We start from the raw sequence: 57671 nt of genomic DNA on the forward strand, positions 1-57671 counted from the left end.
CCTTGGTGTTTTTTTTGGCAGTGTTCCGATTGGACCACCGCACTTATGGGTTGCGGTTGGATGGCGTTCTGGAGACAGCTCTACCGCAGCGCCTTGCAATCGAGTCGATACGATCATGTACCAGTGAAAATCTGACGCCTACAGGGTGCGTCGTATCCAGTACAGGGATGGTCGCATCCAGTGTCAGTGACGTCGTTTACAGCTTTTTTCTGCCCTTTCTGGCCATCTGAACCGCATAAAAACGGCGAAAACACGGGCTGAAACCGGCACGGCGTTGGTGGGCATGAGTACGTCGGTGTCAGACGCCGAACGACCCGGGAAAAGCCCGATGATGCGGGCATTCCGGCGGATCGCAGCTTGAGCGTAGCAGCTCCGCCAGCGGGCGTTTCACGCCCCGGACCGGCACTCTCAGGAGCTCTGCAGCAATGGCTATCAGCGTTTTCGACCTGTTCAAAATCGGCATCGGCCCTTCCAGTTCCCACACCGTCGGGCCCATGCGCGCCGCCGCCCTGTTCGTCGAGTCGTTGCGCGACAAACACTTGCTGGAGCAGGTGCGTCGCATCGAGGTGCAGCTGTTCGGCTCGCTGTCGGCCACCGGTGTCGGTCACGGCAGCGACAACGCGGTGATCATGGGCCTGATGGGCGAGTGGCCGGACGCGATCGACCCGTCGCAGATCGGCCCGCGGATCCAGGCCCTGCGCGAAACCCACACGCTGTTGCTCGACGGTCGTTTGTCGGTGCCCTTTATATGGGCCCGCGACATGCGCCTGATCGACGAGAACCTGCCGTTCCACCCCAACGCCATGACCCTGGTTGCCGAAGGCGATCACGGCGAGCTGCATCGCGACACCTACTATTCGGTCGGCGGCGGTTTTGTGGTGGACGAGGCGCAAGCCTCCAGCGGTGTGGTGGATCTGGATCGCACCGAGTTGCCTTACGATTTTTCCAGTGCGGTGGAGTTGCTGGAACTGTGCAAGACCCACAACCTGCGCGTGGCCGAATTGATGATGGCCAACGAGAAGGTCTGGCGCAGCGAAGAGGAAATCCGCGCCGGTCTGATGAAACTCTGGCGGGCGATGCAGGATTGCGTCGAGCAGGGCCTCAAGCACGAAGGCATCCTGCCTGGCGGACTCAACGTGCGCCGCCGCGCGGCGAAGTTGCACCGCAGTCTTCAGGAATTGAACAAGCCCAACGTGATTGGCTCGACCCTCAGCGCGATGGAGTGGGTCAACCTGTTCGCCCTGGCGGTGAACGAGGAAAACGCAGCCGGCGGGCGCATGGTCACGGCACCCACCAACGGCGCGGCGGGGATCATTCCGGCGGTGCTGCACTACTTCATGAAATTCAGCGAGGCGGTGACCGACGCCAACGTGGTCGACTACTTCCTCGGCGCCGCAGCGGTGGGGATTCTGTGCAAGAAGAACGCCTCGATCTCCGGCGCTGAAGTCGGCTGTCAGGGTGAAGTCGGTTCGGCCTGTGCGATGGCGGCGGCAGGGCTGGCGGAAATCCTCGGCGCAAGCCCCGAGCAATTGTGCAACGCGGCGGAAATCGGCCTGGAACACAACCTCGGCCTGACCTGCGATCCGGTGGGTGGCCTGGTGCAAGTGCCGTGCATCGAGCGTAATGCGATTGCGGCGGTGAAGGCGATCAACGCGGCACAAATGGCGTTGCGCGGGGACGGTCAGCATTTTATTTCGCTGGACCGAGTGATCCGCACCATGCGCGATACCGGCGCCGACATGCATGACAAATATAAAGAGACATCGCGGGGCGGCTTGGCGGTCAGCGCGGTGGAGTGCTGATACCTGGTCGCCTACTATCGCCAGCAGTGTGGCTCCCACACTGGATTTGCGGGTTCGCAAAAACTGTGGGAGCTGGCTTGCCAGCGATGAGGCCGGACCAGTCAAAACTGCGCACCAAGTGAGCACCGCAATCACAACGCGCCACCTTTTGGCGCGTCGTTATCAGATAAGAGCCTTTCCCACCTCCAGCGCCTGATTCGAAGGCGCTACCGTCCGTCACCTGTGCCTGCGGTGACACTGTAGGACAATCGTGCGCAGGCCAGTTCCCACAAGTGCTACCGATTTGCTCACACGCTCCGGGGCAGGGCATTCGCGGCCGCTGATGGCACTTCGAATCACCTCTCATCGGAGCGCTTGTATAGACGCGTCGCGACGTCGTTTTCAGGAGTTATTGAACAGCCATTCAATTTTAGGCATGGCAATTGCTCTGTCATAACAAAGCCCGTCTCACGCAAGAGAACGATGGCAATAACAAGAGCCTCCGCCTGAGGCCATCACCCGCTTTGTGTGAGGAGATACCGCGATGACGTCGTTCAACTCCGGGGCTCAACCCCAGAACCGTGCGCCTCAATCCATCGGCTTTCTGCTGCTGGACAATTTCACGCTGATTTCCCTGGCATCCGCAGTCGAACCCCTGCGCATGGCCAACCAGTTGTCCGGTCGCGAGCTGTATCGCTGGACCACCCTCACTGTCGATGGTGGCCAGGTCTGGGCCAGTGACGGACTGCAGATCACCCCCGACGCCTCCATGCACAAGGCCCCGGCCCTCGACACCGTCATCGTGTGCGGCGGGATCGGCATTCAGCGCACTGTTACCCGTGAACACGTGTCGTGGCTGCAAAGCCAGGCGCGGCAGTCGCGCCGCCTCGGTGCGGTGTGCACCGGCAGTTGGGCCCTGGCCTGCGCCGGCCTGCTCGACGGCTTCGATTGCAGCGTGCATTGGGAATGTCTGGCGGCGATGCAGGAAGCTTTCCCGCGCGTTGCGATGAGCACCCGTCTCTTCACCCTCGACCGCAACCGTTTCACCAGCTCCGGCGGCACCGCGCCGCTGGACATGATGCTGCACCTGATCAGCCGCGATCACGGCCGTGAACTGTCCGCCGCGATCTCCGAGATGTTCGTCTACGAACGCATCCGCAACGAGCAGGATCACCAGCGCGTACCGCTCAAGCACATGCTCGGCACCAACCAGCCGAAACTGCAGGAAATCGTTGCGCTGATGGAAGCCAACCTGGAAGAGCCGATCGACCTCGACGAACTGGCGGTGTACGTCGCCGTGTCCCGTCGTCAGCTTGAGCGCCTGTTCCAGAAATACCTGCACTGCTCGCCGTCGCGCTACTACCTCAAGCTGCGCCTGATCCGTGCGCGGCAACTGCTGAAGCAGACGCCGATGTCGATCATCGAAGTGGCGTCGGTCTGCGGGTTCGTGTCGACACCGCACTTCTCCAAGTGCTACCGCGAATACTTCGGCATTCCGCCGCGTGACGAGCGCGTCGGCTCCAACACCACCCAGCAGGTGGCGATGATGCCGCTGCCGCAGGCCATTGTGATGTCGCCGCTGTCCGGGCCGATGTCGGCGCTGAGTCAGGCACGCAACGAGTCCACATTTGCCAGTGTAAGGCTGTAGACCGCGTCATCGTTTATCGCTGGCAAGCCAGCTCCCACAGGATCTGTGTGGTACACAAATGTTGTGTTCGCCCGGATCAATGTGGGAGCTGGCTTGCCAGCGATGGCGGCCTGTCAGGCGCTATGGGTTTGTTGGTATTGCGCCAATGCCGGCAACAATTGTTTGTCGATGGCCTGACGCACTGCAGGCTGGATGCTGGCGCCGCTGGTGTACATGTCCTTTACCATCTTGCGCAGTTCAAAGGCGCGAACGTTATCCAGACCGCGCACCGCATACTCACAGGCCTGCTCGGCAGTTGAACCGCTCGGCACTTGAAAACCCAACGACTTGAGCTGGCCCAACAGGTCTTCCTGATCGATCAAATCGGCATACATCATGACGCGAATCCTTCTTCGGCAACGGAGGTCGTGACTCGATTCTGGTAGGCCTGCACAGGCACGGCAAGGGCGATTTGTCGCAGTGGCCGCGACGGCTATGAACAGGTCGTTTTCGGCTAACCTGCCGTCAAGGGGAGTGGGCACACTGGCCTCAGCTTGCTTCACGAAGGTTTGGTCACCCTCGCCACGGCAGCTCCTCAACAGTACCCTCGCCCCGATCCTGTCACGGCTTGTATCGGGGCTTTTTTTGCCTGCGAATAGCGTTGACGCGGGCTAACGCTGCAACACCAGAATCCGCGACAGCAACTCATCCCGATCGATGTAGCAGCCCTGAAAATGCCGGGCCCCGGTGGCCGGGTCGAACGCATTGCGCGCGTGCAGGGTGCGGCGGTTGTCGAAGCACCACAGCTCGCCCGGATTGAGCCGCTGCATGACCCGGAAACGTGGCTCGCGGGTCATGGCGATGAAGCGTCGGTAAGCGCGATACAGCAGGGGCATCTGCTCCACGGACGTGTCGAACGCGCCGCGCAGGAAGTTGGCCATGCGGATTTCCGCGACTCGGCCCAACGCATCCAGGGCGATGACCGGCGCGAGGCAGCGATAGTCGCTGTGGCGATCCTTGTTGCGAAACTCCACCGGGATCTCGCACAGGGCCTTGAATGATGCGGGATCTTCCTGACGCAACGCGTCGGCAATCGCAAAACCGTCGACGAAAATGCTCTCGCCACCCTCGGCGTCGTTCACCAGGCAATGCAGAAATTGCAGCCCCGGTTGCAGCTCGCGGGTCGGCAGGTCGGTGTGCAATGGCAGGTTGAATGCGGTGTAGGCATTGCTGTCGGCATCGGCCCTGGATTGCACGTTGAACAGCACGCCGAAATTGCTCTCGCGGATGAACGAAATACGCTGGGCGATCAGCTTCAACGAACCGGGTTCGGTCGGTACGCCGCGCACCTGGGTCAGGCCGATGTCGCGTACCGCCAGCAACCATTGCAGCAGCGCGGCGTTGTCGTTCATCAGGGCTGCATAGTCGAACACCGGCAACTGCAAATCGCTGCGCCACAGGAAGGGTTCAGGTTTGGCGGCGAGGCGTTCGGTACGGGATTCGTTGTCATAGGCGTGGGCGCGCAACCAGCCGGCATCGAAGCGGCTGAGGTGGTGGTCCTGCCAGTCGATGCGCAGACAACCATCGGTGTCGATGTGCACGGCGGAGGGCGACAGATCCTGCGCCGCATCGACGATCTCGAACACCTGCTCACGGGTGACGCTGTAGACACAGTGTGGACACGGGCAGTTGTCCCGCAGCCATACGTGGTGGAACGGGCTGACACGCCCGTCGGCCCATTTAATCAGGACGCGATCCGCCAGGTTCTGCACGCCGTTCAGCGCGCTGATCAACGGATAAGTACGGAAATCGGCAACGGCAGCGGCGGTTTGCATGGCGGCTCCTTGTGAGGGATGGATTTACCGGGCTGGGGGCAGGGCGATGACCCGGCCGATGTAAGCGGGAGCGGGCAGATCGGCCTGCTCGGCGACGATGGTTTGCAGACGGTCCAGGGTATCCGGGGTAAACGGCGCGGAACGCGGCCCGGCGAGATCGACGTGCAACAGCATCTGTTCGTTGCCGGCCAGCTCCTTGTCACCGCCGGCCAGGTGCAGGCTGTGATAGAGGTGCAGGCGTTTCTGGTCGTGGCCGATGATCTGCGTGCGCACTTCGACTTCGGCATCGAGCTTCACTTCGTGCAGGTAATTGAGATGCAGCTCGAGGGTGAACAGCGAGTGACCGCTGGCTTCGCGGTTGTTGCTGTCCATGCCGAGGCGATCCATCAGGGCGTCGGTGGCGTAGCTGAAAATCAGCAGATAGAAGGCGTCGCGCAGGTGGCCGTTGTAATCGACCCAGTCCGGGATGATGCGGGTTTGGTAGGTGGTGAGGGTGGGCATGATGTTGGTTCCGGCAGTTGAATGGTCATCAAGATCAAAAGCCACCCCTCACTCCAGCCCTCTCCCCAAGGGGGAGAGGGGAAAGGGAGCAGATCGGGGAGCTTTTCAAAGCCTGTGTTCGGCTCGGTACAGCAGGTCGGCGTAACTCGAAAGAGCAACACGGTCAGTCCCCTCTCCCCTTGGGAGAGGGTTAGGGTGAGGGCTGCGGTTTCAAGCCAGACACATCACTCGCTGAAACTCATTCCATGCTTTTCTTTGGTGGTCTTCACCGCCTCAAGCACCGCCAGCAAGCAATCATCACGATAGCGCTCCAGCGCCGAAATACTGTGCCGGCCCAGTTGATCGCTGGTGCCGTCCACCACATCGTCGATCAACTTGTCGGTCAGCTCCGGCGCCGGCAGGTATGTCCACGGCAGTTGCAACGCCGGGCCGAACTGCGACATGAAGTGGCGCATGCCGGCATCGCCACCGGCCAGGGTGTAAGTCAAGAATGTGCCCATGAACGACCAGCGCAGACCGGCGCCAAAGCGGATCGCATCATCGATTTCACCGGTGGTCGCCACCCCGTCGTTGACCAGGTGCAGCGCCTCGCGCCACAGCGCTTCGAGCAGGCGGTCGGCGATGAAGCCCGGCACTTCCTTGCGCACATGCAGCGGGCGCATGCCGAGGAATTCGTAGACTTTCATCGCCGCTTGAACCGCTCCCGGCGCGGTGTTCTTGCCGCCGACCACTTCCACCAGCGGCAGCAAGTAGACCGGGTTGAACGGGTGACCGACCACGCAACGTTCCGGGTGAGTCGAACTCTCGTAGAACTCGCTTGGCAACAGACCCGAGGTGCTGGACCCGATCAGGGCATTCGGCTTGGCTGCCGCACTGATTTTGCTGTGCAGATCCAGTTTCAGTTCGAGGCGTTCCGGGGCGCTTTCCTGGATGAAGTCCGCATCGCGCACGCACTCTTCAATGGTTGCGACAAAGCGCAGGCGATCCTGCGACGCGCCGGGCGCCAGACCGTTTTTCTCCAGCGCGCCCCAGGCATTGGCCACGCGTTTGCGCAGCGCCGCTTCAGCGCCCGGCGCCGGGTCCCAGGCCACCACGTCGAGGCCGTGGGCGAGGGCGCGGGCGACCCAGCCGCTGCCGATGACGCCGCTGCCCAGTGCTGCGAAGGTTTTGATTTCGGTGATAAAGCTCATGGTCATGTCCTAAAGAGTTCGCAGAACCCTGTGGGAGCGGGCTTGCCCGCGATAGCGTCGGTACTACCGAAAAAAATCTCTCGGTAGAAAAAACCTCATCGCGGGCAGGCCCGCTCCCACAGGGTCAGAGGTCAATTCGAATTAGCCGCGTTGGGTCAGGCCCATCTTCTTGCGACCTTCAGCCGGGGTCAGCACGCGGGCGCCGAGGCGGCTGAGGATTTCGCTGGCGCGTTCGACCAGTTGGCCGTTGGTCGCCAGCACGCCTTTGTCCAGCCACAGGTTGTCTTCCAGACCGACCCGCACGTTGCCGCCGAGCAGCACCGCTTGCGCGGCCATCGGCATCTGCATCCGGCCGATGCCGAACCCGGCCCACACCGCGTCGGCAGGCAGGTTGTCGACCATGGCTTTCATGGTGGTGGTGTCGGCCGGCGCGCCCCACGGGATGCCCAGGCACAGCTGGAACAGCGGATTGTCGAGCAGGCCTTCCTTGATCATCTGTTTGGCGAACCACAGGTGGCCGGTGTCGAAAATCTCCAGCTCCGCCTTCACGCCCAGCTCGGTGATGCGCTTGGCACCGGCGCGCAGTTGGGCCGGGGTGGAGACATAAATGGTGTCGCCGTCACCGAAGTTCAGGGTGCCGCAATCCAGGGTGCAGATTTCCGGCAGCAGTTCTTCGACGTGGGCCAGACGGGTCAGCGGGCCGACCAGATCGGTGTTCGGGCCGAACTCCATCGGGTTCTCGCCCGGGCCGATTTCCAGGTCGCCGCCCATGCCGGCGGTGAGGTTGACGATGATGTCGACGTCGGCTTCGCGGATGCGCTCCATGACTTCGCGGTACAGCGCCACGTCGCGGCTGAACTTGCCGGTCTGCGGGTCACGAACGTGACAGTGCACGACCGTGGCGCCGGCCTTGGCCGCTTCTACTGCGGCCGCGGCGATCTGTTTCGGGGTGACCGGCACGTGTGGGCTTTTGGCGGTCGTGTCGCCAGCACCGGTGAGTGCGCAGGTGATGATGACGTCGTGGTTCATGGTGCGTTTTCCTTCAGGCGTGATGGGTCTGTTCGCAGCCCGTGGCGGGCTGCGAAGTGGTTCGTTCGTTGCGGTTTATTTGCTGGTGAGCTGGAGGTTTTCAGCCGCCGGTTTGCCATCGAAAGTGGTGACGCCTTCGAGCCAGCGCTGTTTGTCCTGCGGGTGATCCTTGAGCCATTGTTTGGCCGATTCGAAAGCGTCCTTGTGATCGAGCAGCGGCTGCATCATCCGGCTCTCGTCTTCGGCGGTGAACGTCAGGTTGCTCAGCAGGCGGCTGACGTTCGGGCATTGTTCGGCGTATTTCGGCGCGGTGACGGTCCACACGGTGGCCATGCCTTCGTTCGGGCCGAGGGCGTCGTCGCTGCCGGTCAGGTAGGTCATGTGCACGTTGACGTTCATTGGGTGCGGCGCCCAGCCGAAGAACACCACGGCCTCCTTGCGGCGCACGGCGCGATCGACGGCGGCGAGCATGCCGGCCTCGCTGGATTCCACGAGCTGGAACTTGCCGAGGCCGAACTGGTTCTTGGCGATCATCGCCTTGATCTGGGTATTGGCGCCCGAGCCAGGCTCGATGCCGTAGATCTTGCCGCCCAGTTCTTTCTCGAACTTGGCGATGTCGGCGAAGGTTTTCAGGCCCTTGTCCGCCAGATAGGTCGGCACGGCGAGCGTGGCGCGCGCATCCTTGAGGCTCGGCGCTTCAAGCACTTTGACCTGGTTGGCCTCGACGAACGGGGTGATGGTCTGGGTCATCAGCGGGTTCCAGTAGCCGAGGAACAGGTCCAGACGCTGGTCGCGGATGCCGGCAAAGACGATCTGCTGGGAGGCGCTGGTCTGTTTGGTGCTGTAGCCGAGGCCGTCGAGCAGAACCTGGGCCATGGCACTGGTGGCGATCACGTCGGTCCAGTTCACCACGCCCATGCGCACGTTCTGACACGATGCGGAATCGGCCGCCATGACGCTGGCGCTTAAAAACGCGGTACCGCTGAGTGCAAGAACACAGCTGCTGATCAGTCGTTTCATGTCGGGTTCCTCGGCAGGTCGTTATTGTGGGTTCCGACATCTGTCGTGCCGGTGATGCCAAATTACGCAGCAATGCCCCCGCAAAAACGCACTGCGGCGACCAGCTCTTGCACTGCAGCGACCTGTGCTCTTGAATGCCGCCGACAACTGGCGTATCAACGTTGCACGCTACCCGCTGACCGAGTGCGCGCCATGTCCCAGGATTTCTACTTTCTGTTGATGCCGGGTTTTTCCGCCATCGGTTTCATCTCTGCGATCGAACCGCTGCGGGTGGCCAACCGCTTTCGCGGCGAGCTGTACCGCTGGCATGTGTTGAGCGCCGATGGCGGGGCGGTGCTGGCGAGCAACGGGATGTCGGTCAACGCCGATGCGGCGCTGGAGCCGCTGAAGAAAGGTGCGACGCTGCTGGTGGTCGCCGGTTTCGAACCGCTGAAGTTCGCCACCCCGGCGCTGGAGCACTGGCTGCGACGGCTGGACAACGAAGGCGTGAACCTCGGCGCCATCGACACCGGCAGCTTCGTCCTTGCCGAAGCCGGCCTGCTCGATGGTCATCGCCTGACGCTGCACTGGGAGGCCATCGATGCCTTCAAGGAATCTTATCCACAGCTCAGCGTCACCCAGGAGCTGTTCGAGATCGACCGCCGACGCATCACATCCGCCGGCGGCACCGCGTCCATCGATCTGATGCTCGACCTGATCGCCCAGGCCCACGGCCCGCAACTGGCGATCCAGGTCAGCGAGCAGTTTGTATTGGGGCGGATTCGTCCGCGCAAGGACCACCAGCGCATGGAAGTTGCCACGCGCTACGGCATCAGCAACAAGAAGCTGGTGCATGTGATCGGCGAGATGGAGCAGCACAGCGAGCCGCCGCTGACCACCTTGGAGCTGGCGGAATCGATCAAGGTGACGCGCCGGCAACTGGAGCGCCTGTTTCGCCTGCACCTGAACGACACACCGAGCAATTTCTATCTGCGCTTAAGGCTGGAAAAGGCCCGACAGCTGCTGCGCCAGACCGACATGAGCGTGCTGGAAGTCAGCATTGCCTGCGGATTTGAATCACCGTCGTATTTCACTCGCAGCTACCGGGCGAAGTTTGCCCGGTGTCCACGGGAGGACCGGCGACGGGAGGCCGTTTGACGGACGATTATAGTTAATTATACTTTCAGGTATAAATTACAGTTGTTTGAATAATTGAGTGTAAGTCATGTCCAGAAACAACGGCTTCGTGTTCCGCCGCCCCGCTCTGGCCCGCAGCGTTGCCGATGGTCTGGTGGGTGCAGGTCTGCAGGATTTCACCTCCGGCCTTTTTTTGGCAGCGCCGCGTCGCACCGGCAAAAGTACCTTTCTGCGCGAGGATCTGATCCCGGAATGCCAGGCCCGAGGCTGGCTGACGGTTTACGTCGACCTGTGGGCCGACAAGGAAAAAGACCCTGCTGACCTGATCGCCAGTGCCATTGCAGGCGCGTTGGTCCCCTTCGAAAAGGGCATTCGCAAACTGGCAAAGAATATCGGCATCGAAAAGCTCAGCTTTCTGCGCACCTTGTCTTGGGACTTCACCAAGCCGCAACTGCCGGCCGGCGCGACCCTGACCCAAGCACTGGAACTGCTCCACAGCGCCGCCGAAAAATCCGTAGTGCTGGTGATCGATGAGGCCCAGCACGCGCTCACAACCGCCGCAGGCATCAATGCGATGTTTGCCCTGAAGGCTGCACGGGATCAGCTCAACCAGGGACGGGAAGGCGAGGGCAGCGGTTTGCATCTGGTGTTCACCGGTTCCAATCGCGACAAACTCGCGCACCTGGTGCTGGGCAAGAGCCAACCGTTCTTCGGCTCGAGCATCACGCCCTTTCCGCTGCTGGGGAAAGAGTTCACCCAGGCGTACACCTTGCACCTCAATGCCCATCTGGCCGAGACCAACCAGTTCAGTGCGGCCGATATCGACGACGCCTTTGAATTGGTGGGACGACGCCCGGAAATGTTGCGCACCATCATCGGCGAAGTCGCACTGGAGCTGGGCGAGGCCAGCAATCTGGGGCAACTGCTGCAAAGCCGTGCCGAATTGTTGCGCGCAGGCGTATGGACCGAGTTCGAGAGCGCGTGGAACGCTCTGACAATTCCTCAGCGCGCCGTGCTGGAAGTGATGGTGGAGCGCTCACAGAACAACGAGCCTTTTGCACCGTTCACCGACAGCACGCTCATGGCCGTCGGCAAGGCCCTGGAAAACATGGGCAGCGATGTGGTGCCGGGCACCCAGACCATTCAGGCCTGCATCGATGCCCTGCGCGACAAGGAACTGGTGTGGAAGTCGAGCCGTGGTGGCTATGCGCTGGAAGACAAGTCCTTCGGCGACTGGCTGAGCGCGCGTAAAGCGCGCTAGTTACTTCTTCACCAATGCCGAGCACGCTGCCTTGTAGGCTTCATGCTGATACTTGTTCAGCGTGCCCGGCAGCTCGAAATTGTGCTTCTTGGCCTGGGCATTGATCGTCTGCGGCGACAGCAGCGTCACCTCGCAACCGTCCAGCAACTGAAACACGCCCTCGATCTTGAACGTGGTCGGCCCACCGGCAAATTCACCCTTCTTGCTGCGTTTCTTGATCGCGATGCGATCGATGGAGTTCTCGCGCACGAACGACGCCACCTGAGCGGCGAACAGCTTCACGTTTGCTGCCTCGTCGTCATCGTCCAGCGCGATTTTCTTGGTGTTCAACGCGACATGGCTCAGCCCCGAACCGTCGAGGGACGCCACGGCGATGATCGCTTCACTGCCTTTGATTTCGATACCGCAGATGTTCATGTGAATCCCCTGATTGGCTGAAGAGGTGCAGCTTACAGCTCAAGCTGGTTGGCGGTGATGCCAAATGCCGCTGCAATCTTCGCGCAAGTAGCCTTGCACCGAAGCTCGGTAAGGGCGACGCCGAGTTTCCGTTTGTCGGATACAGACCGCTACCTGTTATTTCTGACAGTAGATCCTTATCGACATTGCTTCGAAGATTGATGCGAGGGCCATCACCGGCTCTGAACCCAAGAACGACTGTTCCGGCAAAGGAGTCGCACAATGATCGTCAGGAAAGAAATTCGCTCGCACACAGCCTTCGAGCGGGCCGCATTCATCAACTGTCTGCTCACCCTCAAGCGCAATGGGGGGTACGACAAATATGTGCACTGGCATCACCGAGTGATGAAACCCACAGTGCATCCTTGGGAACCGCAAGATCCGGAATACCGTAACGGGGCTCACCTTGGCCCGGCATTTCTGCCATGGCATCGAGAAATGCTGATGCAGTTCGAGGCGGATTTGCGCGCGATTGATCCTGAGGTGACTCTGCCGTATTGGGACTGGACTCAAGACGCCCCGGATCCGGAAAACTCACCCGTCTGGACGGATCAATGGATGGGCGGTAATGGCAGCCCAGGTGATCATGATCGAGTACAGACCGGACCTTTTGCTCACCAGTACGGAAACTGGCCGGTTCCGGCCTACCCGGAAAACGGTGAGACGGAACCTGGTCTCAAGCGTCAGTTCGGCGTTCTTGTGACCTCGCTGCCGACGTCGGCAGACGTAGACATGGCGATGCGAGAGTGGTTGTACGACACGCCGCCTTACGATTCCGGCCCATACACCAGGGGATTTCGCAATCGACTGGAGGGGTGGATCACGCAACGAGGTGATCCTCAGGTCACCACCCCGGGTTCGCAGCTGCACAACCGCGTCCATCTGTGGATAGGGGGCAACATGTTGGCCATGACCTCCCCTGAAGATCCGGTGTTCTTCCTGCACCATTGCAATATCGACAGGATCTGGGCGGAGTGGCAGGCACAAATGGCTCTGGACAATCCGCAATGGGCTCCGCATTACACGCCGATCAGTGGTGGGCCACCCGGTCATAACCTTGATGACACGCTGGCGCCATGGACGAGAACCGTCAGACACGTCATGGACATCCGCGCGTTGGGTTATGAATACGCGCCCATCCCGTCGTTGCAGAAGCGTCCCTTCAAGTCGCCCTTCATGGCGTCATGACGATGGGGAGTCATCGTTCCTGCGCGATTCGTGCGGGAACGCTCCTCACTCCTGCCCGATCGACTCCAAAAACTCCGACCGCTCGTCACTCATCCGCGCCACGCAATCCTGAATGTCTTGCTGCTGTCCATCGCCGGAAAGGTTTCGGTGTCGCGGGTTCTCAGTAATGTCTACTCGGCGATTTTTGGAGGGGGGGCGAGGGCGATGATGGTGAGGTCAAGGATGACTGGTAAATCAGCAAGCTGACGTTTGGGAGATAGCGCAGGTCTGAAAGCAAAAAATCGTCCAAAGGCCAAGCTGGCCGGTGGACGATCTCTATGCAGCGCACCTAAAGCGTAAATTCGTCAAACCCTTCGACGTCAAACCTACCGTTCTTGATTTCGAAGACCGTTCCGTCAGCATTTTTGGTGGTGAATGAAAAAGTACCACTGAAGGTTTCCAGCGCATCATTTTTTGCAAAATTGATGAAGCCGGAGTCCGCATCGTTGACGACGAAAACGGTCTCTCCATTCTCAGTCACCAGTTGCCAGTAAGCCGCACTGACTTTCCCGTCTTCAACTTTATGTTTGCCATCCTCCAGGTCGCGCGGGAAGGTGATTTCTATTCCGTGGATGCTGAGTGGCAGCTGTTGCAGGGCTGAAAGGGTGAGGCGCATTTGCCTGTCAGTTGTGTAGTAGTCTCCAGCGAAATTGAGACCGCCAGATGTGAACGTAATGGCGGGAACGCTTCCTACAGTGGCGGTCATATTCCCTTTGGACGGTGTGATGGCATTGTGCGGGATCGCATATCGGGTCGACATGGGCAGCTCCTTGCAGTTGATCCTGGGTGATCGACGAATTGGGATCACAAGCCCAACATAGGCCCAGGATCAGCCGCGGTGAACTGTCAGAGTTGACAGTTGACTACCCGCTGAAGAGGTGGCGCGCCCTTTCTCTCTTCACTCCTGCCCGATCGACTCCAAAAACTCCGACCGCTCGTCACTCATCCGCGCCACGCAGTCATTCTGCGCAATCTTGAACGCCTTGCTGCCGTCCGTCGCCGGGAAGGCTTCGACGGCGCAGTCGGCGTCGCGGGTTTTCAGCCATTGTTGCTGGGCGGCCTTGATTTTGGCGGTGATGTCGGCCAGTTGCGCCGGGTTCTTGCCGTAGGTGGTCTGCATGCGCTCGTTCAGGCTGGCGTAGTTGTCCTTGAGCAGGTCCTCGGCGGTGGTGCGGCTGTAGGTCGAGCATTCGAGGGTCTGGACGTCGTTTTCCACCGCGTCGCACGGGTTGTTGTCGGACTCTTCGGCGGCGTGTACGCCGGTCGCAATCAGGGCCAGGGCCAGGAAGATCGATTTCATTGATGTCGCCGCTCTAATCCAGTGGTGTTTCCGGGATGCGGCAGATTCTGGCTCAAGCTCGCGGGCTTGAACAGGTGGCCGGTCGAACCGGTTGGCGACCCTTTGTCGCGGATTGACGCTTTCGGCAATTCCCCTGTCGTTTTTGCACCCGGCTGGTCGCGCACCGAGGCATATGCTGGCCCCAAAGCGCCGGCAGACGATTCGGCGCATGAATCGCCAATAAGGGGACGCCTGATGAGCCCAGCCGAATTACACGCCGACAGCATCGTTATCGACGGTCTGATCATTGCCAAATGGAACCGCGAGCTGTTCGAAGACATGCGCAAGGGCGGTCTGACGGCGGCCAACTGCACCGTGTCGGTGTGGGAGGGCTTTCAGGCCACGGTCAATAACATCGCCGCCAGCCAGAAACTGATTCGCGAAAACAGCGACCTGGTGATCCCCGTCCGCACCACCGCCGACATCCGCAAGGCCAAGGAGCAGGGCAAGACCGGCATCCTCTTCGGCTTCCAGAACGCCCATGCGTTCGAAGACCAGATCGGCTATGTCGAGGTGTTCAAGCAGCTCGGCGTCGGCATCGTGCAGATGTGCTACAACACCCAGAACCTGGTGGGCACCGGTTGCTACGAGCGTGACGGCGGCCTGTCGGGTTTCGGTCGCGAAATCGTCGCCGAGATGAACCGCGTTGGCGTCATGTGCGACCTGTCCCACGTCGGCTCCAAGACTTCCGAGGAAGTCATCCTCGAATCGAAAAAACCGGTCTGCTATTCCCACTGCCTGCCGTCGGGGCTGAAAGAGCACCCGCGCAACAAGTCCGATGAAGAGCTTAAGTTCATTGCTGACCACGGCGGTTTCGTCGGCGTGACCATGTTCGCGCCGTTCCTGGCCAAGGGCATCGATTCGACCATCGACGACTACGCCGAGGCCATCGAGTACACCATGAACCTGGTCGGCGAAGACGCCATCGGCATCGGCACCGACTTCACCCAGGGTCACGGCCAGGACTTCTTCGAATACCTGACCCACGACAAGGGCTACGCCCGCCGTCTGACCAACTTCGGCAAGATCATCAACCCGCTGGGCATCCGCACCGTCGGCGAGTTCCCGAACCTGACCGAAACCCTGCTCAAGCGCGGCCACTCCGAGCGCGTGGTACGCAAGATCATGGGCGAGAACTGGGTGAACGTCCTCAAAGACGTCTGGGGCGAATGAATAACTCTGGAGCCTACTCCGCTCGCCGATAGCTGCGTCAGGTCCTCGCGCCAAACTCGCCGTACGTCCCGTACTGTCTCGCTTGTCGCTCCGGTCCTTCCTTGCTCTCGACGTGCTCGCTACGGCTCCAAAGTCATTCATACGGCTTGTTTATAAGAGCAAAGCAAAAGCTTCGCTCGGCACCAACCACGAATTTTTCTGGAGTTAAGTTTCCATGGCCAAGATCGCCCCGCAATTGCCAATCGAAGTCGACAGCGAGACCGGTGTCTGGACCTCCGACGCCCTGCCGATGCTGTACGTGCCGCGCCATTTCTTCGTCAACAACCACATGGGCATCGAGGAAGTGCTGGGCGCCGAAGCCTATGCCGAAATCCTCTACAAGGCCGGCTACAAATCCGCCTGGCACTGGTGTGAAAAAGAAGCCGAGTGCCACGGCCTTGAAGGCGTCGCGGTGTTCGAACACTACATGAAGCGCCTGTCGCAGCGCGGCTGGGGCCTGTTCAAGATCCAGGACATCGACCTCGACAAAGGCACCGCCAGCGTCAAGCTCGAACACTCCGCGTTCGTCTACGTCTACGGCAAGGTCGGGCGCAAGGTCGACTACATGTTCACCGGCTGGTTTGCCGGTGCCATGGACCAGATCCTCGCCGCTCGCGGCAGCAAGATCCGCACCGTGGCCGAGCAGGTCTACGGTGGCTCCGAAGAAGGCCACGACGACGGCCTGTTCACCGTCAAGCCGTTGTAAGTCGAGGAACCCGCCATGGCTTTCGAAGCAATGTTCCAGCCGATCCAGATCGGCAAACTGACCATCCGCAACCGCGTGCTCAGCACCGCGCACGCCGAGGTCTACGCGACCGACGGCGGCATGACCACCGAGCGGTACGTCAAATATTACGAAGAGAAAGCCAAGGGCGGCATCGGCCTGGCGATCTGTGGCGGTTCGTCCGTGGTGGCGATCGACAGCCCGCAGCAATGGTGGAGTTCGGTGAACCTGTCCACCGACCGGATCATCCCGCACTTCCAGAATCTCGCCGACGCCATGCACAAGCATGGCGCCAAGATCATGATCCAGATTACCCACATGGGCCGTCGCTCCCGTTGGGACGGTTTCCACTGGCCGACCCTGATGTCGCCGTCGGGCATCCGTGAACCGGTGCACCGTGCAACCTGCAAGACCATCGAGCCGGAAGAAATCTGGCGGGTGATCGGCAACTACGCGCAAGCCGCGCGCCGCGCCAAGGCCGGTGGCCTGGACGGCGTGGAGCTGTCGGCCGTGCACCAGCACATGATCGACCAGTTCTGGAGCCCGCGCGTCAACAAGCGGACCGACGAATGGGGCGGCACTTTCGAGGGCCGGATGAAGTTCGGTCTGGAAGTCCTGAAAGCCGTACGCGCCGAGGTCGGTGACGACTTCTGCGTCGGCATGCGCATCTGCGGTGACGAGTTCCACCCGGACGGTCTGTCCCACGAAGACATGAAGCAGATCGCCAAGTATTACGACGACACCGGCATGCTCGATTTCATCGGCGTCGTCGGCTCGGGTTGCGACACCCACAACACTCTGGCCAACGTGATTCCGAACATGAGTTACCCGCCGGAGCCGTTCCTGCACCTGGCGGCCGGGATCAAGGAAGTGGTCAAGGTTCCGGTGCTGCACGCGCAGAACATCAAGGACCCGAACCAGGCCACGCGGATTCTCGAGGGCGGTTACGTCGACATGGTCGGCATGACCCGCGCCCACATCGCCGACCCGCACCTGATCGCCAAGATCAAGATGGGCCAGATCGACCAGATCAAACAATGCGTCGGCGCCAACTATTGCATCGACCGTCAGTACCAGGGTCTGGACGTGCTGTGCATCCAGAACGCCGCGACCTCCCGTGAATACATGGGCGTGCCGCACATCATCGAGAAATCCACCGGGCCGAAACGCAAGGTGGTGATCGTCGGTGCCGGCCCGGCGGGGATGGAAGCTGCCCGTGTGGCGGCCGAGCGTGGCCACGACGTGACCCTGTTCGAGAAGAAGGAATTCATCGGCGGGCAGATCACGACGGCTTCGAAAGCGCCGCAGCGTGACCAGATCGCCGGTATTACCCGCTGGTTCCAACTGGAGCTGGCACGGCTGAAAGTCGACCTGCGTCTGGGCACTGCCGCAGACGCCGACACCATCATGGACCTGCGTCCGGACATCGTGGTGCTGGCCGTTGGCGGGCATCCGTACCTGGAGCAGAACGAACACTGGGGCGCCGCCGAAGGGCTGGTGGTCAGCAGCTGGGACGTGCTCGACGGCAAGGTCGCGCCGGGCAAGAACGTGCTGGTCTACGACACGATCTGCGAGTTCACCGGGATGTCGGTGGCCGACTTCCTCGCCGACAAGGGCAGCCAGGTTGAGATCGTCACCGACGACATCAAGCCGGGCGTGGCCATCGGTGGTACGTCATTCCCGACCTACTACCGCAGCATGTACCCGAAAGAAGTGATCATGACCGGCGACATGATGCTGGAGAAGGTTTACCGCGAAGGCGACAAACTCGTCGCCGTGCTGGAGAACGAATACACCGGCGCCAAAGAGGAGCGGGTGGTGGATCAGGTGGTCGTCGAGAACGGCGTGCGCCCGGACGAAGAAATCTACTACGCCCTCAAGGACGGCTCGCGCAACAAGGGCCAGATCGACGTCGAGGCGCTGTTCGCGATCCAGCCGCAACCTTCGCTGAGCAGTAACGGCGACGGTTACTTGCTGTTCCGCATCGGTGACTGCGTGGCGCAGCGTAATACCCACGCCGCCATCTACGACGCACTCCGGCTCTGTAAGGATTTTTGACGGCTCAGCTGCGAGCCCAAGCTGCAAGCCGCAAGTAAAAGCACTGCAGTTTCCACTGCTCTTTCTTGCAGCTTGTAGCTTGTAGCTTGCACCTCGCCAGAGGTGACTCTGATGTTGAACACCCTTCTTCCAATCCTGTTGTTCGCAGCCCTGGCCCTTGCGGTGCTGGGGGCGTTGCGGCGGGTGGCCATGTGGCGCCGGGGCCGGGCCTCGAAGGTCGATCTGATCGGCGGCCTGTTCGCCATGCCCAAGCGTTACATGGTCGATCTGCACCACGTGGTGGCGCGGGACAAATACATCGCCAACACCCACGTCGCCACGGCGGGCGGGGCGGTGGCGTCGATCGGGCTGGCGATTCTGGTGCACGGTTTCGGCCTGCATAACCGCATTCTCGGCTACGCGTTGCTGCTGATGACGGCGGTGATGTTCGTCGGGGCGATCTTCGTTTATCGGCGTCGGCTCAATCCGCCGTCGCGGCTGTCGAAAGGCCCGTGGATGCGCCTGCCGAAAAGCCTGCTGGCGTTCTCGGCCTCGTTCTTCCTGGTGACCTTGCCGGTGGCCGGAATCCTGCCGGAGAACTTCGGTGGCTGGGTATTGGCAGCGATTCTCGGTATCGGTGTGTTGTGGGGCGTGTCCGAGTTGTTCTTCGGCATGACCTGGGGCGGGCCGATGAAACACGCCTTCGCCGGTGCCCTGCACCTGGCCTGGCACCGTCGCGCCGAACGTTTTGGTGGCGGCCGTTCCACCGGTTTGAAACCGCTGGACCTGAATGATCCGACTGCACCGCTGGGGGTGGAAAAGCCCAAGGATTTCACCTGGAACCAGTTGCTCGGTTTCGACGCCTGCGTGCAGTGCGGCAAGTGCGAAGCCGCCTGCCCAGCGTTCGCTGCCGGCCAGCCGCTGAACCCGAAGAAGCTGATTCAGGACATGGTCGTCGGCCTCGCCGGCGGCACCGATGCCCAGTTCGCCGGCAGCCCGTATCCGGGCAAGCCGGTGGGCGAACACAGCGGCAATCCGCACCAACCGATCGTCAACGGTCTGGTGGATGCCGAAACCCTGTGGTCGTGCACCACCTGCCGCGCCTGCGTCGAGGAATGCCCGATGATGATCGAGCACGTCGATGCCATCGTCGACATGCGCCGCCACCTGACCCTGGAAAAAGGCGCCACCCCGAACAAGGGCGCCGAAGTCCTGGAAAACCTGATTGCCACCGACAACCCTGGCGGTTTCGCCCCGGGCGGGCGGATGAACTGGGCGGCGGACCTGAACCTCAACCTGCTCAGCGAGAAGAAGACCACCGACGTGCTGTTCTGGGTCGGCGACGGTGCCTTCGACATGCGCAACCAGCGCACCTTGCGGGCGTTCGTCAAAGTGCTGAAAGCGGCCAAGGTCGACTTCGCGGTGCTTGGGCTGGAAGAGCGTGACAGCGGCGACGTGGCCCGACGTCTGGGTGACGAAGCGACCTTCCAGCTGCTCGCCAAACGCAATATCCAGACCCTGGCCAAGTACAGCTTCAACCGCATCGTTACCTGCGATCCGCACAGTTTTCATGTGCTGAAAAACGAGTACGGCGCGTTCGATGGCAACTACCTCGTCCAGCACCACAGCACCTACCTGGCGGAAATCATCCAGGCCGGCGCGCTGAACCTCGGTCAGCACAAAGGCAACAGCGTGACCTACCACGATCCGTGCTACCTCGGCCGCTACAACGGCGAGTACGAGGCACCGCGCGAAGTGCTGCGCGCGCTCGGCATCGAGATCAAGGAAATGCAACGTTCCGGCTTCCGTTCGCGCTGCTGCGGCGGCGGTGGCGGCGCGCCGATCACCGACATTCCGGGCAAGCAGCGGATCCCCGACATGCGCATGGAAGACATCCGCGAGACCGGTGCCGAGCTGGTGGCCGTGGGTTGTCCACAGTGCACGGCGATGCTCGAAGGCGTGGTCGAACCGCGCCCGCTGATCAAGGACATTGCCGAACTGGTGGCCGACGCGCTGCTCGAAGACGCCGCGCCAAACAAGCCTGCCACTCCGGCCAAACGTGAACCTGCGGAGGCCCACTGATGAGCGACATTATCCGCCGCGACCCCCGCGCCGAATGGATCGCACGCAACCGTCTGCATCCGCTGCACGCGGCCATGCAACCGGCGCAACACAGCTGGATGGGCCCCAACGGGATCATCCGCAAGAATCCGCACGGCATCGGTTTCATCGGCCCTAACGGCATCAAGCGCATCGACCGCAGCGGCGCCCAGCAGGGCGGGGCGGTCAAACGTTCGGCCGCGGTCGAAGTGCAGTTGCCGCTGCATCAGGTGCCGGCCCCGGCGTTCTACATCAGCGTGGTGCCGGACATGGTCGGCGGCCGCTTGAGCAGCCACGACCGTGACCTGCTCGGTCTGGCTCATCAGCTGGCCGGCAGCGACGGCGCGGTGCTGGCCGTGGTGTTCGGTGAGCACAAGGAAAACGCTTTCGCCACGGCGGGCGTTGACCGCTTGCTGGTGCTGGAAGGCGAACAGTTCAGCGGTTATGCACCGGAGCAACGGATCCAGGGTCTGCGGGCTGTGGATAACCAGTTCAACCCGCGTCACTGGCTGCTGCCGGACAGCCGCAGTGGTGGCGGCGAACTCGGGCGGCGCTTTGCTGCTGCACTGGGTGAACGTCCGGCAACACGGGTGTGGCAGGTCAAGGATCAGCAGTGCATTGGCCGTGCCGGTGCCGGGTTGCAGGATCTGGCCCGCCCGGTGGCGCGGTTGATTCTGGCGTCCGCCGAATGCGCGGAACCGGTCAGCGAAACCCGTCACGAAGCGCTGCCGGTGGAGTTATCCACACCCGTGGCGCGCAGCCTGTCGCGGATCGAAGATCTGGGTGCGGTGGCGGTAGACCCGGCAGCGATTCCGATGGCCGAAGCGGAGTTCATCTTCTCCGGCGGCAACGGGGTCAAGGACTGGGCGCTTTTCCACAAGACCGCCGCCGCCCTCGGCGCCACCGAAGGCGCTTCGCGGGTGGCGGTGGACGATGGCTTCATGGCCCGCGACCGTCAGGTCGGCGCGTCCGGCACCTGGGTCACCGCGCGGGTTTACGTGGCCGTGGGGATTTCCGGGGCGATCCAGCACCTGCAAGGCATCGGTGCCTGCGACAAGGTAGTGGCGATCAACCTCGATCCGGGCTGCGACATGATCAAGCGTGCCGACCTGTCGGTGATTGGTGAGAGCGCGGAAATTCTTCAGGCCTTGATCGCGGCGGTAGAGGCTTACCGCAACGAAGCCAAGCGCGATGCGGCTTAAGGAACGGTTATGAGCACAAAGATCATCAGTCTGGTTTCAATCGGCGCCCACCCGACCTCCGGCCGCCCGCGCCGCGCCGACCAGGACGCCCGCGCGGTGGAACTCGGCCTGCAACTGGCGGGGGACAACCTGCAAGTGCTGCACGCCGGTGACATCGCGGAACCGGCGCTGCGCGCCTATCTGGGCATGGGACTTGCGCAGATGCATGTGCTGGAACAACCGGCGGGCGCCGATGCGCTGCCGGCGTTGACCGACTATCTGCGTGATGCTGGCGCACAAGTCGTGCTGACCGGCAGCCAGGCGGAAACCGGCGAAGGTTCGGGGATGCTGCCGTTCCTGCTGGCCGAAGGGCTGGGCTGGCCACTGGTGGTGGGGTTGGCGCAGGTCGAGTCGATCAACGACGGTTCGGCGCTGGTGCTGCAAGCGTTGCCTCGTGGGCAGCGCCGCCGGTTGAAGGTGCGCCTGCCGTTTCTCGCGACTGTGGATAACGCTGCGCCCAAACCTCGGCAGAGTGCTTACGGGCCTGCGCGGCGTGGTGTTCTTCAGGCGAAAGACGTGGAAGTGGTGGATGACGAACTGCTGGCCGTTGCGACCCTGCAACCAGCCAAGCCCCGGCCGAAAAGGTTGAAGGTGATCAAGGCCAAGAGCGGGGCGGACCGGATGAAGGCGGCGACGGCCAAGGCTAGCGGCGGTGGGGGGCAAGTCCTGAAAGGCGTGACGGCGCAGGCCGGTGCTGAAGCCATTCTCAAACTGCTGATCGAAGAAGGTGTTGTCCGCTGAAACCTTTGCTGACCCTCTCCCTTCGGGAGAGGGCGCTTTACCCACAATCCCTGTTGGCGGATCTGTGGATAACGTGTTCGCCCCTCCCTGTACCCCACGCCAATCAAGCTCTCCAGCCCTCAGGTCAAAAAACAACCAGTCTAACTCGCGGTTTTTTCTGAGTTTTTCCCCAACATCACTCCCAGACTTGCCCCCAATCTCTGTTGGCGCTTCTGTGGATAAGATGTTCGCTATCCGCCAAGAGCCCTATAAACCGTGGCTTACAAGGATTTGATCAAAAAACGTTCAATTCACCCTTTTTACCCACCAAACTCTACACAAGCCCAGATTTATCAACGCCTCCAGCGCTTTTCCACAGCACTCGCCAAGTTACCCCCGAACTCTGTTGGCGCTTCTGTGGATAAGGTGTTCGCCATCCTCCGCAAGCCACGTAATCTGTGCCATGTAGCGATTTGATCAAAAAACGATCAATCGCTAATGGAAACCCTGCATCTGAATAAGTCACGGTTTTTCTTCACAAAAACCCGATTATTTTTCAGGTCGTCCACAGTTGTCCCCATTAGCTGTGGGTGGCTATGTGGATAACTTGTTCGCCAAACCCTGCGATCCCCGGCGGGCTTAGTCCAAATAGCAATTGATCAGATTTCATACAGTTCTAAGAGGCTGCCTTGACTTCGATCCGGTGCCTGTCTTCACTGCAATGGCACAAGGACAGCTGTCACTTATCCACATCTGGTTCAGGGAGAACGCGTGATGGATACCCAGCCACACCGCTTACCCCCCAATCCCTGCACGCTCCGCGTTCTGCCGGCTCCTGCGCCGCGCAAGCGCACGTTGCGTCGTGCCGTCAATCAGCACGCCCGTCTGTAGCCCCTGATTCCTGCCCAAACCGTTGTACTGCCGCCGGGATTTCCCGGAGGCCAGGAGCCCGTTCGCCCATTGATTGCAGGCAACCGCAGAGTTGCCCCATCTGCCTGAGAGAGGAACCCCCTCATGACACGGATCGCAACGCCCATCAGCGAAATCAAGGAACACTACGACGTGATCGTCATCGGCTCCGGGTATGGCGGCGGCATTGCCGCTTCGCGCCTGTCCCGGGCCGGTAAAAGGGTCTGTCTGCTGGAACGCGGTCGGGAGATCCAGCCCGGCGAATACCCCAACACCATGATCGCCGCGACCGAAGAGTTGCAGGTGCACGATCCGGACGGCCACATCGGCTCGCGCACCGGGTTGTTCGACCTGCACGTCAACGCCCAGCAGAACGTGGTGGTCGGCTGCGGCCTCGGCGGCACGTCGCTGATCAACGCCAACGTTTCCCTGGAGCCGACCGATGAGGTATTCCAGGATCCGCGCTGGCCACTGGCGGTGCGCGAGGACCGTGACGGTTTGCTCAAGGCGGGTTACGCCAAGGCCCGGGAGATGCTCAAGCCCAATCCCTACCCGAGCAGCTCGCCAAACCTGCCGAAACTCGATGCCAACAAAAAATCTGCGGACTTCCTCAAGCAAGGCGCGCACTTCTACAAGCCGCCAATCAACGTAACCTTCGACAAACTGCCCAACAACCTCAACCACGTCGGCGTCGAGCAGCTGCCGTGCAACCACTGCGGTGACTGCGTTTCGGGCTGTAACAACAAGGCCAAGAACACTACGCTGATGAACTACCTGCCGGACGCCACCAATCACGGCGCGGAGATTTTCTGCCAGGCCCAGGTGCGGCATCTGGAGCGCGACGGCAATGGCTGGATCGTGCACTTCCAGTACCTCGACAGCGGCCGCGAGAAATTCGACGCCCCGACCTTGTTCGTGAAGGCCGACATCGTCGTGGTTTCTGCGGGCACCCTCGGCTCTACCGAAATTCTGCTGCGCTCACGGGACAAAGGTCTGGTGATGTCCGGCCAGCTCGGCGAGAACATGAGCGGCAACGGCGACATCCTCGGTTTCGGCCACAACTGTGAGCAGACCATCAACGGCATCGGTTTCGGCGCGCATTCGGCCAAGGAACTGCAACCGGTCGGCCCGTGCATCACCTCGATCATCGACATGCGCAACGAGGGTGACCGCAGCAGCCATATGGTCATCGAGGAAGGTTCGATCCCCGGCGCGCTCGGCCGGCCGATGGTACCGGCGATGGCCGGGTTCGCCGAGATGATCGGCAAGCCCACCGACGACAGCTTCAGCGGCAAGGTGAAGTACAAGGAGCGCGAAGCCGAAAGCTTCCTGCGCGGCCCGTATCACGGGGCGCTGCACAACCTGCAGACCTACCTGATCATGAGCCACGACAGCGGTCAGGGACGCATGGTTCTCGACAGCAAGGATCAACTGCGCATCGACTGGCCGGGCGTCGGCGAGCAGGAAAACTTCAAGATCGGCAACGAACGGCTGTACCAGAGCACCAAGGCCCTGGGCGGGATCTGGGTCGAGAATCCGATCTGGACCAAGCTGCTCAAGCACAGCATCGTCTCGGTGCATCCGCTGGGTGGTTGTGTGATGGGTGAAGATGCCGCGCAAGGCGTGGTCAACCACAAGGGCCAGGTGTTCAGTGGCGCCAGCGGCACCGATGTCTACGCCAACCTGTACGTGACCGACGGCGCGGTGATCCCGACGTCACTGGCGGTCAATCCGCTGCTTACCATCTCCGCCGTGAGCGAGCGCAACATGGGCCTGCTGGCGGCCGACCGTGGCTGGACGATCGACTACACGCTGCCGTCGGCGCCGCACAAACAGACCGCGCCGCCGACCCTTGGCGTGCAGTTCACCGAAACCATGAAAGGCTACTTCTCCCGCGCCTTCACCGCCGCGCAAAGCACCGATCTCAAAGTCTATGAAGCTGCCGCCAAACGTGGCGAGGCGGACAACTCGCCGATCGACTTCACCCTGACCATCACCGCCAACGACCTCAACCGGATGATCAAGGAACCGGAACACGCCGCGACCATCGTCGGCACGGTGATCGCTCCGGCGCTGTCGCCGCAACCGCTGACCGCCAGCAACGGCGTGTTCAACCTGTTTGAGCAGTTCGAGCAGCAGGTCGATACGCGTCACATGAAGTACGACATGAAACTGACCGCCGAGGACGGCAACGACTACTTCTTCAGCGCCTTCAAGACCGTGCCGGAAGACAACGGCGTGCTGAACATCTGGCACGACACCAGCACCCTCTACGTGACGCTGTATCGCGGGCCGGACAAATCCGGCGAAGTCATCGGTTCGGGTGTGATGCACATCAAACCGACCGACTTCGCCAAGCAGATGACCACCATGAAAGTCCTCAATGCGCGCAACGAGCGTGAGCGGATCGAAGGGCTGGCGCGGTTCGGCAAGTTCTTCGCCGGGATTCTCTGGGAGAGTTATGGCGGGGTGTTCGCCGGGGACAAATACTTCAATCCCGACGCGCCGCCACGGCTGAAACGGCCACTGGATGCGCCGACGCCGGCGGTGAATTTCTTCTCCACCGAAGACGGCGTGCAGTTGCGCCTGACCCGTTATCAGGCCGGCAGCAAAGGCCCGGTGATGCTGGTGCATGGTCTGGGGGTGGGCTCGAATATCTTTTCCACCGACACGATCCAGACCAACCTGCTGGAGTTTCTGTGCAAGCACGACTACGACGTATGGCTGCTGGATTTCCGGGTGAGCATCCTGCTGCCGGCGAGCAAGAAGGAATGGAACGGCGACCAGATCGCCCAGTACGACTTCAAGGCCGCCATCGCACAGATCCAGCAGCAGACCGGCGCGAAAGACGTGCAGTGCGTGGTGCATTGCTACGGCGCCACGACCTTCTTCATGTCGCTGCTCGCTGGTTTGCAGGGCGTGCGTTCGGTGGTCTGCTCGCAGATTGCCGCCGACACGGTGGTCGCGACGGCAACGGGGCTGAAGGCCGGTCTGCACTTGCCGGGAATGCTCGATGCGATCGGCATCAAATCCATGACCGCCTACGCCGACAGCAAGGAGAACTGGTTCAACCGGCTCTACGACAAGGCGCTCAACGGCTACGCGCGGATCGAAGCCCAGGGCTATTGCACCAACCCGGTGTGCCACCGCATCACCTTCATGTACGCCTCGCTGTACCGCCACGACACCCTCAACGAGACCCTGCATGACAACCTGCATGAACTGTTCGGCGAGTCGAACATCGAGACCTTCGAGCACCTGGCGCTGATCGTACGCAAAGGGCATCTGGTGGATTTCAAAGGACACGATGTGTACATGCCGCACTTTGATCGGCTGACCATGCCGATCTGCTTCATCAGCGGCGCCGACAACCAGTGTTATCTGCCGGAGAGCACGCTCAAGACCTATCAGCGGGTTTGCGAGAAGCACGGGCCGGAACGCTACAGCCGGCATGTGGTGCCGGGTTACGGCCACATCGATTGCATGTTCGGCAAGAACGCGGTGGTCGATGTGTATCCGATCATCCTTGAACACCTGGAGAAAACGGCTCTCGGTTGATCTCAGACCGAGTCGACTGTATCGCTGGCAAGCCAGCTCCCACATTGAATGGTGCCAGGCAAAAATCCTGTGAGCACCTCCAGACCCTGTGGGAGCTGGCTTGCCAGCGATAGCGATCCTTCAGGCGGTGAATCTCTAAAGGACAAGGACGATATGGACAGCTACATCCGCTGGTTTCAACGCTTCATCTGGCTCGGCATTGCGATGAACATGGTGTTCGCGATCCCGGCGCTGTTCGCGCCGGGGTTGCTGACATCGGTGGTCGGCCTGCCGCCGCAACTCTCCGACCCGTGGCTGGAAAACGCCGGAATGCTGCTGGTGGGCATCAGCGTGTTCTACATGCCGTCGGGCTTCAATGCGCCGCGCTACGTGCTGCATTCCTGGCTGTGCGTGCTGACGCGGCTGATTGCAGTGGCGTTCTGGATCTACCTGATCAACACCAGCAGCCAGGGTTCGCTGTTCGTGCCGATGCTGATGGGCGACCTGAGCTTTTTCCTGATTCTCGGCATCCTGCTGTACCTCGGCACCACCCCTGAAAACCGACCACTGGCGCTGCTGTGTGACGGCTGGCGCGAATGGCGGGCAGCATGGGCGCGGCAGTGGCAGAGTCATGCGTTCAAGGTCGGCACGCTGGTCGTGGTGGCGCTGCTGGCGTTCATCGGTTACCAGACCTGGTATCAGATGCTGCGCGTGGTGCCGGAGCAGGATTACGCGTCCGACGAAGATCACTACAAATACGCCGCGATTGGCCTGGGTATCGAGGCGCGGATTCCGTATTACCTGTTCTCCGTGCTGCCACAGATGTGCCCGGAAAAACTGCCGAAACCCGGTGGCTGGGAAGTCTTCGGTTTCCTGTTCGAGAACGGCAAGGACCTGCCGATCGGCATGGCCAAGCGGCAGATCGGTTACCCGACCGTCGAGCCGAACTGCGCGCTGTGCCACACCGGTTCCTACCGGGCGAATGCCAGCGACGTCGCGGTGAATGTGCCGAGCGCACCGGCCAACACCCTGCAACTGCAAGCCTTCCAGTGGTTCGCCTACGATTGCGCCAGCGACCCGAAATTCACCACCGACGCGGTGATGGCGGCGATCAACAGCAAGTTCCAGCTGGGCTTTTTCGAGAAGCTCTACAACCGCTACCTGATCATCCCGATGGCCAAGACCGCACTGCTCAAACAGAAGCAGGCCTACGCCTGGCAGAAGCTGCGCCCGCAACAGGGGCCGGGGCGTACCGACACCTTCAACCCGACGAAAATGGTGGTGTTCGGCTTCCCGGATGACTCGACCATCGGCACCGTCGACCTGCCGCAAGTGTGGAACCAGAAACCCCGGGAATCGATGTACCTGCACTGGGACGGCAATAACAACAAGATCCACGAGCGCAACTACGCCGCTGCGATGGCCGTGGGCGCGACGCCGGAATCGGTGCTGCCGCCGAGTTTCAACCGGGTGACCAACTGGCTGCTCGGGCACAAGGCGCCGGCGTGGCCATGGTCACTGGATCAGGCCAAAGTCGCCCAGGGCAAACCGCTGTGGGAAACCAATTGCGCCAGTTGTCATGATTTCGGGCGTACCGACACCGGGCAGGTCACCACCAACATCGACCAGCTCGGCACCGATCCGCATCGGCTGAACTCGTTCACCACCGGGCTGGTGGCGGCGTTCCACACCTTCAAGAAACCGCCGTTCGATTTCGGCGCCTACCGCAAGACCCAGAGCTACAGCAACACGCCCACCGACGGCATCTGGCTGCGCGCACCTTACCTGCACAACGGTTCGGTGCCGACCTTGTGGGACTTGCTGCAACCGCCGGAAAAACGTCCGCAGGTGTTCATCACCGGCTCCGATGTCTATGACCCGGTCAACGTTGGCTTCGTGACCAGCGGCGCCCAGGCCAAGGCCTCGGCGGACTTCACCTACGACACGCGCCTGGAAGGCAACCACAACAGCGGTCACCTGTACGGCACGACGCTGTCGGACGACGACAAGCGTGCACTGATCGAATTCATGAAAACCCTGTGAACCCTTACGGATAGAGGATTTCGCCATGTCAGCGGTCGGACATCTGAAACACGAATACGACAAGGTCAAGGTGCGCCTGCACGGCTTGTTCACGCGTATCGAAATGGCTTGGATGAAGCTCATCAGCGAACTCGAACCCAAGGAATTCGAGGCCATCATCAAGTTGCTCCAACGCGGTCATGATCAGGCGCAATACGTGCTCAAGCACGGCGAGCTGCCGGACGACGAGCCAGCGGTGCCGTGGGAACTGTCCCACGGATTGTCGATCCTGCGCATCGGCAACGCGACGCCGTTGCCGCAATCGCCCGATCAACTGCAGACCAAGGTGCTCAAGGACGGCACGCTGCTGGGCTGCCGCAAATGGGAGCTGCTGGATCTGCTGTGGAGCGAGGCGCTGCTCAAGTGGATCGAGAACCTGCGCCATCACGCGACTTTCGGCACCGATCCGGCGCTGGTGACCATGGAGCGCGAAGTGACGCTGGCGATTGCCGGCGACTGGGGCACCGGGCCGTTCAACAGCCATGCGCCGGCGGTGTCGGTGGCCAACCAGATGCAACTGGCCAATGCTGATTTCACCATTCACCTGGGGGATGTCTATTACGCCGGCACTCACTCCCAGGAAGACACCGACATGGCCGGCTGGCCGATGGGCACCCACGGCTCGTTCACCCTCAATTCCAACCACGAGATGTACAGCGGCGCCCACGGTTACTTCAAGGAACTGGCGGCGCGTTTTCCGGGGCAGCAGGGCACCAGCTACTTTGCCCTGATCAACGATGACTGGCTGATTGTCGGGCTGGACACGGCGTACGCCTCGGACGTCCTGAACCTGTACATGGACGGCACCCTGAACAAGCCGCAGATCGAATGGATGAAGGGTCTGCCGAAGCGCAAGAAACTCATGGTGCTCAGCCACCACCAGGGCTTCGACATCACCGGGCACCACAAGACTGAGCTGTATCAACCGGTGTGTGATGCGCTGGGGCGTGAGCCTGATTATTGGTATTGGGGCCATTTGCACAACGGCATTGTCTATGCGCCGCAGGGTGGACTGCATGCGCGCTGCGCCGGGCACGGAGCGATTCCCTATGGCACCACCAGCGAGCTGAACGGGCATTCGCGGGTGTTGTTTTCGGAGACGCAGGATGCGAACGATCCGGACTATCCGCTGCGGGTGTTGAACGGGTACGCGAAGATCAGGTTGGTGGGGGAGGCGATTTTCGAGGAGTTTATCGGGGAGGATGGATCGGTGAGGTGGAAAAGCTAGCCGCGAGCTACAAGCGGCGAGCTACAAGCCTTCTTGCCGCTTGAAGCTAGCCGCTTGTAGGTGCTTTTTATCCTTGGACAGGCACGCCTTTGAGATACGGCGCAGGTTCGGCCCCGAGGTTGCTCAGCATCCGCTCGCTGTACCAATCGACGAAGTTGACCACGCCGAACTCATAGGTCTTGGAGTACGGGCCCGGCTGGTAGGCGGTGGAGTTGATCCCGCGCTGGTTCTCTTCGGCCAGACGACGGTCCTGATCGTTGGTCGCGTCCCATACCTGGCGCATGCGTTCGACGTCGTAATCCACGCCTTCGACCGCATCCTTGTGCACCAGCCATTTGGTGGTGACCATGGTTTCCTGGGCGCTGATCGGCCACACGGTGAACACGATGATGTGGTCGCCCATGCAGTGGTTCCACGAGTGCGGCAGGTGCAGGATGCGCATCGAGCCCAGATCGGGGTTCTTGATCCGGCCCATCAGCTTGGCGCAGCCCTGTTTGCCGTCCATGGTCATCGACACGGTGCCTTTGAGCAGCGGCATGCGTACGATGCGGTTGCGCAGGCCGAAACTGGCGTGGGCGTAAGGGATCTTTTCGGCTTCCCACGCGGCAGCGGAGGCGGCGACGTGATCCTTGAACGCCTGATCGGCACGCGGGTCGGTGACGTCGTCCCATTCCAGCAGGGTTTTCAACAGTTCCGGGTGAGAACCGCTGCAGTGGTAGCACTCGCGGTTGTTTTCCAGCACCAGTTTCCAGTTGGCCTTTTCCATCAAGGTGGTTTGCACCGCCACCTTGGTGTTTTCCATGTCGTACGGTTCCATGTAGTGGTTCAGGGTCGACAGGAAGTCATCAATGGCCGGCGGGTTCTCCGCCAGGCTGATGAAGATGTAACCACCGGCGGTCTTCACGTTCACCGGTTTCAGACCGTACTGCTTCATGTCGAAGTCGGCGCCCATTTCGGTGCCGGCGAACAGCAGGCGACCGTCCAGCTCGTACGTCCACTGGTGGTAGTGGCAGACCAGTTTGGCGACCTTGCCCTTGTCGCTGGTGCACAGGCGCGAGCCACGGTGGCGGCAGACGTTGTGGAACGCATGCACCACGCCCTCGGCGCCGCGAATGACGATGATCGGGTTCTTGCCGATCTGCAGGGTGATGTAGTTGCCCTTGGCCGGGATCTCGCAGGTCATGCCGGCGATCAACCACTCCTTCTGGAAGATCTCCTGCATGTCGATATCGAACAGGCGCTCGTCACTGTAGAACGGTTGCGGCAGCGAATAGGTGCGCTCGCGCTCCTGGAGCATTTGTGCGGTGGCCTTGCGTGCGGGTTCCAGCGGGTCGCCCAGGCTGATTTTTGCGGTGTCCATCGATGAATTCCTCAAGGCCATCTGCGTGGCCGCGAAAGTGGCTGATCAGGGTTGCAGCGCAAGGTGTAAAGAATCTGTTTGTGTTGGGGGCGAGTGTGGGGCCGGCGCTGCCCGGAACCTTATCCATGGGCGACATGGTGCAATCTGTTCCCGACGCGCAACCCCCGGTGGTTGGGGGCTGGTCGCGATAAGTATGTGAATGTCGCGGATAGGTAAACGGGGCGTTCGCGCTATACGCAGAATCGCCACATGAAGGCCGACAGTCGGCCGTGGAGAACAGCATGTCGAACAGCTTCCTGAATCCGGTCACCACCCAGACCTGGGCCAATGGCCGACACATCGTCCGTTGCGTCAAAGTCATCCAGGAAACCTGGGATGTGCGCACCTTCTGTTTCATGGCCGACCAGCCGATCCTGTTCTTCTTCAAGCCCGGACAGTTCGTGACCCTGGAGCTGGAAATCGAAGGCCAGCCGATCATGCGTTCGTACACCATCTCCAGCTCGCCGTCGGTGCCGTACAGCTTTTCGGTGACCATCAAGCGGGTGCCGGGGGGCAAGGTCTCCAACTGGCTGCACGACACGCTGCATGAAGGCCAGGAGCTGGCGGTACACGGCCCGGTCGGGCTGTTCAACGCCATCGATTTCCCGAGCCCGAAAGTGCTGTACCTGAGCGGTGGTGTCGGCATCACACCAGTGATGTCCATGGCGCGCTGGTTCTACGACACCAACGGCAACGTCGACATGACGTTCATCCACAGCGCCCGCTCGCCGAAAGACATCATTTACCACCGCGAGCTGGAACACATGGCGTCGCGGATCGACAACTTCAGCCTGCACCTGATCTGCGAGAAACACGGACTCGGCGAGCCGTGGGCCGGCTATCGCGGCTACCTCAACCACAAGATGCTGGAACTGATGGTGCCGGACTTCCTTGAGCGCGAAGTCTTCTGCTGCGGCCCGACACCGTACATGACGGCGGTCAAGCGCCTGCTGGAAAACGCCGGCTACGACATGAAGCGCTATCACGAGGAATCCTTCGGCGCCACGCCGCCGGAAGCTCGTGCCGACGCGGTGGAACAGGCCGAACAAGCAGCGGAAGCACCGGAAGTCCCGGCGGCGGATCTGCACCTGGTGGAATTCACCTCTTCGGACAAGAGCATCCGTGTCGCGCCGGGCGAGACCGTGCATGCGGCGGCTGCCAAGGTCGGCCTGATGATCCCGAAAGCCTGCGGGATGGGGATCTGCGGGACGTGCAAGGTGCTGAAGCTGGGCGGCGAGGTGGAGATGGATCACAACGGCGGGATCACCGAGGACGACGAGGCGGAGGGGTACATTCTTTCTTGCTGCAGTGTGCCGAAGGGGGATGTTCGGATCGAATATTGAATTCAGTTTGCAGGCTTGGGGGCGATCTCTCGTAGGGGAGATCGTATGAAGTCATTAGTTGCTGTTTTTAAATAACTTCTAATGCGGCGAGAAGTCCAAAGAACAAAAAAGTTAAGCCGGAAATTCTCTGATATTTATATAGTGTAAGTAGCGTGCGTTTGAAGTCTGGCGGAAAATTTTTAATATCTTTTGCGCTCAGTTTCCCTTGGTAAAGGTAGATTTCTGGACGTTTCAGGAAGCTAAAAATTTCCCCCATCATGTAGATCCGCCCCCGCACGCCTCCATGCCATAGCATCATAAGGCCTCCGGCGATCGAACTGTTTTGAAGGCTGTTCATTATTAGTTCTATTTTTGTTTTTGCGATATATAAAATGATGCAGTTAATTATTATGAGTGCGGCGACGTTTATGATGTTTAGAATGATAAAGGCATCTCTTGCAGTTTCATAACTCATCGGGTTTTCTCGTAAATCAATTCACCGGCGATTTCGCCGCCTTTTTCGCCCATATAGCCGACCGTAAAGGATCCGGCTCCCGCAACCACGATCCCGCACAGTGCCCCACCGATTCCTGCACTGGATACCCCGAGTGCTACGCAAATGATGGAGGCCGTGCTTGCACCTACAGCAGAACCGACAGCTCCACCCAGAAAACTTCCGGTTTCCGTGAATTTAATCTTTTCGCACTCCTCGGCGTTCTCGTTCGTACAGACATCCTGAACCTTCATTACCGAGGCTCCGCCACCCACGGCCGTACCAATCCATCCGCCATATTTTACGTATTGCGAGGCTTTCACCACGCCTTGAATGTGAGTGGCGTATCCGGGTGCCTGGCCGATGCCGCCAGCTTTCCTCCAGCGGTGCACCAGGTGCGGATGCTCGATTCCTAGAGCGATCTTGAGGTTTGGGTGATCAGGGAGGCCAATGACTTTCTTCGTCAATCCGGTTAGCTGTCCGTCCAGCCGTTGAAGTAATTCGGCGCGCCGCTTTTTGAATGCTTTTGAGTTCAGGCTGCCATTGGTCTCGATAGTGCTGATATGCAATGCCTCAATGTCTTTCAAAGCTGCTTTTATGCCATCCAGATGGTTAGCGGCCATAGCGGTACCAACCCCAATAACTTTCGACCCATCTGAAAGCGTCCGTCTGATGACCTCATAGTGCTGGGCAAAAAAGTCCGCCTCTTCCACCGTCAACGGCGCCAGCGCCATGCTGACGATGTGCGCGGTTTCCATCAGCAGTGATTCTTCATAGGTGCATTGCTGATTGTCCGGGTCGCTCAGGACAATCAGCGTTCCGGCTTTCACCACGTCGTCCAGCTGATTGAGGCTTTTGAATTTGGCGATGACATTCGGGTTGGGCGACGGAAACAGTTGCGCCTGCAGTTTCTCGGCGGACAGACTTTTAAGCACGATGTAGAACCCAGGCTCCTCCGGTGCCGGCAATTCCTGGGGCCAGTGTTCGCGGGGGAAAAATCGCAAGTCGTTGACTGGATGCACAGATGAGAGCGGGGCTGAGTTCAGGCGCGTCACTCTCAGATTCTGCTGGCGAACGGCCCGCAGTAAACGTTGCGGATCGGGGTTTGCTGCGGCATGTGGAAGCATCGACAAGCGTGGTGTCCTGGCCGCGCCGGTGAGCGTGCCGTGTCTGTTCTGCTGCAGGGCTCGGGACTGGATCAACAGGTTTCGTTGTTCCTGCGCAAGCGCATTGATCCCTTGCTGCGGCGTCAGGCGTCCGTCCGCTACCTCCTCGGTAATTTGCTTGGCGAAGTACGCGACTTGTTGATGGAATTGCACACGTGCAATGCCAAATGCCAGATGACGGTTTCCGATGGTCAGTGCCTGTCCAAGCAGGTTGCCGGCGGCGTCCTGCACATCGCACAGATCATGCTGCCGTGAACTCAACCCGCTTCGCCCCACGAGGTATAGCCAGTGGTGCCTGCAATGTGGTGTACCCAACTGATGCCGCGGTAACGAATGGCCAGTTGTTCTTGAGGCTGGGCATCATTTTGCAGGACGGGTTTTCCGAGATTGGCGTCGCGGCGCATTTCATGGCTCAGGGCGAACACCATGATTTCATCGGTATGGGCCGTCTGGTATTTGTTGCCGACCGATTCCGGCGTCGAACATCCGGCTGAAATAAGGCCTCGGGTCTTGCCGGTGATGGTCATGTAGGCAGGATTCGCCATAGTCTGCGCTCCTCGAAAATGGAGTCGGCAGTCTATGGCGAGGCCTGTTTGGTTTATGTAGGCCCTGGCGTAGGTCGTTTCTGAAAATGCTCAGTCGATAAACAGGTCTGTCATCAACTTCGCATCACTCCCCGGATCAAAGCGGTAATGATCGAACTCGGTTACGCCGCTCTCCTGCAAAATCTCCTCATCAATCAGCAACCGCCCGGTAATCCGCCGCCCGCTGCTACTCAAAATCACATGCGCCGCATCCGCCATGATCTGCGGCGTGCGCGCATGCTTGAACGACTCCCGATTGCCCAGCTGAAATTCGATGGCCGCCGTGGCGATCATGGTCTGCGGCCACAGCGAATTGACGCTGATCCCGTAGTTGGCGAATTCCTCGCTCATCCCGACCGTCAGCATGCTCATGCCGTACTTGGTCACGGTGTAGGGGCTGTACTGGGCGAACCACTTACTGGCCAGATTCAGCGGCGGTGACAGGTTAAGGATGTGCCCCGAGGATTTCTTCAGGTAGGGCAGGGCCGCCTGGCTGCACAGCAAAACCGCGCGGGTGTTGATCTGGTGCATCAGGTCGAAACGCTTGAGCTCGATGTGCTGCACACCGGTCAACTTGATCGCCCCGGCGTTGTTTACCAGTGCATCGATCCCGCCGAAATGTTCATTGGCCTGGGCCAGCGCCTGACGCACCGCGTCTTCATCACGCACATCCAGTTGCAGCGCCAAGGCCTTGCCGCCGGCCGCTTCGACTTCCGCGGCGACGCTGTGGATGGTGCCGGGCAACTTGACGTGGGGTTCGGCGCTCTTGGCGGCGATCACGATATTGGCCCCGTCCCGCGCGGCCCGCAGCGCAATCTCGCGCCCGATGCCACGGCTGGCGCCAGTGATGAACAGGGTTTTGTCTTTCAGCGACATGCGGATGCTCCTGCTTATTGTTATGTGAGCGATGGCTCGACAGACAATGTAGACCAAGCAGTGAAGGTAACGCGGTCTCAGATCGTTCCGACGCTCCGCGTGGGAATGCAGCCATTGACGCTCCGCGTCATGACGGTGGCAGGTGTTGCATCGGCGGTGCGGCAGGAACGCGGAGCGTCCCGGGAGGCATTCCCACGCGGAGCGTGGGAACGATCAAGGAGGAGGCGATCAGGCCGACATGACGTCGCGGATGTCGCGCGCCAGTTCGCGTACGCGTTCTTCCTCGGTGTCCCACGAGCACATGAAGCGGGCGCCGCCCTTGCCGATGAAGGTGTAGAAGCGCCAGTTCCTGGCGGTCAGGGCGGCAATCGCCGGCTCCGAGAGTTGCAGGAACACGCCGTTGGCCTGGACCGGGAACATCAGTTCCACGCCCGGAATGTCGCTGACCAGTTCGGCCAACAGTTGCGCGCAGTGGTTGGCGTGGCGGGCGTATTTGAGCCAGGCGTCGTTTTCCAGAATGCCGACCCACGGGGCCGACAGGAAGCGCATCTTCGAAGCCAGTTGCCCGGCCTGTTTGCAGCGGTAGTCGAAGTCTTCGGCCAGTTTGTGGTTGAAGAACAGGATCGCTTCACCCACCGCCATGCCGTTTTTCGTGCCGCCGAAGCACAGCACGTCGACGCCGGCCTTCCAGGTCAGGTCCGCGGGTGAGCAGCCGAGGAATGCGCAGGCGTTGGAGAACCGCGCGCCGTCCATGTGCAGGTTCAGGCCCAGTTCCTTGCAGGTGTCGCTGATGGCGCGGACTTCTTCCGGGGTGTAGACACTGCCGACCTCGGTGGCCTGGGTCAGCGTCACCACGCGCGGTTTCGGGTAGTGGATGTCCTGACGCTTGAGGGCGACTTCGCGGATCGAGGCCGGGGTGATCTTGCCGTTTTCGGTGCCGGCGATCAGCAGTTTCGAACCGTTGGAGAAAAATTCCGGTGCGCCGCATTCGTCGGTTTCGACGTGGGCGGTTTCCGAGCAGATCACGCTGTGGTAACTCTGGCACAGCGACGACAGCGCCAGCGAGTTGGCGGCGGTGCCGTTGAAGGCGAAGAACACTTCGCAATCGGTCTCGAACAGCTTGCGGAAATCATCCGAGGCGCGGGCTGTCCATTCATCGTCGCCATAGGCGCGCTGGTGGCCGTGGTTGGCCTGTTCCATGGCAGCCCAGGCTTCAGGGCAGATACCGGAGTAGTTGTCGCTGGCGAATTGTTGGCTCTTGTCGGTCATGGCCGGCTTCCGTGATCGGTGCGCTTGTGGCGCTCCGTTGGTCAATGAGGGTGCGCACTTTACCGAAGATCATCCGGGGAGCACACGGGATGTCGCTGTCAGAACTTTACAAGGATGCGAGCCGATTATGCACCTGAGCCAGCGTGACGGCGCACTCGATCTGCTCAAGTGGCTGGCGCTGCTGAGCATGCTGCTCGATCACCTGCGATATGTCGGGATCAGCGCCGATTGGCTGTATGTGCCGGGGCGGCTGGCGTTCCCGTGGTTCTGCCTGGCGATGGCGGCGAATCTGGCGCGGGACGGCACGCGCAAGACCGAATGGCGCTATCTGGGCTGGTTGCTGCTGTTCAGCCTGCTCAGCGAGATTCCCTACCGTTTGTACATTCCCGAGCCCGACACCTTGAACGTGATGCCCACGCTGGCGCTGGGTTTGCTGGTGGCGCGGGGCTGGCAGGATCAGGCACTGGTTTCGCGATTGCTGGCTGTCGGCGCCTTGCTGGTGGCCGCGTTGTTCCCGGAGCGACTGATGTTCGGTCTGTTCGGCGTCCTGCTGCCGCTGGCGACGTTGCTGGTGTTTCGCAAACCCTGGTATTTCAGCCTGTTGCCGGGCCTGCTGTGTCTGGCCGCGAATCAATGGCGGGTGCTCTACGAATCCGCGCAGTTCGGCAACATGGTCGCCATCCTCGGGATTGCGACCTGCCTGATCGCGCCACTGCTCGGAATGTTCCTGTTGCGACATGCGCGACATCTTCAGCCACCTCCGATGCACCGCTGGGCCTACGTCCTCTATCCCGCACATTTCCTGCTGTTGCTCGCCGTCCGCCAACTCTTCACATAACCCTGTGGGAGCTGGCTTGCCAGCGATAGCAGTGGGTCAGCCGCTATCAATGCCGGATGTGCCGCCGCCATCGCTGGCAAGCCAGCTCCCACAAGGTTTTCCGGTGTTTTCGAGATCGAGTCTGGCAATGGCATTTCGGGCCATGTCGTAAACGCACCTTTGCGTGGCGTCCGTAGGCATTTGACCTCCCTGCGCCGGCCATACCATCGCATCAAAGGGCACTGGCTGAGCGCCGTGCCTTACCGAGACGAATGGCGCACAGATGCCGCTGGGAGAGACGCGATGTTCAGCAAGCAAGACCAGATCCAGGGTTACGACGATGCACTGCTGGCGGCGATGAATGCCGAGGAGCAACGTCAGGAAGATCACATCGAGCTGATCGCGTCGGAGAACTACACCAGCAAACGCGTCATGCAAGCGCAAGGCAGCGGCCTGACCAACAAATACGCCGAAGGCTATCCGGGCAAGCGCTACTATGGTGGCTGCGAGCACGTCGACAAGGTCGAAGCGCTGGCCATCGAACGCGCCAAGCAACTGTTCGGCGCCGATTACGCCAACGTCCAGCCGCACTCCGGTTCTTCGGCCAACAGCGCCGTGTACCTCGCGCTGCTGCAAGCAGGCGACACCATCCTCGGCATGAGCCTGGCCCACGGTGGTCACCTGACCCACGGCGCCAAGGTTTCGTCCTCGGGCAAGCTGTACAACGCCGTGCAGTACGGCATCGACACCAAGACCGGCCTGATCGATTACGACGAAGTCGAGCGTCTGGCCGTCGAGTGCAAACCGAAAATGATCGTCGCCGGTTTCTCGGCCTACTCGAAAACCCTCGACTTCCCGCGCTTCCGTCAGATCGCCGACAAGGTCGGTGCGCTGCTGTTCGTCGACATGGCCCACGTGGCCGGTCTGGTGGCTGCCGGTCTGTACCCGAACCCGCTGCCGTACGCCGACGTGGTCACCACCACCACACACAAGACCCTGCGCGGTCCACGTGGCGGCCTGATCCTGGCCAAGGCCAACGAAGAAATCGAGAAGAAACTCAACGCCGCCGTATTCCCCGGCGCCCAGGGCGGCCCTCTGATGCACGTCATCGCCGGTAAAGCCGTGTGCTTCAAGGAAGCGCTGGAGCCTGGATTCAAGGCCTATCAGCAACAAGTGATCGACAACGCCCAGGCGATGGCGAGCGTCTTTATCAAACGTGGCTACGATGTAGTGTCCGGCGGCACCGACAACCACCTGTTCCTGGTCAGCCTGATCCGTCAGGGCCTCACCGGTAAGGACGCCGACGCCGCCCTCGGTCGCGCGCACATCACCGTCAACAAGAACGCCGTACCGAACGACCCGCAGTCGCCGTTCGTGACCTCCGGCCTGCGCATCGGCACCCCGGCGGTGACCACCCGCGGCTTCAAGGTGACCCAGTGCGTGACGCTGGCCGGCTGGATCTGCGACATCCTCGACAACCTCGGCGATGCCGATGTCGAGGCCAACGTTGCCCAGCAGGTTTCGGCCCTGTGCGCTGACTTCCCGGTTTATCGCTGAGCGTTCTGGAGTACATGACTATGCAACGCTATTCGGGCTTCGGCCTCTTCAAACACTCCCTCAGCCACCACGAAAACTGGCAGCGCATGTGGCGCACGCCGACCCCGAAAAAGGTCTACGACGTGGTCATCGTCGGCGGCGGCGGGCACGGTCTGGCGACGGCCTACTATCTGGCCAAGGAGCACGGCATCACCAACGTGGCCGTGGTCGAAAAGGGCTGGCTGGGCGGCGGTAACACCGCGCGCAACACCACCATCGTTCGCTCCAACTACCTGTGGGACGAGTCGGCGCACCTGTACGAACACGCGATGAAACTGTGGGAAGGCCTGTCTCAGGACCTGAACTACAACGTGATGTTCTCCCAGCGCGGCGTCTACAACCTGTGCCACACCCTGCAGGATATCCGTGATTCCGAGCGTCGGGTCAGTGCCAACCGCCTCAACGGCGTGGACGGCGAACTGCTCAACGCCAAGCAGGTCGCGGACGAAATTCCGTACCTCGACTGCTCGAAAAACACCCGCTACCCGGTGATGGGCGCAACCGTTCAGCGTCGCGGCGGCGTGGCCCGTCACGATGCCGTGGCGTGGGGCTTTGCCCGTGCCGCCGACGCACTCGGCGTGGACTTGATCCAGCAGACCGAAGTGATCGGTTTCCGCAAGGAAAACGGCGTGTGCATCGGTGTTGAAACCAACAAGGGCTTCATCGGCGCCAAACGCGTCGGTGTGGTCACCGCCGGTAACTCCGGGCACATGGCCAAGCTGGCCGGTTTCCGTCTGCCGATCGAATCCCACCCGCTGCAGGCGCTGGTGTCCGAGCCGATCAAACCGATCATCGACAGCGTGATCATGTCCAACGCCGTGCACGGCTACATCAGCCAGTCCGACAAGGGCGACCTGGTGATCGGCGCCGGTATCGACGGCTACAACGGCTACGGCCAGCGCGGTTCGTACCCGGTGATCGAGCACACCATCCAGGCCATCGTCGAGATGTTCCCGGTGCTGTCGCGAGTGCGCATGAACCGTCAGTGGGGCGGCATCGTCGACACCACGCCGGATGCGTGCCCGATCATTTCGAAAACCCCGGTCCCGAACATGTTCTTCAACTGCGGTTGGGGCACCGGTGGCTTCAAGGCCACACCTGGCTCGGGCAACGTGTTTGCCGCAAGCCTGGCCAAGGGTGAAATGCACCCGCTGGCCGCACCTTTCTCCATCGACCGTTTCCACAACGGTGCGTTGATCGACGAACACGGCGCTGCGGCTGTCGCCCACTAACAGGAGAAATCCCCATGTTGCATATCTTCTGTCCTCACTGCGGCGAACTGCGCTCCGAAGAGGAATTCCACGCATCCGGCCAGGCGCACATTCCGCGTCCGCTGGATCCGAACAGCTGCACCGACGAGGAGTGGGGCGACTACATGTTCTTCCGCGACAACCCTCGCGGTCTGCACCACGAGTTGTGGGATCACGTCGCCGGTTGCCGCCAGTACTTCAACGTCACCCGTGACACCGTGACCTACGAGATTCTCGAAACCTACAAGATCGGCACCAAGCCGCAATTCACCGACAAGGCTGACACTGCGAAAACAGCCACGACGGCGCTGGGAGAGAAGGTATGAGCCAGACCAATCGCCTGTCCAACGGTGGACGGATCGACCGCAACAAAGTGCTGAGCTTCACCTTCAACGGCCAGACCTACAAAGGGTTTGAAGGCGACTCGCTGGCCGCAGCCCTGCTGGCCAACGGCGTCGACATCATTGGCCGCAGCTTCAAGTATTCGCGTCCGCGCGGAATCTTCGCCGCTGGCGCCGAAGAGCCGAACGCGGTGCTGCAGATCGGTGCGACCGAAGCTACCCAGATCCCGAACGTGCGCGCCACGCAACAGGCGCTGTATCAAGGCCTGGTCGCCACCAGCACCAACGGCTGGCCGAGCGTCAACAACGACATGATGGGGATTCTCGGCAAGGTCGGCGGCAAGCTGATGCCGCCGGGTTTCTACTACAAAACCTTCATGTACCCGCAATCGTTCTGGATGACTTACGAGAAGTACATTCGCAAGGCTGCCGGTCTTGGCCGCTCGCCGACCGAGAACGATCCGGACACCTACGATTACATGAACCAGCACTGCGACGTGCTGATCGTCGGCGCCGGCCCGGCCGGTCTGGCCGCTGCCCTGGCCGCTGCGCGCAGCGGTGCCCGGGTGATCATCGCCGATGAACAGGAAGAGTTCGGCGGCAGCCTGCTCGATTCCCGCGAAAGCCTCGACGGCAAACCGGCGATGGATTGGGTGGCCGGCGTCATCGCTGAATTAAAGAGCACTCCGGACGTGCTGATGTTGCCGCGCGCCACGGTCAACGGCTACCACGACCATAACTTCCTGACCATTCACGAACGCCTCACCGATCACCTCGGTGACCGCGCGCCGATCGGCCAGGTGCGTCAGCGCATCCACCGCGTCCGCGCCAAGCGTGTGGTGCTGGCGACCGGCGCTCACGAGCGTCCGCTGGTCTACGGCAACAACGACGTGCCGGGCAACATGCTCGCCGGTGCGGTCTCGACTTACGTGCGCCGTTACGGCGTGGCACCGGGCAAGAAACTGGTGCTGTCGACCAACAACGATCACGCCTACCGCGTGGCGCTGGACTGGCTCGATGCCAGTCTGCAAGTGGTCGCCATCGCCGATTCCCGCAGCAACCCGCGTGGCGCATTGGTGGAAGAAGCTCGCGCCAAAGGCATTCGTATCCTCACCGGCAGCGCCGTGATCGAGGCCCGTGGCAGCAAGCACGTCACCGCTGCCCGCGTGGCGGCGATCGATGTCAAAGGCCACAAGGTCACCAGCCCGGGCGAATGGCTCGACTGCGATCTGATCGCCAGCTCCGGCGGTTACAGCCCGGTGGTTCACCTGGCGTCGCACCTCGGCGGCAAGCCGATCTGGCGCGAAGACATCCTCGGTTTCGTACCGGGCGAAGCGCCGCAGAAACGCGTGTGCGTCGGTGGCATCAATGGCGTCTACGGTCTCGGTGACTCCCTGGCTGACGGTTTTGAAGGCGGTGTGCGCGCTGCGTCCGAAGCCGGTTTCCGGACCGTTGAAGCCGTGTTGCCGAAAGCCCTGAGCCGTGTGGAAGAACCAACGTTGGCGCTGTTCCAGGTGCCGCACGAGAAAGGCACTTCCCGGGCGCCGAAGCAGTTCGTCGACCTGCAGAACGACGTCACCGCCGCCGCCATCGAACTGGCGACCCGCGAAGGTTTCGAGTCGGTCGAGCACGTCAAACGCTACACCGCGCTGGGCTTCGGCACCGATCAGGGCAAGCTCGGCAACGTCAACGGTCTGGCGATTGCCGCCCGTTCGCTGAACGTGACCATCCCGCAGATGGGCACCACGATGTTCCGTCCGAACTACACGCCGGTGACGTTTGGCGCGGTAGCCGGTCGCCACTGCGGGCACATCTTCGAACCGGTGCGTTACACCGCACTGCATCAATGGCACCTGAAAAACGGCGCCGAGTTCGAAGACGTCGGTCAGTGGAAACGTCCGTGGTACTTCCCGAAAAACGGCGAAGACATGCATGCCGCCGTCAAACGCGAATGCAAGGCTGTGCGCGACAGCGTCGGTCTGCTGGACGCTTCGACCCTGGGCAAGATCGATATCCAGGGCCCGGACGCCCGCGAGTTCCTCAACCGCGTGTACACCAACGCCTGGACCAAGCTCGACGTGGGCAAGGCCCGTTACGGCCTGATGTGCAAGGAAGACGGCATGGTCTTCGACGACGGTGTGACGGCGTGTCTGGCCGACAACCATTTCGTCATGACCACCACCACCGGCGGTGCGGCTCGCGTACTGCAGTGGCTGGAGCTGTACCACCAGACCGAATGGCCGGACCTGAAGGTGTACTTCACCTCCGTCACCGACCACTGGGCGACCATGACCCTGTCCGGCCCGAACAGCCGCAAGCTGCTCAGCGCCGTGACCGACATCGACCTGGCCAATGAAGCGTTTCCGTTCATGACCTGGAAAGAAGGTCTGGTCGGTGGTGTGCCGGCGCGGGTGTTCCGTATCTCGTTCACCGGTGAGCTGTCGTACGAAGTCAACGTCCAGGCCGACTACGCGATGGGCGTGCTGGAAAAAATCGTCGAGGCGGGCAAGCAGTACAACCTGACCCCGTACGGCACCGAAACCATGCACGTACTGCGGGCCGAGAAGGGCTTCATCATCGTCGGCCAGGACACCGACGGCTCGATGACCCCGGACGACCTGAACATGGGCTGGTGCGTCGGTCGCACCAAGCCGTTCTCGTGGATCGGCCAGCGCGGCATGAACCGTGAAGACTGCGTGCGTGACCAGCGTAAGCAGCTGGTGGGCCTGAAGCCGATCGATCCGAACGTCTGGCTGCCGGAAGGTGCACAGCTGGTGTTCAACACCAAGCAGTCGATCCCGATGACCATGGTCGGCCACGTGACCTCCAGCTATGCGCACAACTCCCTCGGCTATTCGTTTGCCATGGGCGTGGTGAAGGGCGGTCTCAAGCGCATGGGTGAGCGGGTGTTCGCACCGCTGGCTGACGGCAGCGTGATCGAGGCGGAAATCGTTTCTTCGGTGTTCTTCGATCCGAAAGGCGATCGCCAGAACATCTAATTGATCGCTCCCGCGCCTGGCGCGGGAGCGACACCGAATTCAGGAAGGGTGCTTTATGACCGCAGCCAACGTTTACCAACAACGCCCGACCACCGGGGCCAAGGCCGAGTCGTCGCTGCATCATGCCGACCTCGCCAGCCTGGTCGGCAAGGGCCGCAAGAACGCCGGTGTGACCGTGCGCGAGAAGAAACTCCTCGGTCATCTGACCATCCGTGGCGACGGCCACGATGCCGCGTTCGCTGCCGGTGTGCACAAGGCGCTGGGCATCGAATTGCCGGGTGCCCTCAGCGTGATCGTCAAAGGCGAAACCAGCCTGCAATGGATGGGCCCGGACGAGTGGTTGCTGATCGTGCCGAGCGGTGAAGAGTTCGCCGCCGAGCAGAAACTGCGCGAAGCGCTGGGCGATCTGCACATCGCAATCGTCAACGTCAGCGGCGGCCAGCAGTTGCTCGAACTGAGCGGCCCGAACGTGCGTCAGGTGCTGATGAAATCCACCAGCTACGACGTGCACCCGAACAACTTCCCGGTCGGCAAGGCGGTCGGCACGGTGTTCGCCAAGTCGCAGCTGATGATCCGTCACACCGCCGAAGACACCTGGGAGTTGCTGATTCGCCGCAGCTTCTCGGATTACTGGTGGTTGTGGTTGCAGGATGCGTCCGCCGAATACGGCCTCAGCGTTCAGGCCTGATCAGGAGAAAACGATGAGCCGCGCCCCGGATACATGGATTCTGACCGCCGACTGCCCCAGCGTTCTCGGCACCGTGGACGCGGTGACGCGTTTTCTGTTCGAGCAGGGCTGCTACGTCACCGAGCACCACTCGTTCGATGACCGGCTCTCGGGCCGGTTCTTCATTCGGGTGGAGTTCCGTCAGCCCGACGGTTTTGACGAACAGTCCTTCCGCGCTGGCCTCGCCGAGCGTGGTCAGGCGTTCGGCATGATCTTCGAGCTGACGGCGCCGAACTACCGGCCAAAAGTGGTGATCATGGTGTCCAAGGCCGATCACTGCCTCAACGACTTGCTCTACCGCCAGCGCATCGGCCAGTTATCGATGGACGTGGCGGCGGTGGTGTCGAACCACCCGGACCTCAAGCCGCTGGCCGACTGGCACCAGATTCCCTACTACCATTTTCCCCTCGACCCCAACGACAAACCGGCCCAGGAGCGGCAGGTGTGGCAGGTCATCGAGGAGGCCGGCGCTGAACTGGTGATCCTCGCCCGCTACATGCAGGTGCTGTCGCCGGAGCTGTGCCGCAAGCTCGATGGCAAGGCGATCAATATTCACCACTCACTGCTGCCGGGCTTCAAGGGCGCCAAGCCGTATCACCAGGCCTACAACAAGGGCGTGAAACTGGTGGGTGCTACCGCGCACTACATCAACAACGACCTGGACGAGGGGCCGATCATCGCCCAGGGCGTCGAGGCCGTGGATCACAGTCATTACCCCGAGGACCTGATCGCCAAGGGTCGCGACATCGAAGGCCTGACCCTGGCCCGGGCCGTCGGGTATCACATTGAAAGAAGGGTTTTTTTGAACGCCAACAGAACCGTCGTTCTTTAGATCGCCATTGCGAGCAGGCTCGCTCCCACAGGGTTTTGTGTCGTTCACAAAATTTGAATCCAACCAGAATCCCTGTGGGAGCTGGCTTGCCAGCGATGAGGCCATAACAGGCAACACAAGCATCAGCATCTGTACCCGAGCACTTAACGCGCTGCCTGCCTGGGCGGCGCGGTTCCATAAAAACAACAGCGAGGTGAAAGCATGTCTGGCAATCGTGGTGTGGTGTATCTCGGCGCTGGCAAGGTCGAAGTACAGAAAATCGACTATCCGAAAATGCAGGATCCGCGCGGCAGGAAGATCGAGCACGGTGTCATCCTGCGTGTGGTTTCAACCAACATTTGCGGCTCCGACCAGCACATGGTGCGCGGCCGTACCACCGCTCAGGTCGGTCTGGTGCTGGGACACGAGATCACCGGTGAAGTGATCGAGAAGGGCAGCGACGTCGAAAGCCTGAAAATCGGCGATCTGGTGTCCGTTCCGTTCAACGTGGCTTGCGGGCGCTGCCGTTCCTGCAAGGAGCAACACACCGGCGTCTGCCTGACCGTCAACCCGGCCCGCGCCGGCGGTGCCTACGGTTACGTCGACATGGGCGACTGGACCGGTGGCCAGGCCGAGTATGTGCTGGTGCCGTACGCCGACTTCAACCTGCTGAAACTGCCGGACCGCGACAAGGCCATGGAGAAAATCCGTGACCTGACCTGCCTCTCCGACATTCTGCCGACCGGTTACCACGGCGCCGTTACCGCTGGCGTTGGTCCGGGCAGCACCGTTTACATTGCCGGCGCAGGCCCGGTCGGTCTGGCCGCTGCCGCCTCCGCCCGTTTGCTCGGCGCTGCGGTGGTGATCGTCGGCGACGTCAACACCATCCGCCTGGCCCACGCCAAGGCGCAGGGTTTTGAAATCGTCGACCTGTCGAAAGACACCCCGCTGCACGAACAGATCGCCGCGCTGCTGGGCGAGCCTGAAGTGGATTGCGCGGTGGACTGCGTGGGCTTCGAAGCCCGTGGTCATGGCCATGACGGCGTCAAATCCGAAGCCCCGGCCACCGTCCTCAACTCGTTGATGGGCGTGGTGCGCGTCGCCGGCAAGATCGGTATTCCGGGCCTGTACGTGACCGAAGATCCGGGTGCTGTCGATGCCGCCGCGAAAATGGGCAGCCTGAGCATCCGCTTTGGTCTGGGCTGGGCCAAATCCCACAGCTTCCATACCGGCCAGACTCCGGTAATGAAGTACAACCGTCAGCTGATGCAGGCGATCATGTGGGACCGCATCAACATTGCCGAAGTGGTGGGCGTGCAGGTCATCAGCCTCGACCAGGCGCCTGAAGGTTACGGCGAGTTCGATGCCGGCGTGCCGAAGAAGTTTGTGATTGATCCGCACAAGTTGTTCAGTGCGGCGTAAGTTGCATAGATGAAAAAGGGCAGCCCGTCGGGTTGCCCTTTTTCGTTGCATACGCTTTAAAAAGTAAGTTGTTTTGCTCGTTACTGGAACGGGCAGTCCCCAACGTTCCCGCTCTTTGTCGCACACTCATCGTTCTTCCAGTTCGGACCGGAAGGCGTGATGGGGTAACCGGGTTTCCAGACCAAAGATGCCGCTAGTGAGGGACGATTATTCCCATCTTCGTACTGACAGACGGCCCTGGCAGTCGCCTCACCTTTTTCCTTGAGGCGTACAGCGGTGAAGAGAAGGCTCCGAACCTCCGACTCACTGGCAGTGGCAGGATCGACTTCAAGCGGAATCGCTAGTTCGGGGTTCACCTGCGCGACGAACCTGCCGTCCGGCAGTTTTAAAAATGTTCTGGCAGTGGGGCAATCGGCATAGGCCGTGCTGGTGAGAGCAGCAGCGACCAGCGCAGCAGCAAATGTTTTTTTCAACATTACTCGTACTCCGTTACGGGGATTGAGCTGCAATGCTGTCTGTTTATGTTCTATTCGCTAACTGTCATAAATGACAGGTTTTAAGTCTTTTTCGAAATAACTCTGTCTGTTTTTAAAATTGCTGAGCTAAAGGCCTTCGTCTTGGGGCGTTTCTTCAAAGGAAAATGATCTTTGTCGGCTGGAACATGCCGACGGTCCTCCGGTCAAACCGGCAGTTTGAGCGCCTGTATCCGGCGCAATCCACGCCACAAGAGGATGTCTGAATGAAGATTTCACGCGGTTTTGCCCTGGCATCGCTCCTGACCCTGGCGGCAGGGCCGGTGTTTGCCGGTTTCAGTTTGAATGACGTGGCCGGTGCGGTATCGGGCATGCAGGGCGGGGACAAGGCCGCCGCCGCGGCTCCGACCTCGGAAACCGCCGGTCTGTTGAGTGCCTTGAGCGCACTGAACGTCACGCCGCAGCAAGCGGTCGGCGGCACCAGTGCCATGCTGGGGCTGGCGAAAAACCAGCTCAGCAACACGGACTATTCCGAGCTGGCCAAGGAAGTGCCGGGCATCGACAAGCTGTCGGGCGGCGCTGGCAATCTGGCGGCGCTGAGCGGTTTGCTCGGCTCGTCGGGCAAGTCCGCCGGACTGGAAAATGCGCTGGGCAACGTCAAGGACACCAATGACCTGAACAACGCCTTCGGTGCGCTGGGCATGGACAGCGGGATGGTCGGCCAGTTTGCCCCGATCCTCCTGCAATACCTCGGTCAGCAGGGTGTCGGCGGCTCGTTGCTGCAAAGCCTGGGCAGCATCTGGGGCACCGGCACCAACGGATGACTCAGCGGCGCTCGCCTTTGAGTTCGGCGATGCGCTGATCCTTGAGGGTCCAGAGCTGGTTGACCCAGTTCTGGATCTTTTCGCGAAACGCCGGATCGTTTTCGTAATCACCCTGCCACAGGGCCGGATCCAGCTCGCGGGTCTGGATGTCGACGATCACGCGTGGCACGTTGCCGCTGATCAGGTCCCAGAACCCCGGAATCTTCTGCTGCGGATAAACCACGGTCACATCGAGAATCGCGTCCAGCTGTTCGCCCATCGCCGCCAGCACGAACGCCACCCCGCCCGCCTTGGGCTTGAGCAGGTGGCTGAACGGTGACTGCTGCTGAGTGCTTTTGGCGGCGGTGTAACGGGTCCCTTCCAGATAATTCACCACCGTCACCGGCTGGCGCTTGAACAGCTCGCACGCGGCTTTGGTGATTTCCAGATCCTTGCCGGCCAGTTCCGGATGCTTCGCCAGGAACGCCTTGGTGTAGCGCTTCATGAACGGGTAATCCAGCGCCCACCAGGCCAGGCCCAGGAACGGCACCCAGATCAGCTCTTTCTTGAGGAAGAACTTGAAGAACGGCGTGCGCCGGTTGAGGGTCTGGATCAGCGCCGGGATATCGACCCAGGACTGATGGTTGCTGATCACCAGGTAGGAGGTATCGCTGCGCAGGTCTTCGCCGCCGCGAATGTCCCATTGGGTAGGGATGCACAGGCGGAAGATCAGCTTGTCGATTTCCGCCCAGGTTTCGGCGATCCACATCACCGCCCACGAAGCGTAGTCGCGAAAGCGCCCCGGCAGGATCAGCTTGAGCAGGGCGAACACCATCAGCGGGCCGAACAGCACGAGGGTGTTGGACAACAGCAGCAGGGTGACGAAACAGCCGGTGAGCAGGCGGCGCATAAGCGACTCTTGGAAAACGGATGGGCGCGCCATGATAAGTGGCTTCGGCCGGCAGGCCAAATCCGCCGGTGACGAATGTTTCACCTGTGGCGCTATAACCTGCCGGGAACGTTCATGCGAACAACGGTCTAAAATCTTGCGTCTGACGCCCCCATTTCCCAAGGAAGCCCCTTACGTGAAATCCCTCCTTGCACTGCTTTCCCTCGTCGCCCTGCCGGTCCTGGCAGCCGAGCCAACCCTGTACGGCCGTTACGAATACATCGCACTGCCGGAAATCGGCGGCGAAGTGCTCAAGGCGAAAATGGACACCGGCGCACTGACCGCCTCGCTGTCGGCCAAGGACATCGAGACGTTCAAGCGCGACGGCGAAGACTGGGTGCGTTTCCGCCTGGCCACCAAGGACGCCAGCAACAAGGTGTACGAGCACAAGATTGCGCGGATCAGCAAGATCAAGAGTCGCTCGGATGAAGAAGACGAGGGTGAAAACACCGAAGTGGCCAAGCGCCCGGTAGTCGATCTGGAGCTGTGCCTGGGCGACGTCAAGCGCACCGTGGAGGTCAACCTGACCGACCGCAGCAACTTCAACTACCCGTTGCTGATCGGTGCCAAGGCCCTGCGCGAGTTCGGCGCGGCCGTGAACCCGGCGCGGCGTTTTACCGCTGACAAACCGGACTGCTGAAGCAAGTGGTCTCATTGACGTAACGCCGGGCTTGGGGCACCGTTCGCGCACTTAACCCACAGGCTCGGACGCCATGCCTCATATCCTGATTGTCGAAGACGAAGCGGCGATTGCCGACACGCTGATTTTTGCCTTGCAGGGCGAGGGTTTCACCACGACCTGGCTGAGCCTGGGGGCCGCGGCGCTGGAACATCAGCGCCAGACCCCGGCGGATCTGATCATCCTCGACATCGGTTTGCCGGACATCAGTGGCTTCGAAACCTGCAAGCAACTGCGTCGCTTCAGTGAAGTGCCGGTGCTGTTTCTCAGTGCGCGCAATGCCGAGATTGACCGGGTGGTGGGCCTGGAAATCGGCGCCGACGATTACGTGGTCAAGCCGTTCAGCCCACGGGAAGTGGCGGCGCGGGTCCGGGCGATTCTCAAGCGCATGGCGCCACGCCCGGTCATCGAAGCATCCTCGGCGCTGTTTCGCATCGATCCGGAGCGCGTGCAGATCAGCTATCGCGGCCAGCCCCTGAGCCTGACCCGCCACGAATTCCGCCTGCTGCAATGCCTGCTCGAACAACCCGAGCGGGTATTCAGCCGCGAGCAGTTGCTCGATGCGCTGGGCGTGGCGGCGGACGCCGGGTACGAGCGCAGCATCGACAGCCATATCAAAAGCGTGCGCGCCAAATTGCGTCTGGTGCGCGCCGAAGCCGAGCCGATCCAGACCCACCGCGGCCTCGGCTACAGCTACAGTCCGGTGCACAGCTGATGTCGCTGGGGCTGCGGATTTTCCTGGTGTACGTGCTGTTCATCGGCCTGACCGGGTATTTCGTGCTCAACACCGTGATGGAAGAAATCCGCCCCGGCGTGCGTCAGTCCACCGAAGAAACCCTGGTCGATACCGCCAACCTGATGGCGGAAATCCTGCGGGACGATTTCAAGGCCGGCACCCTGAACCAGAATCGCTGGCCGCAGCTGCTCCGCGCCTATGGCGAACGCCAGCCGAAGGCGACGATCTGGGGGCTGGCGAAAAACCAGGTCAACCACCGGATCTACGTCACCGACGCCAAGGGCATCGTGGTGCTGGACTCCAGTGGTGTTGCGGTCGGTCAGGACTACTCGCGCTGGAACGACGTCTACCTGACCCTGCGCGGTGAATACGGCGCACGTTCCAGTCGCAGTGACCCGAATGACCCGAACTCCTCGGTGATGCACGTCGGCGCGCCGATCCGCGACAACGGGGCGATCATCGGCGTGGTCACGGTCGCCAAACCCAACAGTTCACTGCAACCCTATGTTGATCGCACCGAGCGCCGCTTGCTCGGTTACGGCGCCGGATTGATCGGCCTCGGCCTGCTGCTCGGCGCGGTGCTGTCGTGGTGGCTGAGCCGCGCGCTGCACCGTTTGACCGTGTACGCCCAGGCCGTGAGCGAGGGGCGTCGGGTGGCGGTGCCGCACTATCGCGGCGGCGAGCTGGAGCAGTTGGCGACCGCCGTCGAGCAGATGCGCACCCAGCTCGAAGGCAAGGCCTACGTCGAGCGCTATGTGCACACGTTGACTCACGAATTGAAGAGCCCGCTGGCCGCCATTCGCGGTGCCGCCGAGTTGCTGCAGGACGAGATGTCGGCGGATCAGCGATTGCGTTTTGTCGGTAACATCGACAGTGAAAGTGCCCGGATGCAACAGTTGATCGAGCGCCTGCTCAATCTTGCTCAGGTCGAACAGCGGCAGGGTCTTGAGGCGTGCGTCGCAGTGCCATTGGCGGCGCTGGTGAATGAGCTGCTACAGGCACAGATGGCACGCATCGAAGGCCGGCAGTTGCGGATCGAACAAACCGTCGCGGCGGATCTGGCGTTGATCGGCGAGCCGTTTCTGTTGCGTCAGGCGCTGGGCAATCTGCTGGAGAACGCATTGGATTTCACCCCGTCGCACGGTCTGCTGCGTTTTGACGCCAGGAAAATCGGCGAGCGGATCGAGCTTCGCTTGTTCAATGAAACCACGCCGATTCCCGACTTTGCCTTGCCCCGCTTGAGTGAGCGCTTTTACTCCCTGCCACGCCCGGACAGCGGACGTAAAAGCACCGGCCTCGGACTTAACTTCGTCGAAGAGGTAGTCAAGCTGCACAGCGGTTCGATGCGCATCGGTAACGTCGAAGGCGGGGTGGAAGTCGTCCTGCTGTTGTAGTCTCCACACAAACTCCACATTCCTCCCACAAAACCCCCACATCCCCTTCGCAGACTCTGCCCATCGAAACAGGGAGAGTCCCATGAACAAAAGTCTGACGATAAAACTCGGGGCCATTGCCCTGCTGATCCTGGTATTGCTGGTACCGCTGCTGATGATCGACGGCATCATCGACGATCGCCAGCAACTGCGTGACGGTGTGCTCGAAGACATCGCCAGAAGCTCAAGCTACAGCCAGCAACTCAGCGGGCCGGTGATGGTTGTGCCGTATCGCAAGGTGGTGCGCACCTGGAAGACCAAAGAGAAGAGCGACGAGCGTTATCAGGAAATCGGTGAAGAACGCGGTCGTCTGTATTTCCTGCCGGAGCGTTTTGAACTCGACGGCCAGGTGCAGACCGAGCTGCGTGCGCGGGGCATTTACGAGGCGCGGCTGTTCCATGCCGACAACCGTATCAGCGGGCACTTCTCGCTGCCGGCGCAGTTGGGGATCAAGGAGGATTTTGCCGATTACACCTTCGATGCGCCGTTTCTGGCAGTCGGCATCAGTGATATTCGCGGGATTGAAAACGCCCTGAAGCTGGAGCTGGGCGCGCAACGCCTCGACTTCGTGCCCGGTACTCAGGTCGGCTGGCTGGGCGAGGGGGTGCGAGTGACGCTGCCGGCGCTGGACACCAGCAAGACCACGGAACTGGCCTTCGGCTTCGACCTGCGCCTGCAAGGCACCGGCTCGTTGCAGGTGCTGCCGGTGGGCAAGACCAGCCGGGTGAACCTCGCCGCCAACTGGCCGCACCCAAGCTTCATCGGCAACTTCCTGCCGGCCAAACGCGAGATCAACGATCAGGGTTTCACCGCCGATTGGCAGACCTCGTTTTTCTCCACCAATTTGCAAGAAGCGATGAGCCGCTGCGTGGCGGGCAATGATTGCGAGGCGTTCAGCGGGCGCAGTTTCGGCGTGAGCTTCATCGATCCGGTGGATCAGTATCTGAAGAGCGACCGGGCGATCAAATATGCGCTGCTGTTCATCGTCCTGACGTTCGCCGGTTTCTTCCTGTTCGAAGTGCTGAAAAGCCTGGCGGTGCACCCTGTGCAATACGCGTTGGTGGGCGTGGCGCTGGCGTTCTTTTATCTGTTGCTGCTGTCGTTGTCGGAGCACATCGGTTTTGCCCTGGCGTATCTGTTGTCGGCCAGCGGTTGTGTGCTGTTGATCGGGTTTTATGTCTGCCACGTGCTGCGCAGCGTGCGGCATGGCTTGAGTTTTTCGGCGGGGCTGGCGGCGTTGTACGGTTTGCTCTACGGCTTGCTGAGCGCCGAGGATTACGCGCTGCTGATGGGCTCGCTGCTGCTGTTCGGTCTGCTCGGTGTGTTCATGGTGCTGACCCGCAATCTGGACTGGTACGGGATCGGGCAGAAACCGGCCAAACCGCTGCAATTCGATATCGGAGCGGTGCAATGAGCCGGTTCGTGGGATTGCGTGAGGAGCAGCGGGAGGCCGAGTTGTTGATGACGCTGATCTTTGCCTCGTTGCCTCCCGCCCGGTGCGTCAAGCCTTCGGCATCGTCGCAATCATCGACGGCCGCTGGCTCACTTCAAAGAACCAGTTGGCCAGTTGCGGATTGGCGTCACGCCAGCCCAGATCCGGGAAGCGCAGGTCGAGATAACCCAGTGCACAGGCCACGCTGATCGCGGCGACGTCGAAGTGGCAGGTCAGTTCGGCAATCGCGTCGCGTTCCAGCAAGGCGAGGGCGCGGCGGATCTTCTCGCGCTGGGCTTCGAGCCATTCGTCCCAGTGTTTTTCCGGGGCGCGAAGAGCCTGCTCGTAACGCACCATGACCGAGGCGTCCATGATCCCGTCGGCCATCGAGGCCAGGGTCAGGCGCCGCCAGCGGGCCGAGCCGTCGCGGGGGATCAGCGGGTTGCCGACGTGCTGGTGGTCGAGGTAATCGAGGATCACCCGGCTGTCATGGATGACATTGCCGTCGGCCAGGCGCAGGGCCGGGATCTTGCCCAGCGGGTTGTCTGCGTTGAGGGCGGCGTCCGGGCTGACTGGGCTGAGCACGCAGTCCTGCAACGCGACGCGATCCTGCTGGCCGGTCTCGTGCAGCAGCACCATGACTTTGCGCACGAACGGGGAGAGGGTGTTGTGGAACAGGGTCATGCTGGGAGCGGACATCGGCAGGGTCTCGGTCAGGGGCAATGACGGGCAGCATAGCGCGTTGCCCGTCAGGCTCAAGCCGTTCAGCGGCGTTGCAGCAATCCGCGCAGGGCAATGGCGGCCGGAATGCCCAGACCCACCCAGCTCAGGCCATCCCAGATCCCGTCGCCCAGCAGCGCCGCGAACAGGCCCGCCGCACTCAGCAGCGCGATCACCAGCGGTGTGCTGAAGACCTTCCAGAAATTCGACTGACGCGGCTTCATGCAGAGGCCTCCGCCGGTTCCAGCACCGGTTTCGCGGCCTTGCGTCGTACCACCCACAGGTACACGCCGCTGGCGAGGACGATGATGGTCAGCACGTCCAGCGTGGCCCAGAGGATTTTCATCGGCATGCCGCCGTAGTCACCGAAGTGCAGCGGCTGCGACATGCCCATGGCGTCCATGTACCACGGTCGTTCTGCGACCGCCGTCACTTGCAGGGTGCTGGCGTCGATCAGCACCGGAGTCAGCAGATGCGAGGTCAGGTGGGTGCCACCCTTCATGAATACCGAGTAGTGGTGCTCGCTGGAGAAACGGGTGCCGGGGAAGGCGATGAAGTCCGGTTTCATGCCCGGTGCGACTTCGTTGGCGATATCCAGCAGTCGCGTGGCCGGGGCGAGGTGGATCAGCGGCGGGACATCGCGGTAGGGCGCGATCATGGCGTTGAGCGAATCGTTGCGCCATGCAGCGATGATCAGATCGGCGCAGGCGCTGATCACCCCGGTCACGCCGACCACCAGCGCCCAGGTCAGGGTGACCACGCCGATCAGATTGTGCAGGTCGAGCCAGCGCAGGCGGGTGGACTTGTCCTGGCGCACGGTGCCGAACTTCAAGCGGCGCATGAACGGCAGGTACAACACCGTGCCGGACACGATCGCGACCACGAACAGCAAACCCATGAACGCCAGCAGCAATTTGCCCGGCAGCCCGGCGAACATGTCGACGTGCAGGCGCAGGATGAACAGCATCAGCCCACCGTTGGCCGAAGGCATTTCCAGGGCTTCGCCGGTGCGCGCGTCGAGCATGAAGGTGTGCGATGAATTGGGCTCGGTGCCGGCGGTCCTGGCCATGATCGTCAGCACGGCATTCGGCTCGTCGTCTTCGAAGCCGAAGTACTGCACGATCTCGCCGGGCCGATGCTTTTCCGCCGCTTCGACCAGTTGCGCCAGGTTCAGGTGCGGCGTGTTCGCCGGCATTACCCGCAACTGGGGCGCATCGCCCAGCAGGTGCTCGATCTCGTGATGGAAAATCAGCGGCAGACCGGTCAGGGCCAGCAGCAGCAAAAACACGGTGCAGATCAGGCTGGTCCAAGTGTGGACCAAGGACCAGCGGCGAATTGTTTTACTTTTCATTTCATGACCTTCAAAAACACCCAAGCCGTCCACGAGGGACGGCCTGGTTGCAGGGCCTGTTCAGCTCAGGCGCTTACCACTTGTAAGTGGCGCTGGCGACGACACTGCGCTGGTCGCCGTAGTAGCAGTAGAAGCTGTCGCAAGTGGAGATGTAGTCCTTGTCCAGCAAATTGGTGGCGTTGAGTGCCAGCGACGCGCCTTTGAGGCTGTTGTCCAGACGGCCGAGGTCGTAATGCACGGCGGCGTCGAACACGGTGTACGCGTCCGCCTTGCCCAGCCAGGTATTGGCTTTGTCGCCGTAGGTGTTGCCGGTGTAGCGCGCGCCGGCGCCGATGCCGAAGCCGTCGAGCACACCGCTGTGCCAGGTGTAATCGGCCCACAGCGAGGCTTGCTGATTCGGCATCAGTTGCAGGCGGTTGCCCTTGTCGGCGCCGTTCTGCACTTCGGACTTGGCCAGGGTGTACGCGGCGATGACCTTCAGGTTGTCGGTGACGTCGGAGACGGCTTCCAGCTCCAGGCCTTTGACTTTGACTTCACCGGTCTGGCTGGTGATCGATACGCCGTTGACGAACGAGCTGACCGAGACGTTTTTCTGGGTCAGGTCATACACGGCCGCCGTCAGCAGGGTCTTGCTGCCCGGTGGCTGGTACTTGATGCCCAGTTCCCACTGCTTGCCTTCGGTCGGTTTGAGCGATTCGGTCGACGAGGCGTCGGCGCCGGTGGTCGGCTGGAACGATTCGGCGTAGGACAGGTACGGCACGAAACCGGAATCGAACACGTAGCTGATCGCCGCGTTACCGCTGAACGCCTTGTCACGCTGAGTGTTGGTCGCGTCGCCCTTGTTGATGAATTGAGTGCTGGTGTGCACCCAGTCTTCCCGGCCGCCGAGGGTCAGGCGCCATTGATCCAGGGCCATTTGGTCCTGAACGTAGAGGCCGGTCTGGTAGGTCTTCTGGTTGTAGTCATAGAACGCGGTGGAACGCGCCGGACGCACGATCGGCTGACCATGGATCGGATTGTTCACGTTAATCTCCGGCGCGCTGCCGAAGATCGAGGTGTAGTTGGTGTTGCTGCGCTGGTGATCCAGACCCAGCAGCAGGGTGTGGCGGATGTCGCCGGTGGCGAAGTCGGCCTGGAAGTTGTTGTCCACGGCGAACTGGCTGATGTCTTCGTCGACGATGGTGGTGGTACGGCCGACGTTGCCGTCATTGTCCACTTGAGTGAACGGGTAGGAGCCGACGGTGATGCCCTGGAACGACAGATCCGACTTGGTGTAGCGCAGGTTCTGCTTGAACTGCCACACATCGTTCAGGCGATGTTCGAAGGCATAGCCCAGCGCGTAATAGGTGCGGTCGTAGTATTCCCAGTCCGGATCGCCCAGGTTCTTGTGATGGGAAACCTTGCCGAACGGCATGTCGATCTTGGTGCCTTGCACCGGCAGGAACTGGCTGGTGATGCCCGTATCGTCGCGGGTGAACTGGGTCAGCAGGGTGAATCTGGTGTCGTCGTCGATGTTCCAGGTCAGGCTCGGCGCGATGTTGTAGCGCTTGTTGTCGACGTGGTCGATCTGCGTGCCGCTGTCACGTACCACACCGCTGAGGCCGTAGAGAAACTGGCCGGCGTCGTCGATCTTGCCGGTGCTGGCGAAGTTGATCTGGCGGTGGTTGTCGCTGCCGTACTGCAACTGGATTTCGCTGCTCTGCACATCGCTCGGACGACGGCTGACCATGTCCAGCAGGCCGCCCGGCGGGGTCTGGCCGTACACCGACGAGGCCGGGCCGCGCAGCAGGGCAAGGCGGTCGAGGTTCCAGGTTTCCTGTTTCGGGTTGGCGTACACGCCTTTTGGCAGCG

Annotated in this window: 49 protein-coding genes (1 of these 49 only partly in view); 28 read left to right on the forward strand and 21 right to left on the reverse strand. The window is 61.2% G+C overall.

Annotation, left to right across the window (positions count from 1 at the left end; all coding sequences use genetic code 11):
• The first annotated feature begins 425 nt into the window (after window positions 1-425).
• A complete protein-coding gene (locus QLG12_RS24175) occupies window positions 426-1802 on the forward strand; it encodes an L-serine ammonia-lyase (protein ID WP_039767995.1) in 1377 nt (458 codons plus the stop codon).
• A gap of 523 nt (window positions 1803-2325) precedes the next feature.
• Window positions 2326-3429 (forward strand): GlxA family transcriptional regulator, encoded by a 1104-nt coding sequence (locus tag QLG12_RS24180; RefSeq protein ID WP_011336300.1) that lies wholly within the window; start codon window positions 2326-2328, stop codon window positions 3427-3429.
• A gap of 113 nt (window positions 3430-3542) precedes the next feature.
• Here the strand turns inward: QLG12_RS24180 and QLG12_RS24185 are convergent, their stop codons facing one another.
• From QLG12_RS24185 to choX, 6 genes are all read right to left on the reverse strand, one after another.
• A complete protein-coding gene (locus tag QLG12_RS24185) occupies window positions 3543-3806 on the reverse strand; it encodes a hypothetical protein (protein WP_039767996.1) in 264 nt (87 codons plus the stop codon).
• Between the two features lie 273 nt (window positions 3807-4079).
• Window positions 4080-5243: a gamma-butyrobetaine dioxygenase gene (locus QLG12_RS24190; RefSeq protein WP_197867270.1), complete on the reverse strand. Its 1164-nt coding sequence runs from the start codon at window positions 5241-5243 to the stop codon at window positions 4080-4082.
• A gap of 24 nt (window positions 5244-5267) precedes the next feature.
• Complete coding sequence (locus QLG12_RS24195) at window positions 5268-5744, reverse strand: thioesterase family protein (RefSeq protein ID WP_197867271.1); 477 nt, start codon at window positions 5742-5744, stop codon at window positions 5268-5270.
• A 224-nt stretch (window positions 5745-5968) separates the two neighbouring features.
• Window positions 5969-6934 (reverse strand): L-carnitine dehydrogenase, encoded by a 966-nt coding sequence (locus tag QLG12_RS24200; RefSeq protein WP_197867272.1) that lies wholly within the window; start codon window positions 6932-6934, stop codon window positions 5969-5971.
• Window positions 6935-7075: 141 nt separating this feature from the next.
• Window positions 7076-7963, reverse strand: coding sequence for a 3-keto-5-aminohexanoate cleavage protein (locus QLG12_RS24205; RefSeq protein WP_011336296.1), 888 nt, complete (start codon window positions 7961-7963; stop codon window positions 7076-7078).
• 75 nt (window positions 7964-8038) lie between these two features.
• On the reverse strand, window positions 8039-8983 hold the full coding sequence (choX, locus tag QLG12_RS24210; RefSeq protein WP_282475344.1) for a choline ABC transporter substrate-binding protein: 945 nt from the start codon (window positions 8981-8983) through the stop codon (window positions 8039-8041).
• Between the two features lie 192 nt (window positions 8984-9175).
• On the opposite strand from choX, the gene QLG12_RS24215 reads away from it, so the two are divergent.
• Both QLG12_RS24215 and QLG12_RS24220 read left to right on the forward strand, forming a co-directional pair.
• Entirely contained in the window at window positions 9176-10120 is a 945-nt protein-coding gene (locus tag QLG12_RS24215) for a GlxA family transcriptional regulator (RefSeq protein WP_197867274.1), read from the forward strand.
• A gap of 67 nt (window positions 10121-10187) precedes the next feature.
• The gene (locus QLG12_RS24220; protein WP_011336293.1) at window positions 10188-11360 is read left to right on the forward strand and encodes a hypothetical protein; all 1173 of its coding nucleotides are present in this window, start codon (window positions 10188-10190) and stop codon (window positions 11358-11360) included.
• On the opposite strand, the gene QLG12_RS24225 is transcribed toward QLG12_RS24220, so the two are convergent.
• Complete coding sequence (locus QLG12_RS24225; protein ID WP_197867275.1) at window positions 11361-11777, reverse strand: DUF3010 family protein; 417 nt, start codon at window positions 11775-11777, stop codon at window positions 11361-11363. It lies immediately after the preceding gene.
• A gap of 261 nt (window positions 11778-12038) precedes the next feature.
• Between QLG12_RS24225 and QLG12_RS24230 the strand changes: the two genes are divergently transcribed.
• Window positions 12039-13004, forward strand: coding sequence for a tyrosinase family protein (locus tag QLG12_RS24230; protein WP_282475345.1), 966 nt, complete (start codon window positions 12039-12041; stop codon window positions 13002-13004).
• A gap of 328 nt (window positions 13005-13332) precedes the next feature.
• On the opposite strand, the gene QLG12_RS24235 is transcribed toward QLG12_RS24230, so the two are convergent.
• The gene (locus tag QLG12_RS24235; RefSeq protein WP_197867277.1) at window positions 13333-13803 is read right to left on the reverse strand and encodes a hypothetical protein; all 471 of its coding nucleotides are present in this window, start codon (window positions 13801-13803) and stop codon (window positions 13333-13335) included.
• A 138-nt stretch (window positions 13804-13941) separates the two neighbouring features.
• The gene (locus QLG12_RS24240; RefSeq protein ID WP_197867278.1) at window positions 13942-14343 is read right to left on the reverse strand and encodes a lysozyme inhibitor LprI family protein; all 402 of its coding nucleotides are present in this window, start codon (window positions 14341-14343) and stop codon (window positions 13942-13944) included.
• A 234-nt stretch (window positions 14344-14577) separates the two neighbouring features.
• Here QLG12_RS24240 and QLG12_RS24245 point away from each other — a divergent pair, with 234 nt between their 5' ends.
• The 9 genes from QLG12_RS24245 (at window position 14578) to QLG12_RS24285 (ending at window position 30172) form a co-directional block, all read left to right on the forward strand.
• On the forward strand, window positions 14578-15555 hold the full coding sequence (locus QLG12_RS24245; RefSeq protein ID WP_039768004.1) for a dipeptidase: 978 nt from the start codon (window positions 14578-14580) through the stop codon (window positions 15553-15555).
• A 214-nt stretch (window positions 15556-15769) separates the two neighbouring features.
• Window positions 15770-16300: a DUF5943 domain-containing protein gene (locus tag QLG12_RS24250; RefSeq protein ID WP_003228980.1), complete on the forward strand. Its 531-nt coding sequence runs from the start codon at window positions 15770-15772 to the stop codon at window positions 16298-16300.
• Between the two features lie 15 nt (window positions 16301-16315).
• Window positions 16316-18376: a dimethylglycine demethylation protein DgcA gene (dgcA, locus tag QLG12_RS24255; protein ID WP_007959780.1), complete on the forward strand. Its 2061-nt coding sequence runs from the start codon at window positions 16316-16318 to the stop codon at window positions 18374-18376.
• A 111-nt stretch (window positions 18377-18487) separates the two neighbouring features.
• Window positions 18488-20437, forward strand: coding sequence for a dimethylglycine demethylation protein DgcB (dgcB, locus tag QLG12_RS24260; protein WP_282475346.1), 1950 nt, complete (start codon window positions 18488-18490; stop codon window positions 20435-20437).
• A complete protein-coding gene (locus QLG12_RS24265) occupies window positions 20437-21657 on the forward strand; it encodes an electron transfer flavoprotein subunit alpha/FixB family protein (protein WP_282475347.1) in 1221 nt (406 codons plus the stop codon). Before dgcB ends, QLG12_RS24265 begins: the two co-directional genes overlap by 1 nt.
• A gap of 9 nt (window positions 21658-21666) precedes the next feature.
• The gene (locus QLG12_RS24270) at window positions 21667-22437 is read left to right on the forward strand and encodes an electron transfer flavoprotein subunit beta (protein WP_011336286.1); all 771 of its coding nucleotides are present in this window, start codon (window positions 21667-21669) and stop codon (window positions 22435-22437) included.
• A gap of 993 nt (window positions 22438-23430) precedes the next feature.
• Window positions 23431-26883, forward strand: coding sequence for an alpha/beta fold hydrolase (locus QLG12_RS24275; protein WP_282475348.1), 3453 nt, complete (start codon window positions 23431-23433; stop codon window positions 26881-26883).
• Between the two features lie 153 nt (window positions 26884-27036).
• Window positions 27037-28905 (forward strand): hypothetical protein, encoded by a 1869-nt coding sequence (locus QLG12_RS24280; RefSeq protein ID WP_282475349.1) that lies wholly within the window; start codon window positions 27037-27039, stop codon window positions 28903-28905.
• A 25-nt stretch (window positions 28906-28930) separates the two neighbouring features.
• Window positions 28931-30172, forward strand: a complete 1242-nt coding sequence (locus QLG12_RS24285) for a metallophosphoesterase (RefSeq protein ID WP_282475350.1) — start codon at window positions 28931-28933, stop codon at window positions 30170-30172.
• A gap of 67 nt (window positions 30173-30239) precedes the next feature.
• On the opposite strand, the gene gbcA is transcribed toward QLG12_RS24285, so the two are convergent.
• On the reverse strand, window positions 30240-31532 hold the full coding sequence (gene gbcA / locus QLG12_RS24290; protein ID WP_011336282.1) for a glycine-betaine demethylase subunit GbcA: 1293 nt from the start codon (window positions 31530-31532) through the stop codon (window positions 30240-30242).
• 281 nt (window positions 31533-31813) lie between these two features.
• On the opposite strand from gbcA, the gene gbcB reads away from it, so the two are divergent.
• Entirely contained in the window at window positions 31814-32914 is a 1101-nt protein-coding gene (gene gbcB, locus QLG12_RS24295) for a glycine-betaine demethylase subunit GbcB (protein ID WP_011336281.1), read from the forward strand.
• 67 nt (window positions 32915-32981) lie between these two features.
• On the opposite strand, the gene QLG12_RS24300 is transcribed toward gbcB, so the two are convergent.
• From QLG12_RS24300 to QLG12_RS24320, 5 genes are all read right to left on the reverse strand, one after another.
• On the reverse strand, window positions 32982-33368 hold the full coding sequence (locus QLG12_RS24300) for a hypothetical protein (RefSeq protein WP_197867287.1): 387 nt from the start codon (window positions 33366-33368) through the stop codon (window positions 32982-32984).
• Window positions 33365-34813, reverse strand: coding sequence for a hypothetical protein (locus QLG12_RS24305; protein WP_282475351.1), 1449 nt, complete (start codon window positions 34811-34813; stop codon window positions 33365-33367). Before QLG12_RS24305 ends, QLG12_RS24300 begins: the two co-directional genes overlap by 4 nt.
• A complete protein-coding gene (gene tssD / locus QLG12_RS24310; RefSeq protein ID WP_282475352.1) occupies window positions 34810-35097 on the reverse strand; it encodes a type VI secretion system tube protein TssD in 288 nt (95 codons plus the stop codon). The genes QLG12_RS24305 and tssD overlap by 4 nt, the downstream gene beginning before the upstream one ends.
• 90 nt (window positions 35098-35187) lie before the next feature.
• On the reverse strand, window positions 35188-36012 hold the full coding sequence (locus tag QLG12_RS24315) for an NAD(P)-dependent oxidoreductase (protein WP_282475353.1): 825 nt from the start codon (window positions 36010-36012) through the stop codon (window positions 35188-35190).
• 228 nt (window positions 36013-36240) lie between these two features.
• The gene (locus QLG12_RS24320) at window positions 36241-37281 is read right to left on the reverse strand and encodes a low specificity L-threonine aldolase (protein WP_236194925.1); all 1041 of its coding nucleotides are present in this window, start codon (window positions 37279-37281) and stop codon (window positions 36241-36243) included.
• A gap of 127 nt (window positions 37282-37408) precedes the next feature.
• Between QLG12_RS24320 and QLG12_RS24325 the strand changes: the two genes are divergently transcribed.
• From QLG12_RS24325 to fdhA, 8 genes are all read left to right on the forward strand, one after another.
• Window positions 37409-38119 (forward strand): TraX family protein, encoded by a 711-nt coding sequence (locus QLG12_RS24325; protein ID WP_282475354.1) that lies wholly within the window; start codon window positions 37409-37411, stop codon window positions 38117-38119.
• A gap of 282 nt (window positions 38120-38401) precedes the next feature.
• Window positions 38402-39655: a serine hydroxymethyltransferase gene (glyA, locus tag QLG12_RS24330; protein WP_011336274.1), complete on the forward strand. Its 1254-nt coding sequence runs from the start codon at window positions 38402-38404 to the stop codon at window positions 39653-39655.
• A gap of 20 nt (window positions 39656-39675) precedes the next feature.
• Complete coding sequence (locus tag QLG12_RS24335; RefSeq protein ID WP_003206307.1) at window positions 39676-40926, forward strand: sarcosine oxidase subunit beta; 1251 nt, start codon at window positions 39676-39678, stop codon at window positions 40924-40926.
• Between the two features lie 14 nt (window positions 40927-40940).
• Window positions 40941-41270, forward strand: coding sequence for a sarcosine oxidase subunit delta (locus tag QLG12_RS24340; protein ID WP_011336273.1), 330 nt, complete (start codon window positions 40941-40943; stop codon window positions 41268-41270).
• Window positions 41267-44284 carry a sarcosine oxidase subunit alpha gene (locus QLG12_RS24345; protein WP_282475355.1) on the forward strand — a complete coding sequence of 1006 codons (3018 nt, stop codon included), beginning with the start codon at window positions 41267-41269 and terminating at the stop codon, window positions 44282-44284. Before QLG12_RS24340 ends, QLG12_RS24345 begins: the two co-directional genes overlap by 4 nt.
• Before the next feature lie 55 nt (window positions 44285-44339).
• Complete coding sequence (gene soxG / locus QLG12_RS24350; protein ID WP_064380256.1) at window positions 44340-44972, forward strand: sarcosine oxidase subunit gamma family protein; 633 nt, start codon at window positions 44340-44342, stop codon at window positions 44970-44972.
• Between the two features lie 13 nt (window positions 44973-44985).
• Window positions 44986-45843 (forward strand): formyltetrahydrofolate deformylase, encoded by an 858-nt coding sequence (purU, locus tag QLG12_RS24355; protein ID WP_007959808.1) that lies wholly within the window; start codon window positions 44986-44988, stop codon window positions 45841-45843.
• Window positions 45844-46044: 201 nt separating this feature from the next.
• The gene (fdhA, locus tag QLG12_RS24360; RefSeq protein ID WP_011336270.1) at window positions 46045-47244 is read left to right on the forward strand and encodes a formaldehyde dehydrogenase, glutathione-independent; all 1200 of its coding nucleotides are present in this window, start codon (window positions 46045-46047) and stop codon (window positions 47242-47244) included.
• 80 nt (window positions 47245-47324) lie between these two features.
• Here fdhA and QLG12_RS24365 read toward each other — a convergent pair whose 3' ends face one another.
• Complete coding sequence (locus QLG12_RS24365; protein ID WP_282475356.1) at window positions 47325-47720, reverse strand: hypothetical protein; 396 nt, start codon at window positions 47718-47720, stop codon at window positions 47325-47327.
• A gap of 263 nt (window positions 47721-47983) precedes the next feature.
• On the opposite strand from QLG12_RS24365, the gene QLG12_RS24370 reads away from it, so the two are divergent.
• Window positions 47984-48541: a DUF2780 domain-containing protein gene (locus QLG12_RS24370; RefSeq protein WP_011336267.1), complete on the forward strand. Its 558-nt coding sequence runs from the start codon at window positions 47984-47986 to the stop codon at window positions 48539-48541.
• Window position 48542: 1 nt separating this feature from the next.
• Here QLG12_RS24370 and QLG12_RS24375 read toward each other — a convergent pair whose 3' ends face one another.
• Window positions 48543-49430: an acyltransferase gene (locus QLG12_RS24375; RefSeq protein WP_197867296.1), complete on the reverse strand. Its 888-nt coding sequence runs from the start codon at window positions 49428-49430 to the stop codon at window positions 48543-48545.
• A gap of 175 nt (window positions 49431-49605) precedes the next feature.
• Here QLG12_RS24375 and QLG12_RS24380 point away from each other — a divergent pair, with 175 nt between their 5' ends.
• The 4 genes from QLG12_RS24380 to creD all read left to right on the forward strand — a co-directional run bounded on the left by QLG12_RS24380 (window position 49606) and on the right by creD (window position 53731).
• Window positions 49606-50109, forward strand: a complete 504-nt coding sequence (locus tag QLG12_RS24380; RefSeq protein ID WP_197867297.1) for an ATP-dependent zinc protease — start codon at window positions 49606-49608, stop codon at window positions 50107-50109.
• Between the two features lie 73 nt (window positions 50110-50182).
• Window positions 50183-50863, forward strand: a complete 681-nt coding sequence (gene creB / locus QLG12_RS24385) for a two-component system response regulator CreB (RefSeq protein ID WP_282475357.1) — start codon at window positions 50183-50185, stop codon at window positions 50861-50863.
• Window positions 50863-52278: a two-component system sensor histidine kinase CreC gene (creC, locus tag QLG12_RS24390; protein WP_282475358.1), complete on the forward strand. Its 1416-nt coding sequence runs from the start codon at window positions 50863-50865 to the stop codon at window positions 52276-52278. Before creB ends, creC begins: the two co-directional genes overlap by 1 nt.
• Before the next feature lie 82 nt (window positions 52279-52360).
• Entirely contained in the window at window positions 52361-53731 is a 1371-nt protein-coding gene (gene creD / locus QLG12_RS24395; protein ID WP_197867300.1) for a cell envelope integrity protein CreD, read from the forward strand.
• A gap of 87 nt (window positions 53732-53818) precedes the next feature.
• Here creD and QLG12_RS24400 read toward each other — a convergent pair whose 3' ends face one another.
• The 4 genes from QLG12_RS24400 to QLG12_RS24415 form a co-directional block, all read right to left on the reverse strand.
• Window positions 53819-54448: a glutathione S-transferase gene (locus QLG12_RS24400; RefSeq protein WP_197867301.1), complete on the reverse strand. Its 630-nt coding sequence runs from the start codon at window positions 54446-54448 to the stop codon at window positions 53819-53821.
• A gap of 65 nt (window positions 54449-54513) precedes the next feature.
• On the reverse strand, window positions 54514-54693 hold the full coding sequence (locus tag QLG12_RS24405; RefSeq protein ID WP_197867302.1) for a hypothetical protein: 180 nt from the start codon (window positions 54691-54693) through the stop codon (window positions 54514-54516).
• Complete coding sequence (locus tag QLG12_RS24410; RefSeq protein ID WP_282475359.1) at window positions 54690-55820, reverse strand: PepSY domain-containing protein; 1131 nt, start codon at window positions 55818-55820, stop codon at window positions 54690-54692. The genes QLG12_RS24405 and QLG12_RS24410 overlap by 4 nt, the downstream gene beginning before the upstream one ends.
• A 73-nt stretch (window positions 55821-55893) precedes the next feature.
• On the reverse strand, window positions 55894-57671 hold the 3' portion of the coding sequence (locus QLG12_RS24415; RefSeq protein ID WP_197867304.1) for a TonB-dependent siderophore receptor. The gene runs 649 nt beyond the window's last position; the window shows 1778 of its 2427 coding nt (coding positions 650-2427); its start codon lies beyond the right edge, outside the window; the stop codon is at window positions 55894-55896.

Origin of the sequence: Pseudomonas sp. V88_4 (assembly GCF_029967985.1) — a bacterium.
In the GTDB taxonomy this organism is placed as follows: domain Bacteria; phylum Pseudomonadota; class Gammaproteobacteria; order Pseudomonadales; family Pseudomonadaceae; genus Aquipseudomonas; species Aquipseudomonas glycinae.

Coding starts and splice junctions, on each gene's coding strand:
- QLG12_RS24175 (WP_039767995.1), top strand. CDS start 426: ATGGCTATCAGCGTTTTCGACCTGTTCAAAATCGGCATCGGCCCTTCC.
- QLG12_RS24180 (WP_011336300.1), top strand. CDS start 2,326: ATGACGTCGTTCAACTCCGGGGCTCAACCCCAGAACCGTGCGCCTCAA.
- QLG12_RS24185 (WP_039767996.1), bottom strand. CDS start 3,806: ATGATGTATGCCGATTTGATCGATCAGGAAGACCTGTTGGGCCAGCTC.
- QLG12_RS24190 (WP_197867270.1), bottom strand. CDS start 5,243: ATGCAAACCGCCGCTGCCGTTGCCGATTTCCGTACTTATCCGTTGATC.
- QLG12_RS24195 (WP_197867271.1), bottom strand. CDS start 5,744: ATGCCCACCCTCACCACCTACCAAACCCGCATCATCCCGGACTGGGTC.
- QLG12_RS24200 (WP_197867272.1), bottom strand. CDS start 6,934: ATGAGCTTTATCACCGAAATCAAAACCTTCGCAGCACTGGGCAGCGGC.
- QLG12_RS24205 (WP_011336296.1), bottom strand. CDS start 7,963: ATGAACCACGACGTCATCATCACCTGCGCACTCACCGGTGCTGGCGAC.
- choX (WP_282475344.1), bottom strand. CDS start 8,983: ATGAAACGACTGATCAGCAGCTGTGTTCTTGCACTCAGCGGTACCGCG.
- QLG12_RS24215 (WP_197867274.1), top strand. CDS start 9,176: ATGTCCCAGGATTTCTACTTTCTGTTGATGCCGGGTTTTTCCGCCATC.
- QLG12_RS24220 (WP_011336293.1), top strand. CDS start 10,188: ATGTCCAGAAACAACGGCTTCGTGTTCCGCCGCCCCGCTCTGGCCCGC.
- QLG12_RS24225 (WP_197867275.1), bottom strand. CDS start 11,777: ATGAACATCTGCGGTATCGAAATCAAAGGCAGTGAAGCGATCATCGCC.
- QLG12_RS24230 (WP_282475345.1), top strand. CDS start 12,039: ATGATCGTCAGGAAAGAAATTCGCTCGCACACAGCCTTCGAGCGGGCC.
- QLG12_RS24235 (WP_197867277.1), bottom strand. CDS start 13,803: ATGTCGACCCGATATGCGATCCCGCACAATGCCATCACACCGTCCAAA.
- QLG12_RS24240 (WP_197867278.1), bottom strand. CDS start 14,343: ATGAAATCGATCTTCCTGGCCCTGGCCCTGATTGCGACCGGCGTACAC.
- QLG12_RS24245 (WP_039768004.1), top strand. CDS start 14,578: ATGAGCCCAGCCGAATTACACGCCGACAGCATCGTTATCGACGGTCTG.
- QLG12_RS24250 (WP_003228980.1), top strand. CDS start 15,770: ATGGCCAAGATCGCCCCGCAATTGCCAATCGAAGTCGACAGCGAGACC.
- dgcA (WP_007959780.1), top strand. CDS start 16,316: ATGGCTTTCGAAGCAATGTTCCAGCCGATCCAGATCGGCAAACTGACC.
- dgcB (WP_282475346.1), top strand. CDS start 18,488: ATGTTGAACACCCTTCTTCCAATCCTGTTGTTCGCAGCCCTGGCCCTT.
- QLG12_RS24265 (WP_282475347.1), top strand. CDS start 20,437: ATGAGCGACATTATCCGCCGCGACCCCCGCGCCGAATGGATCGCACGC.
- QLG12_RS24270 (WP_011336286.1), top strand. CDS start 21,667: ATGAGCACAAAGATCATCAGTCTGGTTTCAATCGGCGCCCACCCGACC.
- QLG12_RS24275 (WP_282475348.1), top strand. CDS start 23,431: ATGACACGGATCGCAACGCCCATCAGCGAAATCAAGGAACACTACGAC.
- QLG12_RS24280 (WP_282475349.1), top strand. CDS start 27,037: ATGGACAGCTACATCCGCTGGTTTCAACGCTTCATCTGGCTCGGCATT.
- QLG12_RS24285 (WP_282475350.1), top strand. CDS start 28,931: ATGTCAGCGGTCGGACATCTGAAACACGAATACGACAAGGTCAAGGTG.
- gbcA (WP_011336282.1), bottom strand. CDS start 31,532: ATGGACACCGCAAAAATCAGCCTGGGCGACCCGCTGGAACCCGCACGC.
- gbcB (WP_011336281.1), top strand. CDS start 31,814: ATGTCGAACAGCTTCCTGAATCCGGTCACCACCCAGACCTGGGCCAAT.
- QLG12_RS24300 (WP_197867287.1), bottom strand. CDS start 33,368: ATGAGTTATGAAACTGCAAGAGATGCCTTTATCATTCTAAACATCATA.
- tssD (WP_282475352.1), bottom strand. CDS start 35,097: ATGGCGAATCCTGCCTACATGACCATCACCGGCAAGACCCGAGGCCTT.
- QLG12_RS24315 (WP_282475353.1), bottom strand. CDS start 36,012: ATGTCGCTGAAAGACAAAACCCTGTTCATCACTGGCGCCAGCCGTGGC.
- QLG12_RS24320 (WP_236194925.1), bottom strand. CDS start 37,281: ATGACCGACAAGAGCCAACAATTCGCCAGCGACAACTACTCCGGTATC.
- QLG12_RS24325 (WP_282475354.1), top strand. CDS start 37,409: ATGCACCTGAGCCAGCGTGACGGCGCACTCGATCTGCTCAAGTGGCTG.
- glyA (WP_011336274.1), top strand. CDS start 38,402: ATGTTCAGCAAGCAAGACCAGATCCAGGGTTACGACGATGCACTGCTG.
- QLG12_RS24335 (WP_003206307.1), top strand. CDS start 39,676: ATGCAACGCTATTCGGGCTTCGGCCTCTTCAAACACTCCCTCAGCCAC.
- QLG12_RS24340 (WP_011336273.1), top strand. CDS start 40,941: ATGTTGCATATCTTCTGTCCTCACTGCGGCGAACTGCGCTCCGAAGAG.
- QLG12_RS24345 (WP_282475355.1), top strand. CDS start 41,267: ATGAGCCAGACCAATCGCCTGTCCAACGGTGGACGGATCGACCGCAAC.
- soxG (WP_064380256.1), top strand. CDS start 44,340: ATGACCGCAGCCAACGTTTACCAACAACGCCCGACCACCGGGGCCAAG.
- purU (WP_007959808.1), top strand. CDS start 44,986: ATGAGCCGCGCCCCGGATACATGGATTCTGACCGCCGACTGCCCCAGC.
- fdhA (WP_011336270.1), top strand. CDS start 46,045: ATGTCTGGCAATCGTGGTGTGGTGTATCTCGGCGCTGGCAAGGTCGAA.
- QLG12_RS24365 (WP_282475356.1), bottom strand. CDS start 47,720: ATGTTGAAAAAAACATTTGCTGCTGCGCTGGTCGCTGCTGCTCTCACC.
- QLG12_RS24370 (WP_011336267.1), top strand. CDS start 47,984: ATGAAGATTTCACGCGGTTTTGCCCTGGCATCGCTCCTGACCCTGGCG.
- QLG12_RS24375 (WP_197867296.1), bottom strand. CDS start 49,430: ATGCGCCGCCTGCTCACCGGCTGTTTCGTCACCCTGCTGCTGTTGTCC.
- creB (WP_282475357.1), top strand. CDS start 50,183: ATGCCTCATATCCTGATTGTCGAAGACGAAGCGGCGATTGCCGACACG.
- creC (WP_282475358.1), top strand. CDS start 50,863: ATGTCGCTGGGGCTGCGGATTTTCCTGGTGTACGTGCTGTTCATCGGC.
- creD (WP_197867300.1), top strand. CDS start 52,361: ATGAACAAAAGTCTGACGATAAAACTCGGGGCCATTGCCCTGCTGATC.
- QLG12_RS24400 (WP_197867301.1), bottom strand. CDS start 54,448: ATGTCCGCTCCCAGCATGACCCTGTTCCACAACACCCTCTCCCCGTTC.
- QLG12_RS24405 (WP_197867302.1), bottom strand. CDS start 54,693: ATGAAGCCGCGTCAGTCGAATTTCTGGAAGGTCTTCAGCACACCGCTG.
- QLG12_RS24410 (WP_282475359.1), bottom strand. CDS start 55,820: ATGAAAAGTAAAACAATTCGCCGCTGGTCCTTGGTCCACACTTGGACC.